The organism is Acinetobacter johnsonii CIP 64.6, assembly GCF_000368045.1.
Taxonomy (GTDB): domain Bacteria; phylum Pseudomonadota; class Gammaproteobacteria; order Pseudomonadales; family Moraxellaceae; genus Acinetobacter; species Acinetobacter johnsonii.
Genome location: NZ_KB849235.1, coordinates 1 through 57671, shown reverse-complemented (window position 1 = coordinate 57671; position 57671 = coordinate 1). Strand labels below are relative to the sequence as shown.

52 protein-coding genes, 2 rRNA genes and 1 riboswitch (1 of these 55 running past the window's edge) are annotated in these 57671 nt (G+C 40.3%); of the genes, 22 read left to right on the top strand and 32 right to left on the bottom strand.

All coding sequences use genetic code 11. The features are described from left to right. The 10 genes from tagF to F986_RS05970 all read right to left on the bottom strand — a co-directional run. Nucleotides 1-248, bottom strand: partial view of a type VI secretion system-associated protein TagF gene (gene tagF, locus F986_RS06015; RefSeq protein ID WP_004693096.1) — the start only. The gene continues 709 nt to the left of window position 1, outside the view; only the first 248 of its 957 coding nucleotides appear in the window; its start codon is at nt 246-248; the stop codon falls past the left edge of the window. Nucleotides 249-284: 36 nt separating this feature from the next. Continuing rightward, nucleotides 285-4043, bottom strand: coding sequence for a type VI secretion system membrane subunit TssM (gene tssM, locus F986_RS06010; protein ID WP_171057604.1), 3759 nt, complete (start codon nt 4041-4043; stop codon nt 285-287). 90 nt (nt 4044-4133) lie between these two features. Then, nucleotides 4134-5561: a hypothetical protein gene (locus tag F986_RS06005; RefSeq protein WP_004693090.1), complete on the bottom strand. Its 1428-nt coding sequence runs from the start codon at nt 5559-5561 to the stop codon at nt 4134-4136. After that, nucleotides 5554-6552: a type VI secretion system baseplate subunit TssG gene (gene tssG, locus F986_RS06000; RefSeq protein ID WP_004693089.1), complete on the bottom strand. Its 999-nt coding sequence runs from the start codon at nt 6550-6552 to the stop codon at nt 5554-5556. Before tssG ends, F986_RS06005 begins: the two co-directional genes overlap by 8 nt. Then, nucleotides 6516-8324 carry a type VI secretion system baseplate subunit TssF gene (gene tssF / locus F986_RS05995; protein WP_004693086.1) on the bottom strand — a complete coding sequence of 603 codons (1809 nt, stop codon included), beginning with the start codon at nt 8322-8324 and terminating at the stop codon, nt 6516-6518. The genes tssG and tssF overlap by 37 nt, the downstream gene beginning before the upstream one ends. A gap of 12 nt (nt 8325-8336) precedes the next feature. Next, nucleotides 8337-8813: a type VI secretion system baseplate subunit TssE gene (gene tssE / locus F986_RS05990; protein ID WP_010326723.1), complete on the bottom strand. Its 477-nt coding sequence runs from the start codon at nt 8811-8813 to the stop codon at nt 8337-8339. A gap of 66 nt (nt 8814-8879) precedes the next feature. Next, nucleotides 8880-9383: an Hcp family type VI secretion system effector gene (locus tag F986_RS05985; protein WP_004693082.1), complete on the bottom strand. Its 504-nt coding sequence runs from the start codon at nt 9381-9383 to the stop codon at nt 8880-8882. Between the two features lie 46 nt (nt 9384-9429). Then, a complete protein-coding gene (tssC, locus tag F986_RS05980) occupies nt 9430-10911 on the bottom strand; it encodes a type VI secretion system contractile sheath large subunit (protein WP_004693079.1) in 1482 nt (493 codons plus the stop codon). Continuing rightward, a complete protein-coding gene (tssB, locus tag F986_RS05975; protein ID WP_004693077.1) occupies nt 10904-11407 on the bottom strand; it encodes a type VI secretion system contractile sheath small subunit in 504 nt (167 codons plus the stop codon). Before tssB ends, tssC begins: the two co-directional genes overlap by 8 nt. A gap of 40 nt (nt 11408-11447) precedes the next feature. Continuing rightward, nucleotides 11448-12098 carry a hypothetical protein gene (locus F986_RS05970; protein ID WP_004693075.1) on the bottom strand — a complete coding sequence of 217 codons (651 nt, stop codon included), beginning with the start codon at nt 12096-12098 and terminating at the stop codon, nt 11448-11450. Between the two features lie 375 nt (nt 12099-12473). Between F986_RS05970 and tssH the strand changes: the two genes are divergently transcribed. From tssH to F986_RS05940, 6 genes are read left to right on the top strand one after another with little or no spacing between them, the layout of a single operon-like run. Continuing rightward, nucleotides 12474-15146 (top strand): type VI secretion system ATPase TssH, encoded by a 2673-nt coding sequence (gene tssH, locus F986_RS05965; protein ID WP_004693073.1) that lies wholly within the window; start codon nt 12474-12476, stop codon nt 15144-15146. A 21-nt stretch (nt 15147-15167) separates the two neighbouring features. Then, nucleotides 15168-16298, top strand: a complete 1131-nt coding sequence (gene tssA, locus F986_RS05960; protein ID WP_004693071.1) for a type VI secretion system protein TssA — start codon at nt 15168-15170, stop codon at nt 16296-16298. Between the two features lie 5 nt (nt 16299-16303). Then, nucleotides 16304-17668, top strand: coding sequence for a type VI secretion system baseplate subunit TssK (gene tssK, locus F986_RS05955; RefSeq protein ID WP_004693069.1), 1365 nt, complete (start codon nt 16304-16306; stop codon nt 17666-17668). A gap of 11 nt (nt 17669-17679) precedes the next feature. Further along, nucleotides 17680-18477 carry a type IVB secretion system protein IcmH/DotU gene (gene icmH, locus F986_RS05950; RefSeq protein ID WP_004693066.1) on the top strand — a complete coding sequence of 266 codons (798 nt, stop codon included), beginning with the start codon at nt 17680-17682 and terminating at the stop codon, nt 18475-18477. An 11-nt stretch (nt 18478-18488) separates the two neighbouring features. Then, complete coding sequence (locus F986_RS05945; protein WP_004693064.1) at nt 18489-19088, top strand: hypothetical protein; 600 nt, start codon at nt 18489-18491, stop codon at nt 19086-19088. Continuing rightward, on the top strand, nt 19085-20053 hold the full coding sequence (locus tag F986_RS05940) for a M15 family metallopeptidase (RefSeq protein ID WP_004693062.1): 969 nt from the start codon (nt 19085-19087) through the stop codon (nt 20051-20053). Before F986_RS05945 ends, F986_RS05940 begins: the two co-directional genes overlap by 4 nt. Here the strand turns inward: F986_RS05940 and F986_RS05935 are convergent, their stop codons facing one another. From F986_RS05935 to F986_RS05900, 8 genes are all read right to left on the bottom strand, one after another. Continuing rightward, nucleotides 20054-20827: an alpha/beta fold hydrolase gene (locus tag F986_RS05935; RefSeq protein WP_004693060.1), complete on the bottom strand. Its 774-nt coding sequence runs from the start codon at nt 20825-20827 to the stop codon at nt 20054-20056. 232 nt (nt 20828-21059) lie between these two features. Beyond that, nucleotides 21060-21929: an MBL fold metallo-hydrolase gene (locus F986_RS05930; RefSeq protein ID WP_004693057.1), complete on the bottom strand. Its 870-nt coding sequence runs from the start codon at nt 21927-21929 to the stop codon at nt 21060-21062. Next, entirely contained in the window at nt 21926-22348 is a 423-nt protein-coding gene (locus F986_RS05925; RefSeq protein ID WP_004693055.1) for a YeeE/YedE family protein, read from the bottom strand. The genes F986_RS05930 and F986_RS05925 overlap by 4 nt, the downstream gene beginning before the upstream one ends. Nucleotides 22349-22350: 2 nt before the next feature. Then, a complete protein-coding gene (locus F986_RS05920) occupies nt 22351-22767 on the bottom strand; it encodes a YeeE/YedE family protein (protein ID WP_004693052.1) in 417 nt (138 codons plus the stop codon). Nucleotides 22768-23243: 476 nt separating this feature from the next. Further along, entirely contained in the window at nt 23244-23969 is a 726-nt protein-coding gene (locus F986_RS05915; RefSeq protein ID WP_017397020.1) for an ATPase, read from the bottom strand. 36 nt (nt 23970-24005) lie between these two features. Then, nucleotides 24006-24257 carry a hypothetical protein gene (locus tag F986_RS05910; RefSeq protein ID WP_004693049.1) on the bottom strand — a complete coding sequence of 84 codons (252 nt, stop codon included), beginning with the start codon at nt 24255-24257 and terminating at the stop codon, nt 24006-24008. Nucleotides 24258-24384: 127 nt separating this feature from the next. Beyond that, on the bottom strand, nt 24385-24810 hold the full coding sequence (locus F986_RS05905) for a hypothetical protein (RefSeq protein WP_004693047.1): 426 nt from the start codon (nt 24808-24810) through the stop codon (nt 24385-24387). Between the two features lie 3 nt (nt 24811-24813). Beyond that, the gene (locus F986_RS05900) at nt 24814-25182 is read right to left on the bottom strand and encodes an immunity protein Imm33 domain-containing protein (RefSeq protein ID WP_004693046.1); all 369 of its coding nucleotides are present in this window, start codon (nt 25180-25182) and stop codon (nt 24814-24816) included. Between the two features lie 185 nt (nt 25183-25367). On the opposite strand from F986_RS05900, the gene F986_RS05895 reads away from it, so the two are divergent. The 5 genes from F986_RS05895 to F986_RS05875 all read left to right on the top strand — a co-directional run bounded on the left by F986_RS05895 (nt 25368) and on the right by F986_RS05875 (nt 29519). Then, nucleotides 25368-26312, top strand: coding sequence for an ABC transporter permease (locus tag F986_RS05895; protein WP_004693045.1), 945 nt, complete (start codon nt 25368-25370; stop codon nt 26310-26312). Next, the gene (locus tag F986_RS05890) at nt 26312-27208 is read left to right on the top strand and encodes an ABC transporter ATP-binding protein (RefSeq protein ID WP_004693044.1); all 897 of its coding nucleotides are present in this window, start codon (nt 26312-26314) and stop codon (nt 27206-27208) included. Before F986_RS05895 ends, F986_RS05890 begins: the two co-directional genes overlap by 1 nt. Before the next feature lie 72 nt (nt 27209-27280). After that, the gene (locus F986_RS05885; RefSeq protein ID WP_004693043.1) at nt 27281-28291 is read left to right on the top strand and encodes an isopenicillin N synthase family dioxygenase; all 1011 of its coding nucleotides are present in this window, start codon (nt 27281-27283) and stop codon (nt 28289-28291) included. Next, nucleotides 28288-29172 (top strand): hypothetical protein, encoded by an 885-nt coding sequence (locus tag F986_RS05880; protein ID WP_004693042.1) that lies wholly within the window; start codon nt 28288-28290, stop codon nt 29170-29172. Before F986_RS05885 ends, F986_RS05880 begins: the two co-directional genes overlap by 4 nt. 17 nt (nt 29173-29189) lie before the next feature. Further along, nucleotides 29190-29519, top strand: a complete 330-nt coding sequence (locus F986_RS05875; RefSeq protein WP_004693041.1) for a DMT family transporter — start codon at nt 29190-29192, stop codon at nt 29517-29519. A gap of 111 nt (nt 29520-29630) precedes the next feature. Here F986_RS05875 and F986_RS05870 read toward each other — a convergent pair whose 3' ends face one another. The 4 genes from F986_RS05870 to F986_RS05860 all read right to left on the bottom strand — a co-directional run bounded on the left by F986_RS05870 (nt 29631) and on the right by F986_RS05860 (nt 32122). Further along, on the bottom strand, nt 29631-30653 hold the full coding sequence (locus tag F986_RS05870) for an ABC transporter substrate-binding protein (protein WP_004693039.1): 1023 nt from the start codon (nt 30651-30653) through the stop codon (nt 29631-29633). Nucleotides 30654-30728: 75 nt separating this feature from the next. Then, entirely contained in the window at nt 30729-31184 is a 456-nt protein-coding gene (locus F986_RS05865) for a CopG family ribbon-helix-helix protein (protein ID WP_004693038.1), read from the bottom strand. 4 nt (nt 31185-31188) lie between these two features. Next, entirely contained in the window at nt 31189-31311 is a 123-nt protein-coding gene (locus F986_RS18680; protein WP_004693037.1) for a hypothetical protein, read from the bottom strand. A 319-nt stretch (nt 31312-31630) separates the two neighbouring features. Beyond that, entirely contained in the window at nt 31631-32122 is a 492-nt protein-coding gene (locus F986_RS05860) for a hypothetical protein (protein ID WP_004693036.1), read from the bottom strand. A gap of 329 nt (nt 32123-32451) precedes the next feature. Here F986_RS05860 and F986_RS05855 point away from each other — a divergent pair, with 329 nt between their 5' ends. From F986_RS05855 to F986_RS05840, 5 genes are all read left to right on the top strand, one after another. Continuing rightward, the gene (locus tag F986_RS05855; protein ID WP_004693035.1) at nt 32452-33531 is read left to right on the top strand and encodes a zinc-binding metallopeptidase family protein; all 1080 of its coding nucleotides are present in this window, start codon (nt 32452-32454) and stop codon (nt 33529-33531) included. A gap of 133 nt (nt 33532-33664) precedes the next feature. Next, nucleotides 33665-34498 (top strand): hypothetical protein, encoded by an 834-nt coding sequence (locus F986_RS18545; RefSeq protein ID WP_004693033.1) that lies wholly within the window; start codon nt 33665-33667, stop codon nt 34496-34498. Next, nucleotides 34489-35604: an esterase/lipase family protein gene (locus F986_RS18540; RefSeq protein ID WP_004693032.1), complete on the top strand. Its 1116-nt coding sequence runs from the start codon at nt 34489-34491 to the stop codon at nt 35602-35604. Before F986_RS18545 ends, F986_RS18540 begins: the two co-directional genes overlap by 10 nt. A gap of 173 nt (nt 35605-35777) precedes the next feature. Further along, a complete protein-coding gene (locus tag F986_RS05845) occupies nt 35778-36539 on the top strand; it encodes a 3-oxoacyl-ACP reductase (protein ID WP_004693030.1) in 762 nt (253 codons plus the stop codon). Between the two features lie 131 nt (nt 36540-36670). Then, nucleotides 36671-37825, top strand: coding sequence for an MFS transporter (locus F986_RS05840; protein WP_004693029.1), 1155 nt, complete (start codon nt 36671-36673; stop codon nt 37823-37825). 55 nt (nt 37826-37880) lie between these two features. Here F986_RS05840 and F986_RS05835 read toward each other — a convergent pair whose 3' ends face one another. From F986_RS05835 to F986_RS05800, 8 genes are all read right to left on the bottom strand, one after another. Further along, the gene (locus tag F986_RS05835) at nt 37881-39371 is read right to left on the bottom strand and encodes an amidase (protein WP_004693028.1); all 1491 of its coding nucleotides are present in this window, start codon (nt 39369-39371) and stop codon (nt 37881-37883) included. A gap of 52 nt (nt 39372-39423) precedes the next feature. Next, nucleotides 39424-40854, bottom strand: coding sequence for a GGDEF domain-containing protein (locus tag F986_RS05830; RefSeq protein WP_004693027.1), 1431 nt, complete (start codon nt 40852-40854; stop codon nt 39424-39426). Nucleotides 40855-41110: 256 nt separating this feature from the next. Beyond that, nucleotides 41111-41338: a hypothetical protein gene (locus tag F986_RS05825; RefSeq protein WP_004693026.1), complete on the bottom strand. Its 228-nt coding sequence runs from the start codon at nt 41336-41338 to the stop codon at nt 41111-41113. 182 nt (nt 41339-41520) lie between these two features. Next, the gene (locus F986_RS05820) at nt 41521-42765 is read right to left on the bottom strand and encodes a D-amino acid dehydrogenase (RefSeq protein ID WP_004693024.1); all 1245 of its coding nucleotides are present in this window, start codon (nt 42763-42765) and stop codon (nt 41521-41523) included. Nucleotides 42766-42897: 132 nt separating this feature from the next. Next, nucleotides 42898-42984, bottom strand: a riboswitch (glycine riboswitch). Between the two features lie 214 nt (nt 42985-43198). Next, complete coding sequence (locus F986_RS05815; protein WP_004693023.1) at nt 43199-43936, bottom strand: hypothetical protein; 738 nt, start codon at nt 43934-43936, stop codon at nt 43199-43201. 543 nt (nt 43937-44479) lie between these two features. Next, complete coding sequence (gene aroC, locus F986_RS05810; RefSeq protein WP_004693021.1) at nt 44480-45571, bottom strand: chorismate synthase; 1092 nt, start codon at nt 45569-45571, stop codon at nt 44480-44482. Between the two features lie 15 nt (nt 45572-45586). Continuing rightward, nucleotides 45587-46597, bottom strand: a complete 1011-nt coding sequence (gene prmB / locus F986_RS05805; RefSeq protein WP_026056415.1) for a 50S ribosomal protein L3 N(5)-glutamine methyltransferase — start codon at nt 46595-46597, stop codon at nt 45587-45589. A 105-nt stretch (nt 46598-46702) separates the two neighbouring features. Then, nucleotides 46703-47125 carry a lysozyme inhibitor LprI family protein gene (locus F986_RS05800; protein ID WP_004693016.1) on the bottom strand — a complete coding sequence of 141 codons (423 nt, stop codon included), beginning with the start codon at nt 47123-47125 and terminating at the stop codon, nt 46703-46705. 193 nt (nt 47126-47318) lie between these two features. Between F986_RS05800 and F986_RS05795 the strand changes: the two genes are divergently transcribed. The 6 genes from F986_RS05795 (at nt 47319) to F986_RS05770 (ending at nt 54230) form a co-directional block, all read left to right on the top strand. Next, nucleotides 47319-47624: a hypothetical protein gene (locus F986_RS05795; RefSeq protein WP_004693014.1), complete on the top strand. Its 306-nt coding sequence runs from the start codon at nt 47319-47321 to the stop codon at nt 47622-47624. Between the two features lie 157 nt (nt 47625-47781). Further along, nucleotides 47782-49155, top strand: a complete 1374-nt coding sequence (locus tag F986_RS05790; RefSeq protein ID WP_004693012.1) for an ABC1 kinase family protein — start codon at nt 47782-47784, stop codon at nt 49153-49155. Between the two features lie 231 nt (nt 49156-49386). Further along, entirely contained in the window at nt 49387-50673 is a 1287-nt protein-coding gene (locus tag F986_RS05785) for an acyl-CoA dehydrogenase family protein (protein ID WP_171057603.1), read from the top strand. A gap of 17 nt (nt 50674-50690) precedes the next feature. After that, nucleotides 50691-51890, top strand: a complete 1200-nt coding sequence (locus F986_RS05780) for an acyl-CoA dehydrogenase family protein (protein ID WP_004693009.1) — start codon at nt 50691-50693, stop codon at nt 51888-51890. 216 nt (nt 51891-52106) lie between these two features. Next, nucleotides 52107-53069, top strand: a complete 963-nt coding sequence (locus F986_RS05775) for an IS30-like element IS18 family transposase (RefSeq protein ID WP_004691346.1) — start codon at nt 52107-52109, stop codon at nt 53067-53069. A gap of 597 nt (nt 53070-53666) precedes the next feature. Then, nucleotides 53667-54230, top strand: a complete 564-nt coding sequence (locus F986_RS05770) for a lytic transglycosylase domain-containing protein (protein ID WP_004693006.1) — start codon at nt 53667-53669, stop codon at nt 54228-54230. 159 nt (nt 54231-54389) lie between these two features. Here the strand turns inward: F986_RS05770 and rrf are convergent. Together rrf and F986_RS05760 are read right to left on the bottom strand one after the other, a co-directional pair. Beyond that, nucleotides 54390-54504: ribosomal RNA gene (gene rrf / locus F986_RS05765) — 5S ribosomal RNA — on the bottom strand. Between the two features lie 238 nt (nt 54505-54742). Continuing rightward, nucleotides 54743-57636 (bottom strand): 23S ribosomal RNA (locus F986_RS05760). Nucleotides 57637-57671: the final 35 nt, after the last annotated feature.

Below are 57671 nucleotides of genomic sequence, written 5' to 3'. Positions count from 1 at the left end.
CTATCGTGACTGGCTATCAAATTTGCCACAAGAAAATTATTTTCTTGTGGATTGGCAATAAAAAAGTCTAATGAAGGTAGCTTTTCATATGCTTGACTAAATCCCTCTGATTGCATGGCATGTTCTAATGCTTCAGTAATCCACTGATCAATCAGTTGAATTAAGGCATACTGGCCGCGTGTTTTTAAGAAATCACCACGTGCAGGACATTTTCCATAATATAAAGCTAAGGTACGCAGTTCATCCATCGCAATACTCCTTACAACCTAGCCACTTTCGAGAAATCATAAACGAGGCTCCTGTATACCTGGTGTTGGAGCTTTAGGACTTGCAGCTGTTGCTGAAGGTGTGGTTTGCGCTGCCACCACACGTACGGATTTATTGGTGACAATTTGATCGACCAGTTGCATGCCATTGTAACTGCGCTGCCCGCCTACTCCACCATTTGCGTCTCCGCTGATTAAACGGAAATTGACTTTTACTGCAAGCTCTGGATTTTGCTGATTTCTCCAAATCATTTCATAGCTTCCGCCACGTTGCGTTCGCTCAGCACCGTCAATTAAACGATTAATACCATATTCACCAGGCGCCTCAAAAATCGTATGCGTTTTCCCATCTAAATCAATGGCTGTAATACGTGCACCTGGAATTGCTCCGGCATTTGGCCATACAAAATTCACCCATTGTTGAATGCCGTTTTCATAAAGCATTCTTTGTCCATCAATATCAATGGTATAGGATAAAAACTTAGGATTTTCAATTGGGTAAAATTGAAAATTGGATTGCGCCGTAGCAGCAGGTGCAGACGAAGCTTGATTTAACGCTCCTGTTGCCATGCCATTACTTGGCGCAACATAGCTTTGAAAATTCATTACAAATTGTGGATTTAAACTAATCCCTAAATCTTTCCATGTCTTAGAAGTCAAGGTATAACCACGACGAATAGCCAGTGGATCAAGATACTCTTTGACATAACGCGCAATACTGCCATTTTCGCCAAGAATTTGGCTAATTTCATTGCTGGTTGCTTGCAGTGTCGCTGAAGAGTTAAAAGGATATTTTTTACTCAGGTTCGTATTGAAAGGTTGGTAGACTTGCATAACCCATAGCTTATTCATCTCATCTTGTGCAGGGAGAATTAAACTTTCAAATGATTGTGTCAGAGGCGACATCAACAGCTTTTGGAGCAGTTTCTGATCAACCTCAGACAGGCCAACTGACATTTTTTCATCTACCAGCTTCTGTGTTGTATTAAAGACAGAATTTTGCTCATTAATGGTCGACTTAACCAAATTCATCGCAGATGGTCCAATATCCCCTGAGCTTTTCAAGTCATTGAATTTACTTCGGACTTGAGCTAAAGATTGCATGTATTCATCAAGCAAAGACTTATTTTGTTGGTCGTCACGCTTACGCACCAATTGATAAAACATCTGGAATTCTTTAGAAATCGGGCCTTGCGATTGATTCATGACTTTGGCATCAAGCTGAGTTTCATCTCGTCTTAATACTTTGCGTTTAAACCAAGCCACAAAACCTGTTTGTGGCGCTGCCAGCTCCGCCATTACGACTGGGTTGTCCCAACTGGTTTCTTTGGCAACGCAATCAAAAACACTTCGAATGGGTGAGTTTTCAGGCTCGCCTAAAACTTGAACGAAACTCGCCTGTTGTCCGTAATCCTTAGCTTTTGCATAATGTATCGCACCTAAAAATTTCCGCCACTCCGCAATATATTCTTTTTTATAGAGTTCTGTGAGCTGTTTACGGATTTGATCTGGGCTACCACTAAATGATAAGTCATCCGACTGTGTGCTGTTGAGTACCCAGTCTTTGGTATCCGTAGGACGTTTTGCAACTTCATCGATGGCTTGTTCAATATATTCTGACCATGCCGCATGTGTAAACATACCCGGTAAAGCATAACTCCCTAAAATTGCATTTTGATTGGCATCGCCAAGCATTTGCTTTATGGTTAATGCTGGATAACGGACAGCCGCACGCATTTTTAATTCATTATAAACACGGTCTCGTGCAGGCATTCCACGAACAACAGACAGAAGAACTTGACGCGTTTGATCCACCACCAAGCTGTCTGAGCTGAGTACTGGAAATTTAGGGTCACCAGCTAAAGTCATGCTATATGACAAAATTTGCTCTGCCTTTTGGATCATTTCGCCGCGCGGCATTTGCCCACGATTATTATCCAACCATGAACGCCAGAAACGTGTGACTTGATCACTTAAATGGCTTGCATCCATATATTGAGTATTGCCCATCATTAAATAGGCTTTTAAAGCATTGTATGCATCTTGTGGATTTGCATCATTAGGCTCTAAATATTGCTGTGTTTTTGCAACAGGTGTCAGCTCTACATTTGCATGGTTTGTGCGCAATTTTTCTTCATTGCTTTTCACCCGCTGTAGATATTGGGCAATATTTTGTTGTGTTGGAATCAAGACGATTTGCTCAACACCCTTTAAATATTCTGTTTTTAGCTTCTCCTGCAGCTCATCTCCCTGATATAGACCAAAACCCAGCTTTAAAGGACGATCTTCTTCAAATTGGTCCAACTGCTGCATACGTTCCTGTAAAATCAAGAGTGCACTCAGCTGTGTAGACAACTCTTGACCCGATTGCTTTTCAAGTAAAACAACTTTGTCTAAATCGGCTTGTACATCTGCAATCAATTGTTGATTATTCCGATAAGACCACACCCATAGACTTAAAATGATGGCTACACCAAATAAAGCGGCAACAAAGGCAATATAACGCTGACGCTTTCGGCTAGGGTTAATATGCTGTTTAACGAGGTTCTTGTCTTTCAGAATAATGTCAGAAAATAAACCTTTTAAAAAATAGCCATGGTTTTGCGAAACTGAGCGCGTTGGAATGCCATTTTCATTGTCTAAACCTTTTTGCAATAAAAAGTCTTGAGCAATTTGCTCGGTCATTGGACTTTCAATAATGCCTTCTTGCAGTGCACTGGTGAAATAAAAGCCACGAAAAACAGGTTTAAATTGGTAAGGGTTATCTTCAAACAGCGTGCCAATAAATGTCTTTAACGCAGGCTTTAAGCTCTTAAACTCTAAAGGAAATGTCATGACACTTGGAGAAATATTCTGCGAATGTCGGCGGCTGAGATGTGTCGTACTGACGCCTTTTAAACCGTCATATAAAATTGAATAGTGTTTTTCAAACAATTCTACAACATTATTGGCCCCATCGGTTGTATAAGGCAGTGTTGCCCCCCAAACCTGATCAAACTCACCGACTTCATAACATTCAAAAAACTCAGTAAAGCCTGCAATCAGATCCATTTTAGAGAAGACCAAATAAACAGGCGAAAAAACTTCTAGGCGCTCAGTGAGATCTTGAATCCGGGCACGTAAATTCTTTGCCAATTTGATCGACTTTTCTGGACTGTTACTCACCAACTCAGCAATACTGACAATCACGATCAAGCCATTGATTGGTGCTTTTGAGCGGTTTTTTTTCAAAATATTTAAAAAACCTAGCCACTCAAAATGATCTTCTGCATAAACAGAATAACGACCTGCAGTATCTAATAACACGCCTTCTGTTGAAAAAAACCAGTCGCAATGACGTGTTCCGCTGAGTCCAGCAGAAACTGATTTTTGATGAGTTTCTTCAAAAGGAAACTTTAAACCCGAATTATAAATGGCCGAACTTTTACCCGCAGCAGGATTACCAATTACCATATACCATGGCAACTCGTAGAGTGCAGCATTGCCCTTTTTATCCCCCAGTTTTGATTTTCGAATCAACTGAATAGATTCTTTCATTTGTTGCTGAATCAAATGAAGTTCATCTTTGTTTTTTTGTTTGCCATATTCTGCATTGGTGTCATGTGCAATGGCATCGGCAAGAGCTTCACCTTGTGCAGCATGTCGACGACGTACAATGAGTAAATAAATCCCCCACAGCATCAACCCGAATACATAACAAATCATTAAAGGCCAAAAGATTTTGGCTGGAATGACGTTATACATGGCCATTAGTGCGACAAAACCCGATATAGCCATAATAGCTTTAGGGTTGCTCACATACTGCCAAACATAACCTAAGACGTTATAAAATAAAGAATTCACAATACTCTCTTATTCTTTTTTAATTTAAATGGTTGGTTCTACAGGGATATTACTGTCTTCACACGCATGTAGAAAACAATGTGTAGACAATTGATCAGTGCTATAAATCATCGCCATCAGCTCATCAGGCAAATGCATACTCAACATAAATCCAAATACTTTGGCCAAATGCTGCGTATGTCCAAAGCTTTGTTTGGTATGAATGAAGTGATGCAATTCAATCCCACTTCGATCGAAAATTTGGTTAAGTTTTTTCATGGTTTGAATGTCTGTAATATCATCGAGCATCAGCACAAAAGGCTGAATATCTTTAAATTGTTCTAATTGCTTCATCGGTGGGGATTCAAAATGATTGGCAAGATTGGCCTCGTTTAGTGCAATCTTGAGTTGTTTTAAGGGTTTGATATCAAGTAATGGTAAAGAAGATGATGCTAAGCACCAACTAGAGGCATATTCAGCAGGCAAGTAATGGTCGGTTAACCATGTTTTTTCATCAAGCAGTTCTTGGTCAATTTCAGAATCTACATTCAGGATGAACGTGATTTCCTCTGACTGCTGAGAAATTTGCTCCAATAACAGCATCCAATCTTTATAGGCTGTTTCTTGACTGAAATAATGGTGCTCAAGATGAATTTGCTGCGTAATCACGCCTAATGAACTTAAATAATCCTGTACGACGCCACTGCTTTGTTCTTCATTCCAAGCATGTAACATCGATTCAGGCAGCAGCATATGTATATTGATACGGTTTAATTTAGCAACCTGCTGCACATCAGGTTGTTCCTCTGGTTCATTGCTATCATATTCACTCGTAGGATCAATCCATGCCGGATGCATACGATATTCATAGGCCAATTCACTGTCATAAAATAAAGCCGATTGCTTTAAATGCTGCGAGACTTGCCACAATGTTTCTGCATGTTGCTCTAGTTGATGCTCGATCAGAGCTTGAATTCGCAGATGGCGCGGATGATCAACGACTTCACCATCGTCCTGATTTGTAATGACATGATCTAGTGCATGTATGCGATAAGACAGCATCGGTAAGCCATAGGCATTTTGTAATTGCGTATCGAGCTCTGGGCTTTTATATTTTTTAATCTCGTCAAGAATCTCGTCATTTTCCCCAAAAGCACTATATGCAGACGAGGAATAAATATTCAGGTTCAACCACTGAACTTCAACAGCTTCAGCCTGTTGGTTGTCATCATCCTGATGCTGCTCTACTTGCGCTTGTTTTTGTTGCTCTTTGCGCTTTTGGTGGGCTTTAATGGCATGATAAATAAATACAGGAGACCATAAAATCACACACAGAATCAGTGGAAATAGAAGCAAATAATTGAGCAGGTCTGCCCCAGTTGGGTCATATTGAATATCTCGCCAATAAAAAATGACGATTCCTGCAACAAGCAACAACAAGCTGCTCAAAGTACCAATAAAGAGCTTAAGCATGCCCTATCCCCATCAATGTATAACAGGTTTCATGATTGTGTTCAGTTGGCATCGGCATTAAAAAAGCGCCTTGTGATAAACCAATGGTCATCGTTGAACTCAGCTGAATCGGTTGAATATCCTCTTTCCTCAGGATGATTCTTAAATCCACCCCAAGCGTTGGACTGAGCCAGCTTGCAAGTAATCGTTTAAGTTTTATACTCTCAGCTTGATCGGGTAAAAATTTTAAATACTCGGTGTATGAGACGGGGCCAACTTCTATTTCAATTTTTCCATCTATTTGACGGATATTTTCTCCACAAAAGGTATTAATGCCCAATTGATTATTACCACCCAGTGTGCTTCTTTGTTCAGGGGACAAATGAAAGACCTCTTCAACAAATTCTTTAATCTTAAAGGGTTGCTTAAACACACAACTCAGCATGGTTTTTAGCGCATGTGATGTATTATTTTGCCCCTGCATTAATCCAGCGAATTCAGCAAAATAATGATCTAAATCCTGCTGCTCATGTTGAGCACTCACATAGCCATTTAGTGCATGCAAAATATCGAGGTAATGGTTTTCTTGCTCAATCTCATAGCGAATCGGTAAATGGTAAGCTAAAGATGCATCCACATATTGCGCAGTGAGCTTGTGATTAAATAAACCTAAAAAATGAAGTGTTTCATTCCGTTGTATACGCGCACTTTGTTTAATTTTATTGGTATAGCTATACGGTAAGGTGCCCTGAATCCCAGTTAAACCAATCATTAAGTTGGTTAAGTGAATTTTTTCTTCGTCAAGGGTCAAACTCTCAATTTCTGCATTCGGAAAATTAAGATTCAGTGAACTATGAAACTTAAATTGCTTTGCCCAATCCCCTTCTTTTTGAGCATGGGGAGCCTCCGCATGACGTAGTAATCGCGTGGCCTGAATAAATTCAAAAGCGTTCGGTTGTTCAACCAGTACATCAACTATAGAAGTGTCTTGCCACCAACGTTCTGCACGCATTGGTATAACTCCTGTTGAGATTGAGCATCTGAAATAACAACATCGACAAAACTGTTCATCTGGACTTTTAGATTAAAGACATGCGACAACAACTGACTAAAAATATACAGGCTATGTCCTCGAAACACTTTCGAATCAATCCCTAGATTTACTTTCAACCCTCGTATAAAGAGTGGGAATGGTTTTGCATCCACCATCTTTTGCTTTAATTCAAAACTAACCGACTGAATCGCATTAATAATAAGGTGGTTTTCTTTGAGCTGAGGCAGGTTATACAGTTCAAGCAATTCCTGAATATGGCTTAAAGCATCGCCCTTGGTGAGAGATAAAGTATTTAATGATAAATGCGAAATGATCCGCCATTGCTCTTTTTTATTTTGTTCAAAGTAATAGGGTTTATTCGGTCTTTTTAAAACCACAGCTCGCCGTGCCAGACTACTATCATTCAAATTTAATATATTGTTGGCTTGGCTCAATGCCTCATGGGGTAAATCACGATTGGAGCATAATAATTGCGTACTGATAAAATCAGATTTGGTTGTTTCAGGCGATAAATGTTTTGAAATAATACTATAACCTGTTTCAACATATTTATTTTGTAGCTGTGCCGAATTCAAACTATAAAAAAACTGAGTCTCATCCTTTTGATAATGACTCATCGCAAAGAATGGATAAATGTCAAAAGTAGTTTGATCTTTATTCGACTTTTCACGAATCATTTGCATTTTAGTAATCGAATAAGTTTGATAAAACTCAGGATGATGAGCATCGGTAATTAAAGGATATTCGAGTTGTTGATGATTAATTTTTTGAGGTTCAGCCTGTTTTTTAAATAAATTGATAACTGGTACCACATATAATTTAAAGTTTGCGACATTCAACTCAGAATAATTTCGAATATTGACCTGATCATTTAAATTCAGTTTAAGATGAATCAAAATTTCAAACTGATTTTGCTCTTTTTCTAAATATTTTAACAAACCTAAGTTCATATTGAGAAAGTTAAATTTTTCAGAAAAACAGAAATATTCCATCAACAGCCGGTATGCATGATGTGTATGTTGATCCAAGGGCAACAGACTTTCAGTTTCAGCAAAACCCATGATACTAAACGGATTTGGGATGTCGATGACGCGATGACCAAACTTTAATGAAAATCCTGTACCCGACTGGAACACAGCATCCAAAACTTGTAGTGGAAAATTGGATATCGCATCCAAATAAATAGGCAAGTTTTCTTTTTCTAAAGTTCGATGTGTCTGATTAAAAATATTAAAGCCCAAGCTTAGCGTTGCATTTTGATTTAAATGCATATGCGCACTAGGATTGGTTTTAAAATTGAGATGACTCAGTTCAATGGGTAATAACTTTAGTTCTTGTGTGGTGCTAAATTCACACTGTACGCCTTTAAAACTTCTTGATTTTATTGCAGTATTTTTAGGAATAAGATGAGCTTCAGTTAATTGTTTACACTTATTTAAGTCTTCAAAACTGACCACAGTACATGCAGGAAATGGTTTAAGGTATTGAGGAAACATCACCTCAAACAAAGACCGGGTAAAGATGTCGTAACTGTCCGCCAGTTTCTTATCAATTCTTGCTGCAATTAAAGAAAAAGACTGAATTAAGCGTTCAATATGCGGATCATCTACTTGCTCTTGGTTTAAGGATAAACGCTGAGCGATTTTGGGGTATTTTTGCGAAAACTCACGGGACTGCTGCCCAAATTCTTGTAATTGTTTTTCGTAGTACGGTAATAATTCTTCAATCACAAATCAGCCCCATTAAGCTCTTGCAGAAATAACATATTGTTGTGTTGTCGGTTTGAGCAAAGCATCAAAAATGACGGGTTCATATAAAGGATGAATATTTAAATAGGCTTGAATACTCAAACACAAAGCCCCCATATTCTGCCCATCGAGCAACATTTCGACTTTGATTTGTTTTAGTCTCGGCTCATGCGCTGTAATAGACGCAGCAATCGATTGGCAAATTTTATCGCGATCGGTCGGATTCGCAGTCGATAATCCAACAAAATCAATGATTCCAAACTGAACAATGGACTTTTTCACCAACGGGAAAGCATCAATTGAATCATTAAAATTGGCCATACGACTGTTCAACAAATCTTCTAAGTCGGTCGCGACGGATTCACGTAGCTCCTGAAGAGACATCCCCAATCGGTCCTGTTCAGTGGTCGGTAGTAATCGGTCAAATAGCGTTTTTCTAAACCCATAGGGATAAAGCTGATCTAGATTCATGTTGATTAAAATCATCTCGCATAAATAAAGGCCAACGTTGGTTAGCCTTTATTTTTTCAGTTATTTTTATGCAGCGTATGATGCAGTATTGTTTGATAAAGACCATTTCTTGGTCACAGCACCTTTTTGTGTGCCATTAATATCTTGCTGGTTATACGTCCATTCCACAGCAGCATATTTCAAACCAAACCCTTCAAGCGGAACACCTTCCTCACTTACTGTTGGTGTAACACTTGAAACCAAAACATGCTTCAATTTAATTTGTAGATACTTGATGCGCTTATCGCCATTTGCGCGATAAAAATCAATTTGTACTTCATCAAAGGTATAACCGGCTGAACATGCTTCCCAAAGTTTTGGACTGGTTGCATCCAAATCTTTAACAAAAAGCATGTCTGAGTGTTCAACACGTTCTGCCGTATGACCACCAACACTTGATGATGTTGCAGACTTTGGCTGACGAATATTGTGTGACCAAGAGTTCACCTCTAACCAACCTTGGTGCTCTGTATCGCGCGACTCGCCATCGACCTTATATTTACCTCTGAACTGTACGTATATGTCTTTCATTTGTAATCTTTTCCTATTCTAAAGTTATTATGTGTTGGCACTCAAATTAGTTTGAGGACTGAGGTAACTCAGTAACAAGTCGCAGTGATACTGACAACTCATCCAACTGGAAATGTGGTCTTAAGAAAACCACAGATTTGTAGTGCCCCGGTTGTGCTGGGTTCTCTACAACTTTGACAGATGCTTCACGCAGCGGATATTGCGCTTTCGCCTCTTGTGAAGCCCCGTCATCAAGCAAAATATATTGAGCCAACCACTCATTTAGAAATGTTTCAATGTTTCCAGCCGAAGCAAAGCTTCCGACTTTATCTCGCATCATGGCTTTTAAATAATGTGCAATACGTGAAACGGCCATAATGTACTGAATTTGGCTAGATAAAGCAGAGTTTGCATTGGCAGAATCGCTATTATACTTTTTAGGTTTCTGCGTCGATTGCGCACCAAAAAATGCTGCGTAATCTGTATTTTTACAGTGTACTAAAGGAATAAAGCCAAGATCACTGAGCTCTTTTTCACGACGATCGGTGATCGCAATTTCAGTCGGACATTTAAAGACCACTTCACCATCACTGGTTTTAAAGGTATGAACGGGTAATCCTTCTACTAAACCACCACCTTCAACCCCACGAATGGCAGCACACCAACCATGCATATCAAAAGCATTGGTCAAACGCGTGCCAAAAGCATAGGCAGCATTCATCCATAAATATTCATCGTGATTTTGCCCTGAGACTTCTTCCACAAAATTAAAGCCTTCAGTCGCTGTACCTTCCTTAGGGTGATAAGGCAGACGACCCAATACACGCGGCATTGTTAATGCAACATAGCGCGCATCATCACTTTCTCGGAAAGAACGCCACTGAACATATTCAGCGGTTTCAAAAATTTTGGATACTTCACGCGGACGGTCAATATCCGTAAATGACTCCAATCCGAGGATGTTAGCATCTGCTGCAGAAATAAAGGGTGCATGTGCAGCTGCAGCAACATGTGAAATTTGTTCCAGCAAATACATGTCTGAAGGTGTACGATCAAACTCAAAATCGCCAATTAATGTGGCATATGGCGCACCACCAAATGACCCATATTCTTCTTCATAGATCTTTTTAAACAATGTACTTTGATCAAAGTCCGTTGCGCCTTGAAAATCCTTGATTAATTCTTTCTTCGTTGTATTCAACATACGAATCTTAATCAATGGATTAGATGGCGTTTCTTGGCAAAAGTAATATAAACCGCGCCATGTCGATTCAATTTTTTGAAATTGTTCGTCATGGATAATTTTACTGAGCTGCGTTGAAATGAGTGCATCAATTTCAGCAATACGCTTATCAATCGATAATGTCATATTTTCTGAAACAGTAATCGTCCCCGCCATCACTTCTTTAGCGAGCTCGCCAATTAAACTTTTCGCACGATCATGCTCTTCTTCATTTCGAGCAATTCGACTACGTTCAACAATTGAATCTAATAGCGTAAATTCTTCAGTGGTATCTTGAGCAACTGCAGCAGATTGGGCATTATTCATTTTCAGCCTCCACACTCATTTTACGCACTTGATCTGTATTGTGCAGAACTTGATCAAGTAGATCTTCTAAGCGCTCATTATTCGAAATTTTGTTACGCAAATCAGTCAAACGTTCACGAGCTTCTACCAACTTTTTCAAAGGATCCACTTGCTGAACCACATTTTCAGGACGAAAATCTTCCATCGACTTAAACGTCAAATCAACAGACATACGTCCACCTTCTTCAGTCAATGTATTTTCAACTTGATAGGCTGCACGTGGTGCTAAAGACTCCATGACTTCATCAATGTTTTCCAAATCAACATTAATAAATTTTTTGTCTTTGAGCTTGGTTTTTTCTATTTCAGATGCCGCGGAAAAATCACCTAAAACACCAACAACAAATGGTAATTCCTTAATTTCTTTAGCATCACCAACCTCAACATCATAAGTCAGTTGTACCCGAGGTGGTCGAATACGCTGTAACTTTTTCTGGACGCTTTCACGTTTAGCCATATGAAAATCCTATTTTTTATTATTTCAAAAATGAAAGTTTTTAAAGTGAATTGAAGGGATTCGTATTCGGTTTGCTCGCCACTTCAGTTGATTGTGCTTTCTCAACTTTTTTGGGTTTTGCCACCTGAGCCATTGTTTTCTTTGTGGTTTGTTTGGTTGAACTTGCGATTTTACGCGTGGTTTTCTTTGGTGCTTTGATCACCACGGCCTTTGCATCACTCGTATCTGGCGCAGGCAAAGAGTTACGAACGAGATTAGACAAATCTTTAGCAGGCGGATAAGTTAAGTCTGCAGATAAATAGCGCATTTCTTCTTGACGCATATGGTTTAACGCCGTATTTGCAATCGAAACGCCAGCTAAAAACCGAGTATCTGTTAATGATGTATGATTAATATTTCGCGTATTTAACTCTTCAACCAGTTGAAGTGCTTTATAACTTTTCCCTAGTTCTTGATATCGACTTGCAGCTTGAACTAATAATTTATTTTTTAGCTCATCATTTTTTTTATTTTTACTATCGCAAATTTGTGCATATAAACTTAGTAAATTGTGATCAGTCTCACCATTTACCAATGGGTAATCTTTAATACACTTATTTTTTAAACTAATACCCTCTTCTGCCGCTGCAAAAGTAAATGGTGTCACCGCCAATAAAACAAATGTAGGTAAAATTAAATAATATTTTTTCAAAACTTGCCTCAAACCTTTATGAATAAAAAATTAAAATTATTATCAGTAACTGCGATTTAAAATATACACACCCTAGGTAAATACTTTCTGCTTATATAATGCGCTTGGATTTAACAAAAATATGGTACCTAAAGTCAAGGAAAGAAATATTACTCAAAAGTAACTATGTTTGTTTTTTGTAATATATCTTCTTTTTTATCTAAATTTCATTTGTGTATTATGATGCCATATATATAAAATACTCGCCAAATAGCATTTATAATGGCTTGTAAAATGCTAATTTATAAATAATTTTATATTTACACTAAAAACACAGATAGCCATTGGCATATTTGTCTTGTAAAAACTTTGCTATAAAGCATGACTGAGTTACATATGAATAACCTTAAAATATTAATTAAGAAGCTATCTAATCATGCACGTGTTGCTCTAGAGAAGTCTGCAAATAGTTGTATTAATCAACAAAATTATGAAATTGAAATAGAGCATTTTTTTCTTGAATTATTAGAACAACCAGAACCAAATGATCTCCACTTATTAGTTGAAAAATATAAAATTTCCCATGATTTTTTAGTTAAGGATTTACAACTCAGTCTTTCCCAGTTACCTAAAGGAAATACCCGTACCCCTATCTTTGCTCAATCCACTATTCGTTTATTGGAGCAAGCGTGGTTACTTGCTTCAGCCGAACAAAATCCTGTCATTCGAACGGGTCATATCTTAGTAGCACTTTTAACAGCACCAGATTTGCATCAAATGGCATTACGTGCTTCAAGCCAATTTGAACTGTTCCCGATCGATACAATGAAGCATAAATTTTTAGACCTTTGCTCAAACAGTATCGAACAAGACATTTTACAGGAACCAGCGCCAATCGAAAGCACTGAACCTGCACAACATCTGCTTAAAAACAAAACGCCAGCACTTGATCAATATACGATTAACCTGACCCAAAAGGCACAAAATGGCCTTATCGACCCTGTTATCGGTCGTGAGTTTGAAATACGTTTAATGCTCGATATCCTGATGCGTCGACGTCAAAACAACCCCATCTTAACTGGTGAGCCTGGTGTAGGAAAAACGGCTGTCGTTGAAGGTTTGGCGTTAAAAATCGTGAACAACCAAGTGCCTGATGCTTTAAAAAATGTTCAGCTGCATACGCTTGATATGGGGCTATTACAAGCAGGTGCCAGTGTAAAAGGTGAATTTGAAAATCGCTTGAAACAAGTAATTCAAGAAGTTCAGTCTGCCACTCATCCTATAATTTTATTTATTGATGAAGCCCACACTTTGATTGGTGCAGGAGGTCAAGCAGGCCAAAATGATGCTGCCAATCTATTAAAACCAGCACTGGCTCGTGGTGAGTTACGTACCATTGCAGCAACCACATGGGCTGAATATAAACAATATTTTGAGAAAGATGCGGCACTCAGTCGACGCTTTCAAGTCGTTAAAGTTGAAGAACCAACCGAAGATGTCGCCATCGATATGTTACGTGCCATGCTACCAATCATGGCCAATCATTTTAATTTAAATATTGATGATGAAGCCATCGTCACAGCCGTACACTCTTCACATCGTTATATTAGTGGTCGTCAACTCCCAGACAAAGCAATTAGTGTACTGGATACAGCCGCAGCGCGTGTAGCACTCACTCAGAATGCACAACCTGTAAAGTTAGATCAGATACTTGCTCAACAACATAATCTCAAACTTGAATATGAGATTTTAGAAAATGAACATAAAAATTTACCGATTCATCATGAGCGCTTGCACGATTTGAAGCAAAAACTAGCGCAGCTTGATTGCGAAATTGAACACACTCAAACGCAATGGCAAAAAGAAAGAGCGCTTGTTGAACAGATAAAACGACTCCAACAAGATACAACGGCTAATAACGATCAAAAAGAGATTGCTGCGCTTTGTGAAGAATTAAGCAATGTACAAGGCCAGAATCCCTTAGTGTTTGAGCGTGTTAATACACAAATCATTAATGAAATTATTTCAGACTGGACCGGTATTCCTGTGGGCAATATGGTGAACGATGAAATAAAACAAATTCTCAGCCTAGAAAGTAAACTGGCTGAGCGTGTTATGGGACAAGACTCTGCCCTACATCAACTGGTTCAGGGAATTAAAACATCTAAAGCAAAATTGGATGATCCTAATAAACCGCAAGGTGTGTTCATGTTGGTGGGGCCTAGTGGCGTCGGTAAAACCGAAACCGCACTTGCGCTGGCGAGTGAGCTTTATGGTGGAGAATCCCACCTAATCACTATTAATATGTCTGAATATCAAGAAGCACATACCGTTTCTTCTTTAAAAGGTGCTCCACCAGGATATGTGGGATATGGTCAAGGTGGTGTGCTGACTGAAGCAGTTCGCCGCAATCCTTATAGTGTGGTTTTATTGGATGAAATTGAAAAAGCACACAACGATGTTCAAGAACTCTTTTATCAAGTTTTCGACAAAGGTACGCTTGAAGATGGTGAAGGCCGAATCATCGACTTTAAGAATACCACCATTATTTTGACCTCAAATGTAGGTTCGAATGCCATTATGCAGGCCTGTTTGAATCAACCGATTGAGACATGGCCAACTGCAGAAAGCTTAGCTGAGCAGTTAAAACCAAGTTTATATAAACAATTTAAACCTGCTTTTTTAGGGCGCATGCGTATCGTTCCCTATTTCCCACTGCATGATGATTTACTGGTTCAAATTATCCATCATAAAATCAAGAAAATAACCTCTCGCCTTGAGAAGCAGTACCAAACCAAAGTTCAATATTCAGAGGAACTGGTAGAACTGTTATTAAGTCGCTGTACGGAAGTCGATAGCGGCGCACGAAATGTTGATCACATTTTAAATGCCAGTATATTGCCTGCTTTAGCCACAGAAATATTGATGGCTTTGGCAGCAGATCATTTGCCTAAAGTCATTCAGATCGATGTCAAAGATGATGAAATTACTTATGTTTTAGACCCTGTCGAAAAGACCACGGCTAAAAAGAAACGACATCCTGCTAAAAATAAAGCGAATCAAGTTTAATAGAATATAGAGTGTAAAATTATGAGCTTAGAAATCGAGCCTTTATTGTCTCCTATCTCAAGCGATCAACCATGTGGACAAGACTTGTCTTTTTCCAATGAATTCCACGCTATCAAAATTGCAAAAACTCAGGATGATCCACTACTCGATCAAGGCGACTGGGTCGCTGAACCCAAGCAAGCAGACTGGCATTTCGTTGAACAAAAATCTATCGAACTTCTCACGGAAAAATCGAAGGATTTACGCTTATTGGGCTGGGTACTTGAAGCGTGGTCAAATTTATACGGATTCGAAGGCACCGCAAAAGCCCTAGAGCTTATGCACCGGACGCTAAATGAGTATTGGACACAACTTCATCCTGAAATTGAAGAAGAAGATTTAGATCAACGTCTAGGTTTATTACAAGGTTCAATTAATCATTTGATTCCACTGATTAAACAAGTCGCTATCGTGAATGTTCCTTCATTTTCACTCAGTGATTATGAAGCCTTATTGAGACAAAAAAACCATTTGTTGAAACAAGTCGAAAGTTATACGGATGATGCCAATAGCTCTCAGATTTTGGAACAATTTGAGCAGAGCTTGTTCAATACATCAAAATCATTTCAATATCAGAACTATCAACATTTTTCGGCGATTCTGGCTGAATGGTCAATTTTGAAAAGTGTATTAGATACCTTAATGGGCTTAGATGCACCAAGCTTTGCTGCGATTGATACTCAGCTTGAAAACATCCACACCAGTTTAAAAAAGCTCTACAAAACCGATGTTTTTACTCAGCCTGTAATGGCGACACAAACGTCTGAGTCTTCTGCTGCCGCAACGATAACAACACAGGCACTTTCATTTACTCAGCACAAAGAACAAGAGATTGACATGAACACCGTCCATCCATCCAAAGGCTTTCAGGTTCAACCGCAAAATCACTTAGCAAACCGTGAACAAGCCATGCGGGTATTACAAGAAATTTCTGACTATTTCCAAGCCAATGAACCGCATAGTCCCGTAAGCTATATGTTACAGAAAACCATCAAGTGGAGTCAGATGCCACTACATGAGTGGTTAAATCAAGTCATTAAAAACGAAAATCCACTGCATAACGTCCAAGAACTACTGGGCGTGCAACAAGCAAATGAATCAAACGATTGGTAATCTAAATGTTTAAAGCAGAAAAAATACTTTGGGGTGAAGGTCTATTTTTACGTCCTCAACATTTTCAATTACAAGATGCGTATCATGAACAACGTCTGAATCATACCATTCGTTCCACAATTCCATTTGCCTATGGCATTCAAAATATTCAATTTGATGAAGCCCAGTTACACACACATATCTTGGCACTCGAAAGTATTAGTATGATTTGGCAAGATGGCGAAATCTATCAGGCGCCGGCACGTGATTTATTGCCAGAGCCAGTGTTATTAGATGAACTGAATTTACGTGGCGAAATCTTGGTTTATTTGGCTTTGCCGATTGTACAAGCCAATAAGAAAAATGTGACCGCTGAAAATAGTGCACAGTTCGGTCGCTATCATTCTTATCTAACCTCAACTCATGATTTATTTACAGATGCAACTGCAGCAGATATCACCTTATTGCGCCGCCGTGCAGAGTTTCGCTTGTTAGAGGTCAACGCAGAACCGAATCAAGAGCTTGATGGCTTTTTGTATTTAGCTTTAGCAAAAATTAAACGTCAAAGCTCAGGTCAATTTGAATTTGATCGTCATTTTATTCCGCCTATCTTGCATATTGAATCTTCTGAAAATCTTATCTCGAGTTTGAAACGCAGTTTAAATGTTATCAAAGCGAAAATTAAAACCATTCAAAGTAATAATCGAGAAAACGAGCAAAAACTGATTGAATTTCGCTCTGGCGACATTGTGTCATTTTGGCTGGTTAATGCACTCAACACAGCACACGCGACGTTGAATCATTTATTGCAATACCCGCATATCCATCCAGAGCGGCTATTCTTTGAATTATTACGTTTGACTGGCTCATTGCTGACTTTTTCAACGGCTCATGAGGTTGATCATTTACCTCGCTACCAACATCATAATTTACAAGAAAGTTTTAGTCAGCTCGATGTCATTCTACGTGAGTTATTAGATACGATTATTTCAAACCGCTATATCAGCATTCAATTGAAAGAAACGCGACCATCTTATTGGTTAGGCAGTTTAGAGTCAGACAAAATTACTCGAGATTCAAGACTTTACTTGGCTGTTTCTAGCAGCATGATGCAAAGCCACGAACTGATTCAATTGGTTCCGTTGCGCTTTAAAGTGGGCAATACCGTAGATGTTGAACAGCGCGTCATCGCCGCACTCCCTGCAGTTCCTTTGCATCATTTAATGCAGGTTCCAACCGCTATTCCAGTGCGATCTGGTGTGAGTTACTTTGAAATTGAACCAAATAATGACTTATACCAACGCATGTTGGATGCCGAGTCGATTTGTATTTATATTCCGGCAGGTTTCCAAGATATTGCTGTTGAATTGATTGCTGTGATGAATGGCTAAGGAAATGAATCATGAATAATGCCCCTTCACTTTTTGATGATGGACAAATTGGAACTGGTTCAATTACTCAGCCCATGACCGCCAAAGTCACCAGTACAACCAACTTGGTCGACTTACTCCATGACGGGTTTTATATTGTATTTTTATTAAAAAACAAATATATACCGAGCAGTTCGACTGAATTTCGCGAAAAAATCATTGCCCTACTCAACCGTTTTGAAAACCAAGCCCGAAAATTACAATTTTCATCAGATGACATTCAAGATGCTAAATATGCTTACTGTGCATTATTAGATGAAACCATTGTGACTCAGCAAGATGCACAATTTTTCGAGCTCCAAAATAGTTGGTTAATCAGTCCCTTACAGCTTAGTTTATTTGGCTCGCAACTTGCGGGTTATCGTTTTTTCGAAATTTTAGAAGAGTTACGCCGTAAAGGAAATAGTCGATTAGCCGCACTTGAAGTTTATCATTACTGCATGCTTCTAGGTTTTCATGGTAGATATCGCATTGAATCTATAGAAAATTTAAACCATTTGGTGGCACGTGTGGGCGATGAAATTGACTATTTGAAAGGAAAAAAGGCTGCCTTTTCTCCTTTTGCATCGCTCCCCGATCAAATTAAACACATGATTCACCGTGAGCTTCCTTTTTACTGGATTTTACTTTTTCTAATCCTATTCGCGCTCTTATCCTTTGCAGGCTTGCGCTATATGTTATCAAAGCAAAGTACGAATTCTTTGGCCACATATGAAAATGTCATTTCTACGCCAACAGAACAGGCACATATTACTATTCATTTACCCTAAGAACTAACTCCATGGCTCATGAAAAACGGACTTCAGTCAAAATTTTGACGTCTACAAAAAAGAAAAATATTTCACCTATGCTCTATGCATTTGGTGGTTTTTTGGGTGGTGTCTTATTGATGGCCACTCTTGGTTTTACTTACTTTTTTACACAACAAAAAAATGATTCAATACAGGTTAGCCAAAATTCTAGCGTCGATGTCACTGAACCCTCAGTCGATAATGAAGCCCCGACGCGGGAACCCGAAGCTATTTTTGAAGCGACTAAAGTCATCCCTTCTAAAAGTGTTCAACCTTCAAATGTAACTGAGCCGCCTGCTGATTTTCCTCAACCCAAAGAAGATGAATTAAGCAGAGCTTTTCTTCGTCCAGCTGAAACAGTTACTGCACCATCGATGAAGAGTGCTAGTCCGCCGCCCTTACCAAAAGAAAATAAGAAACAAAACTCGTCAACGCAAAGTTCGGCTACACCGAAAGATAAAAATCACAACAAAGTAGCCAAAGCAGAACAGGCAGTGGAAAAATCCGAAGAATCTCCCACAGGCAGTGTACAAACCAAGATTACAACTCGTGTCGTCGAAGCCCCAATGCCAGCTACTATCAGACTATGATTTATGCTATTTTTTCGATTTTTCTAATCCTGGCACTAGGACTAGGTTTGGCACTGTCCTACGAACTCAGAGCAAAATTTGCTGGCTTTTTTGTCGGGTTAATTCCTCAAGGAAAAAAAAGATTTCAATCCGCTCGTCATTTTGCACAGCATATAAATCATGCTGCTGCGCCCGAGCAATTGCAATCGCATTGGCATATTCAACAGTGGTGGATATTGGTTGCGGGTCTATTCTTATTTGCTAGCATCTTAATGTTTGCTTTTACCAGTCCAGTCACACCCACTAAAATCGAAGCGGATTATTTAAGACAATCGGATCCACAAATTTATGCCCTACTTGATGGACAAATTTTGTCTCCACCACCAGAGGTCGAAGAATCCTTAGTTGCTGCGGCCATAGTTGAAGCAAGTATGCTTGAGCAAGCGGATCTTAATAATAATTCTATTCAAGCCAGTGCTTTGAATTACGACCCAAGTATTCAGGATGTACATTCAACTCATTCACATGACAATTTAGCAACGGCTGATCGTAAGTGGCACAAAATGAACCCACGCTATAAACAACGTTTACTGATGGTATTTAAAATAATGCGTGAGCAGCATGGATATGAACTGGTTTTACTGGAAGGCTATCGTAGCCCGCAGCGTCAAAATTCTTTAGCCAGCAATAAAAATACGACTTTGGCGCGTGGTTACCAAAGTTACCACCAATTTGGATTGGCGGCGGATGTCGCATTTAAGCGGGATGGAAAAGTCGTTATTTCTGAACGAGATCCATGGGCGATGCGTGGCTATCAGCTCTATGGTGAAGTTGCAGAATCTGTAGGTTTAACTTGGGGCGGGCGTTGGAAGTCGATCCAAGACTATGGCCATACCGAATTTCGAATGCCTAATTTAAAGAAAACTGCGGAAATGGCTGAAAAGCTGACCTCTGAAGGACAACTTTCAGCTGCGAATTTGAGTTAATCAGGTTGAAGGCTGACTCAAATATTGAGTGATGATTTGCAAAACTTGCGCAGTTTTCTCTGCATGTAACCAGTGTCCAGCATCTGCCACCGTCTGAATCTGGGCTTGAGAAAACTGCGATTGGATAGCTTCTATATATTCTGGCTTTGCTACATAAGGTGAGTTTCCACCACGTATAAACAATGCAGACTTATGCCATGTTTCTATATTTTCCCATGACAGAATTTGGGCATAGTTCTGATACAGTGCATCTACATTAAACAACCACTTCCCTTTGCTAAAAGATTTCAAGAGAAACTGAATCACCATTTCCTCTTTGAGATATTCACGCATGATTTCTATGGCTTGTTGACGTGTTTCAATATCTGCTTTTTGTACTGCAATGAGCGCTTTAAAAATTTGCTCATGATGATTTTCTTTATAAGCAATAGGCGTAATATCCAACACCACCAGTTGATCTAGTCGATCTCCTGCGAGTTCGGTCACTTTCATCACCAGCTTCCCCCCCATCGAATGCCCGATCAAAGAAAAGTATTCGATGTTGAGTTCATCTAAAGTTTCAATTAGATCAGCTGCCATAACCTCATAATACATCACATTTGAATGTGACGATAACCCATGATTACGTACATCTACCTGTAATACATGGTGGCTTGAATAAAACTCCCGTGCCAACATCCCTAAATTGCTTAAACTGCCAAATAAACCATGGACAAAGACCAATGTTTTTGTAGGCGGCTGCTCATTTTGATGAAATTGATGATTTAGGATCATATGAAACTTACTTTATTTGATTGCTATAGATATTGAATTTTTAATGGAAATAAATCAAATGACTTTTTATATTGAGCTCAATTTTGCTTAGGCTATTTTGAGTAAAATATTTGCTTAGGCTAAATTTAAAGGCATGATGTACATATCTGTTTAATATCAGATTAGATTTTTGAATCAGATTTTATGCAAGTGAAAAGATGCCGAATGCCTTAAGTCTTGCTACTTTTCTATTTTAAAAATAATTCAGCGGAATTTTTAAGTAAGAAATACCATTGTCTTCTGGTTGAGGGAACTTGCCTGCAAACATATTGATTTGAATCGCTGGCAATATCAGTTTTGGCATGCTTAACGTTGCATCACGGCGATTTCGCATCTCGACAAAATCGCCCCTTTGCGTTGTAGTATTGATATGAATGTTTTCATGCTTTTGCGAATAAACCGATGTCTCATATTTGTATTGATCACGACTTTCGGGTAAGTAATCATGGCATAAGAACATCCGCGTTTGATCTGGCAATGTGTACAAAGTCTTCACTGAATCAAATAAAGCCGCCGCACTCCCCTTTGGAAAATCACAACGTGCCGTCCCATAGTCAGGCATAAACAACGTGTCCCCGACAAAAACAGCATCACCAATGACATAACTGAGACACGCAGGTGTATGCCCTGGTGTCGGAATATTATATGCTTTTATGTTACCTATCAAAAATGTCTCATGATCTGCAAAAAGATAATCAAATGACTGCGTAGCGTTTAAACTTTTAATATCTAAGTGATAAATTTCACCAAAAGTTTGTTGTACGATCTCGATCTTATGACTAATTGCAATTTTTCCACCTAGTTTTTGCTTTAAATACTGTGCAGCACTTAAATGATCTGCATGCACATGTGTTTCTAAAATCCAGTCTACGCTTAGGCTATTTTCCTGAATATAAGCAATGATTAAATCGGCCTGCTCTGTTTTGGTCGTTGCCGATGCTGCATCATAGTCCAATACACTATCAATCACGGCGCAGCGCTGAGTGTCGGGATCACTCACCACATAACTAAACGTGTTGCTCGCTGTATCAAAAAATGCTTTTACTTGCGCGGTTTGCTTCATGGCATTTTCTCCATCACTTTACGATGTAACAGCGCACCGACGAACATCGCAATTATAAAATAGATCGCTTGATAATAACCCAACCCAATCAAAGTAAAACTCGGCGCAGGACAAATTCCCGCAATTCCCCAGCCTATACCAAATAGCAAACTTCCCAAGATCAGTTTTCTGTCGATTTTAGTATTTTTAGGAAGTTGCATGGCTTCACCATAAAAGGTTTGTGGATGTGGCTGACGTACAGCTTTTTGAAAAGGAATAAATGCAACTGCAATCGCACCCATCATCACAAAAGCCAAACTGGCATCCCACTGCCCAAAAATATCTAAAAAGCCAATCACCTTCGCAGGATTCGACATTCCTGAAAGCATGAGACCGATTGAAAATAATCCACCCCAAATGAATGCCCAAACATTTTTCATTTTTAGATTGCTCCAAGCATATGACGGACAACATACACAGCAATAAAACCTGCGAACATAAAACTCATCGTAGCGATGATTGAACGTTTGGATAAGCGACTGATACCACAAATACCATGCCCACTGGTACAACCTGAGCCTAGGCGAGTTCCAAAACCTACCAATACGCCTGCAATGATTAACATGAAAGGGGTAGCTTTAATATAGATCTGTGGCTGAACAAAAGCGGCATATATAAACGGAACAATGAACAAACCCAATAAAAACCACAGTGCAGACGTATTTATGATCCCTTTTAAATTTAAAACTTGAGAGACCAGACCACTGATTCCCGCAATCCGTCCATTGGTATATAAATATCCAACGGCAGAGATGCCGAGTAATATTCCACCTATAAAAGACCACACAAAATCATGCATTGGCAATCACCATTAAAACAATATATGTTTTTATAATATATTTAATTAAAAAATAATCAAGCATACTTTGTGCCTAAAAGTGCTTGCTATGTCTATGACCACTGTTTATGGGTCCCTTTCATTTGGCTTTAGATATTTGAATGGGCACTACCTGTTCGTTCTCGAAGCTTTTAGTCTTTTATATAACACCTTAAAGTATTTCTTTTACATAGTTATTCTTCACAATAACGTAAAAAGCTTGAATATATCCCCGAGGGATTTTGTATTCAGCTCTTTTTTAGATTAGAAATACTTAACTTATCTCGTTTTATTTCAGTATAGTTTTCATTTAAAGAAACTGAATAGCATTATTGGTACATCTCTACATCATGATCATTATTCTAGGTTTATGAAACACATTTACGACTTTTGAATATATTTTTATGTAGGTAGACACATGAAAAAGGATAAAATAATCTGCTCTTTTTCTGAGCAGATTATTGAAATTCTGATAATACCCGTTCTGCAAACCATATTGGGAGCTTAGACACGGCGGCATTCATTTTTAAGGTTTCAGCTGCTTCTATTTCTGCAAGAAAAGACGCTTGTATACCGTCAGAAGAGTTATCAAACAAGTAGGCTCGATCACAGCACTCTATGGCTTGCATGAGCAGATCCATACTACGGTAGTAACGCTCGATAATTTTCTGCTCTGGAACAGGATGGCCGCCCACACTGACGCGATACTTGACCCGAGCAATATTGATTTGTGGGTCTACTGTTGAGACATAATATAGATAGGTTTTATAACCCTGACGTTTCGCTTCTCGGAGAAACTCAACTTTAGAGATATGTGACATGACCGTCTCAAAAGTAAAACTGACTTTTACGCGCAGAAACTCAAGCCGGATATAGTCAATAATGCGTGCACAGAGATAAGAATCAATTTCTTCGGTTTTAAACTCGATCTTCCATTCATCTAGCACAATTGGTTCATGCGCAAGTAAGGCCACGAACTGTCCCCCTTGAGGACGCTTCTTACTTTTTAGAAAAGTGACCAACTCTGAAGCTTTTAAGGAAGGATGATAATGCAATAAATCAATGTGTTGACTCTGTCTTAAGTTTTGTTCCAGTTCATCTGCATTTAAATATGCCCCAATATGTTGGGGCAAGAGGTAATCTTTAACAGTGCTTTTACCAGAACCATTCGGCCCTGCAAACATTCTTATTCTAGGTTGTCGAGGTGGCGGCATATCAATCTATACGGTTGCGTGTTTCTTTTTACGTGTCAGTGTCGGTAAAACGCCTACATCGACATAAGCATGACTTAAGTCTTGTAAAACAGTTTCATTGCCATGAATATCGCGTTCAACCAACTGCTCTGCTTTTGCATAAACTACAGACGAACGAGTGGTTGCTTTTTGAAAAGCATCATGAAAAGCATGAATGGCAAGTTTAGGAATCATATCATCCTCATATTTGCCTACTTTAATGTCGGTATAAGCTGCCATACACCAACTCCTACTCAAACGATGGTTGATTTTTATTTATCTTAACACAATCGAGGACATTGTCTATTTATACAGCATCCTGAAACAATAAATTAGATCTTAATATCTACACTAATTTCATGTTGTCTTATTCGGTTACTTTACTTTTTAATCGTTTCGTATGTTCAACTTTTAAAGCTTTAGCCGTTGGGCAGAAGGCACTTTCATTCATCCCTGCATCGGTCAGGCTTTTTTCTTGCTGATCAAGATAACGGTTGGCCACCATCAGCATCACTGAAGCGGTACTTAACTCAATATTGGCTTTAGATAGCGCAGCAATTTGATGATATGCAGCCATACGCTGACAAAATGCGGTTTTCATTTCTGTTGCTGTCGCTGGACTATCTTTTGCATCTAAAACGGTTTTAGTTGAATTCACAGTTGCTGTATATTCAGCCATCTTCTGATCATACTGCGCCTGAGTTAGCTTCGTTGTTTCTGCATAACTCAGGGTTGATAGAAACGATGATAAAAATAATGACAGGCTAAGCAACGTCCATGTTTGTTTTTTCATGTATTAAGACTCATCGCCTTCTTTCCATACGTCTTCATAGTCATCGCCATCAATCATAAAACGATAACCTTCACTTAAAGCCAAGTATGGAAGTACGTCAGGCAAGATATCTTGTAACTCACGTACAGTCATGGTTGTAAAAAAATCTTGGCCTTCGCCCAACTCACCACCATAGATAAACCAAGCGACATTCTCTTCAGTTTCTGGCTTTTTACGTAAACCGACAATGGGTTCTTGATTCAAAGTATGCACAGCAACAGCAACGACATCATCACCTTTTACTTCAACATAGGCGGAGTCAAATTCTTCACACAGTAGTTTTTGTTCTGCAATCAATTCATTCAATGCAGATTGTTGTGACTTTTGTGCCATGCGATGCTACCCCTTTTGAACTTCAATCTATCGATAGAGCATTTTAAAACATATTTAGGTCAAAGGCTGTTTTTATTTAAACAATTAGCACACAGGTGAACACTCAATATCACTACAAATTTGGCATTCATTTTGCTTAACAGTATTACGTTTTATAAAAAAAGTAATATCGGGGCTAAGCAACTATGGGTTATGTCGCACGAGAACTCAGTCCTCAAAGCAAAATATTGCTGGGCTTTGGATCATTTCTAATACCAATCCTCATTTGGTGTGCTGTGAGTTATTTGCCCTTTATTTGGCACCCTCAAGTACAAATCACCAACTCTGGCAGTGTCTCTTTTTTACAAGTCGGTAGCCGTGTAGACAAAAGTGTGTTCTATGCCGAAGCGCAAAATGCCGTCAATACAGGCACTAAACCGCCACAAGGTAATTTGGTCAATCCCATTTATTTACCAGCACCTCATCAAGTTGCGACAGCCTTAGTGACGGCATTTACTACACCACCAGCTCAAGCCGATGCACCATGGTTTCATCAAAGTCTTTGGCACAGTATCAAGATTGTATTTAGTGCTTTCTTTATTGCATCACTCGTTGGTATTCCATTGGGGATTTTATGTGGTTTTTCCAACAAAATTTCCCAGCTCACTGAACCTTTTGTTGAATTCTTTCGCTACCTACCTGCGCCTGCCTTTGGTGCACTGGCTGTTGCCATCTTAGGCATTAATGATGCACCAAAAATTGCCATCATCGTGATTGGAACGCTGTTTCAGCAAATTCTGATTATTGCCAATACTACGCGTATGGTGGACCGCGGGCTGATTGAAGCGGGTTATACCCTAGGGACGAATAAAGCAAAAAGTCTGTTTCACGTGGTCATTCCAGCGGCGTTACCCGATATTTACCGTGATTTACGTGTCTTGCTGGGCTGGGCTTGGACCTACTTGATTGTCTCTGAGTTGATTGGCACCACCACAGGGATCACTTGGTTTATTACCCAGCAAGCACGCTACCAGAACTTTGACAATGTCTATGCTGCGATTTTAATTATTGGCGTGATTGGCTTGGTCTGTGATGTGATTTTAATGAAGCTCGGACAACATCTGTTTAAATGGAAAGCGGGAGCAAAATAATGATAACCACAGATATAAGAACGACGGAGTTCAATTCTCGTCAGTATTTTGATCACATTTATCAACGTCCTGTCATTTTAGAAGCCAAACAACTTAGTCAAGTTTTTCAGCATGGTAAAAACTCACGCACGATTTTAAATCAGCTCGATTTGAAAATTCATAAGCGGGAGTTTATTTGTGTGATTGGTCCATCTGGTTGTGGAAAATCAACCTTTAGTCGGGTTGTTGCGGGTCTAGACCCATATAGCAGTGGCGAATTGCTAGTAGATGGACAGCCCATTTCAGGCCCTAGTCCAGAGCGAGGCATGGTGTTTCAAGGCTATACCTTATTTCCTTGGAAATCGGTTAAAGAAAATGTGATGTTTGGTCCACTGATGAAAGGTGCAAGTCATGCCTCAGCTGAAGCGGCTGCACGAGAATGGATCAATATTATTGGCTTAGAGAAGTATGAAAACCAATATCCGCATCAACTGTCTGGCGGGATGAAGCAACGTGTTGCGATTGCTCGTGCTTTAGTCAATGAACCGAAAATTTTACTGATGGATGAACCTTTCGGTGCGCTTGACCCGCATACCCGTCAGAAAATGCAAAAACACCTGATGGACTTATGGCAAAACATTGATATCACCATCATCTTTGTAACCCATGATATGGATGAGGCTATTTTACTGGCTGATCGTATCGTCGCGCTTAAAGCCAATCCAGGTGAAATTAAAGAAATTATTGAAGTGGATTTACCCCGTCCACGAAGCGCTGAACTGATGTCCAGCCCTGCCTTTAAGCAACTTCGAGAGCGAGTCGATTTCTTAGTACATGCACAAGAAGAAGAAATTGACCCAGCACTGGAGGATTTACCCAAAATCCCACGTATGACCCAAGTCAGTACACACAAGTAACTCATTGATCTAGCCTTAGGGACGACCCTTAGGCTTTATGCACTGTTGGACGGCCAACGCGAGGATTTTACCATGCAAGATAAATATGTCCTTCCACTGGTGGATATCAGCCTTTTAAATAGCCCAAATCTAGATGCGCGTATGCAAGTTGCTCAAGCGCTTGATCAGGCTTGTAAAGAAGTTGGTTTTCTCTACCTCAAAGGTGATCAATTTCAACCTGCATTATTTGCACAGTTATGTGACATCGCGAAGCACTATTTTGCCCAAGATGACGCACTCAAAATGCAAAACTATATTGGAAAATCGGTGAATCATAGTGGCTATGTGCCTATAGGTGAGGAACAGTTTTCGAGTAACAGCTACGATTTAAAAGAATCTTATGATGTGAATTATGACTATCAAGGGTCTGCATTAAATTATCCCTTACTTGGCCCAACGCAATGGCCAGATGATCCCGCATTTAAACGCCATGTCTCACAGTACTATCAGCACTTAAAAGCGATTGGTCATCAACTATTTCGCTGTTTTGCGCTGGCTTTAGAGCAAAAAGAAGACTTTTTTGATGTGCATATTCAACATGCACCCAGCCAGTTACGCCTCATTCACTATCCATATAACCCTCAAGCGACAGATGCAGAAGGCATCGGGGCACATACCGACTATGAGTGCTTTACTTTATTACTACCCACAGCGCCCGGTTTACAAGTCCTCACTAAACAAGGCGAATGGATTGATATTCCTCTACTTGAAAATACTTTGGTGATGAACATAGGTGACATGATGGAAATATTGTCCAATGGTAAATATTTAGCCACCAAGCATCGGGTTAAAAAAGTCCAACAAGAACGCTATTCCTTCCCTTTATTTTTTTCTTGTGACTATGACTATGTCATCCAACCGATTAATACAAATGAGCCACCTAAATATGCGCCACTGGCAGGTGGAGAACATTTGTTTAATCAAACGGCTCAAACCTTTCATTATTTAAAACAGCGTGTAGCCAGTGGTGAGTTGGCCTTAAAGAATGCCGTTCCACTTTATTCTTTTGGTCTGACTGAGTCAAACATGGAGTACACACCATGAATTTATTTGAAACTTTAAGTCAACTAAAACCCATCACAGCTGCTTCAGGTAGTGTGCCAACCTATTTAATGGGCGCATTTCGACGTAAAAGTATTAGCTTTTACAATGGCCTGACCGATGAAAATACGATTGTGTATTGGTTTCAGTCCAAGAGCTTCACCATTGACCTACGTCTCAAATCAACAACAGATACACCCATCACAGAGCGTCAAGCATGGGTCGGTTATACGCATTGGGATGCGCAAAATGCATCACTGTCATGGGAGCTAAGTAGTAATTATCAGAACCATAGCCAGTGGCCTGAGCCAGCAACTCTACATACTATTGGCAATTGTATTTTGGAGTTCTCACCGAGTAATGCCTATGTTGAAGACTGGCGTCAACAAGCCAGTACGGGTTTATTTTTAGGACTACGCTTAGTCAAAGCTGTACATGTTGCCACGCAACAAGAAATTTCGCTCGATGGCGGTCTCATCATCTGCGGTGAGTATATGGCATATGCACAGTCACGTTTACCCCATATTCAACAGAATATAGACGCGTTAGGGGTTCTTTCTTATGTGGAGCAAAGTCCTTCTGACTTAAATCAAATTGAAAGCTATGAAGTATCAGTTTCAACTCAAGATCAGCTCATTCAATATTCAAGCTGCACCCAAATGACTCAACAGCAACTCATCCTAGATGGTTTTGAAGTCGTTGATGTTGAAACCCTCATACAGCGTAAATTGATCGGTGGCGAAGCATATCAGTTGGTGTTTGTCGTGGATGTGTATGAACCTGAATACACTTTTCAAAATATAACACCTACCACGGCGGACAGTCAGGATTGGCTGAAACAAGAACAACATCACCTCATGCATCATGCAACTGTGGTTGCGTAAGGGAGCTTTAATAAGCTATGACTTTTCTCTATTTATTGATCGCCGTGATTGCAGAAGTCCTCGCGACTTCTGCATTAAAAGCAACCAATGGTTTCACTGCACCTTTACCTGTCGTTTTAACTATTGTTGGTTATGCAATTGCACTCTTTTTCTTAGGTCTAACATTTAAATCCATCCCTATGGGGCTAGCTTACGCACTGTGGTCAGGTGCGGGCATTATTCTTATTTCTACAGTCGGTTGGATTTACTTTAAACAGCAGCTCGACTTTGCGGCGGTTGTTGGTTTAAGTTTTATGATTATCGGCATCGTGATTATTCATGTGTTTTCTAAAAGTACGCATTTATAAATACATGCCTTAAAATCTACTCTTTATTTAACATTAGATCTTTCTTTGCTTTTTAAACACACTCATACAAAAAAGCCCAAGTTAACTTGGGCTTTTAGTTTCTACGGAGTCTTACTTTAACTCTTCAACCAAAGCTGGATAAATTGCACCCTCAACATCCATTTCTTTTTTATAAATGCCATTTTCAACGTTGAATTTGTTTACGTGGTAGCTTGAGCCATAAATCGAGTCAAAACCTGAACCTTTCTTAAAGACGGTTTTATTGGCTGCCAAATCGAGTAAATGCGTCCCGCCAATAAATTGTTCATATTGTTTCGGATCGACGCCAACACGGTTAGACATAATTTTCACGGCGTCTTCATGTGTTGCAGGGTCATTAATATATTTGACCGTTTTATCCCACACTTGGATCATCTTTTTCCAATCTTCTTTATTGGCAGAAAGATGACTCATATTTACAGTCAGCGTGTCATAAATTAAACCAGGCTTATCTTTAGAACTATAAATAATTTTAGACCCTGCAACAGACTTCAACGCTTGATTGGCTACAGGTTGCCAGACCGCAATTGCAGCAATATCTGGACTGGCAAAAACTTGTGGAAGCTCATTGGTCATAGAATTGACCAATTTAATGTCACTGGTCTTAATTTTTGCATCTGTTAGTGCTGTACTTAGCAATAGATGGTCAACCAAGCCTTTTTCAGTAGCAATACTTTTGCCTTTTAAATCGGCAATGCTGTTAATTCCATCTTTTGCGATAATCACGTCATTACCTGCGGAATAGTCTGTCGCCATAATCATAACACCTTGAGTGCCCCCAGAGGCTGTGACTAGATTATCTCCATTGGTCACCAGTACTGCATCTAGCTGATTGGCTGCAAAAGCAGAAAGTGATGATGAATAATCAAACCATTTAAATTCAACATTCAACCCTGCTTCTTTGAGCCAACCTTTTTCAATTGCCACTTGCCATGCAACAAAACCCGGCCAATCACTGTAGCCAATCATGATGGTTTTGGTGGCTGTGCTCTCAGATGCACTGTTTTTTGTTTCAGGAATTTTGGCGGTGTTATCACAACCTGCCAATAAAATAGTCGAAACAATAGAGACTGATAAGAACGCTTTTTTAATCATGATGCAATTTTCCCGATGCTGTAAATGTTTAAACTTGCTATATATGGAGTGAGACATTGAGGGCGGTGAACATGGTCACGATTTCAACGCTCTCTGTTTTTCATTTTGTGGAATCGGCGGCATCACTGCATCCATCAGCTCCAAATGCCCTTTGATCACACCTTTCAAAGCAATGAATTGTTGGCTTAGCGCTTTTAACTCTGTAGTTAAGCCCTGCAAAATCATCACTTCTAGAATTTTTTGCTCATCTAACTGAATATGCAGTGAACTCACCACTTGTTCTAAAAATTGTTGCTGTAAGTCCAGCAATTGGACTCTAAGTGGTGTAACACTGGCGTCATAGAGCAAAGTAAACGTCCCCACCATCACGGCGTTACGTTGCTCCTGATCCGCAATCAGATGTTTATTGATCATGTCGACAATGGCTTGAGAACGACTTTCGTAGTGCTGATCGACAATTTTCTGATCCAATGCATCGACAGTTAGTGCAGGCACAGTAATACTGATCCGTGCCAATTTATGTTTCGGCACATGCTTATCCTTTTTCGGATGAATCTTGCTTGATATAAATGCCCGCTCTAGCGCTTAGGATGGCAACCGCGAACTGTTTAAATACGATGAAGAATGCATTTAAGTCATCTTTGAATTGTTTAGACATTTGCTGCTCCTTTCGGTATTACCAAAAAAGGTTTTTGTAATACCTAGAACTAAGCAGAATACATGCCAATTTTTTTGATTAGACTGACAGCAATAGCACATTAAAAAGTTTATTTTTTGTGCAAAAAATATTTATATTTTTAAAATTGATACATCAAAGTGCATTTAGGGCTATTCAGCTTGACTTTTCATCCGTCAAAGGCCCAATGTTTACGTCCCTATAGGCAAAACACCTTATGGACATGAGATCTTATGTCCTCACAACTTTTAGTTTTCTCTCACTTATAAGCAAAAAAAATCGCCAGATGGCGATTTTTCTTTTATTGATAAACTTTTTGGAACTCACCCAAGATTGGAGCTGAGACGCCATCTTTATACACATATCGAGAGATAATACCTTGATCTGTATAAATATTCATTTTGATCGAATTTGTACCTTTTAAGCTACTCATCAAATTTACAGGCGCTAAAATATAATTGGTCGAACGGTTGGTACCTAAAACATGATCATGCTCGGTTGGCCCAGTGACAGCAAAAGTTTGAAAGTCTTTCTCATTTGTAAACTCAACTTTATGAATCTCATATTTATTGTAAGTACTACTCAAATGCATTTTTAACTTAAGCAGCTCTTTGTTGGATTCATTCCAGCTCACAGTGACCACTGGACAAAGCTCATTCTGCGCACAAATGAGTAAACCTGTGGTCCCCACATTTTGACGACTCGGGTCTGTAGAGGTTGTCGCACAACCTGAAAGCAACATCGCCCCCAAACTCATGAGTAGCCATTTTTTTGGCGATACGTTCGTTATCATTATATTTACTCCCAGAAACTTAAAAGGCTTTGAAATTCTAAAATGAAGCTTTGATTTTTCCCAGTCCCTATTTTTGACGAATCTGCACCTAAATCAAGCTTTTTCGTTCATTCAGGTTATAAATTTTAAAATTTATATCTCTTTATACAAATATGAAAGAAAAGAACCTGCTGAAAAGCTAGCTACTAACCAAGCACATGTATTCTTTCTAATATGCTCTCAATGAATACTCAACTTTGCAAGCCAATCAAAACAGATGACAGAACATGACGAAGGGAATCAACATCCTTTATACTGGTTCTAAAAGCTCACCAAAGACATAGCCGCCGATGAAATTCTTTAGTTGCGCATCCTGTCAAAACCAAATCTTTTTTGCCAACTCACAATGTGTGAGCTGCCAAACTACACTCGGTTATATTGCATCAGAAAAAGATATGGGGAGCTTTGAACAGCATAGCCCTGTTCTTTGGTTAGCGCTAAATGAAAAATACCAGACGAAGCGCTATAAGCCTTGTTATAACTATCAGCATCATCAAGTCTGTAATTGGGTTATTCCCGCAGAGAGCAACGACATCTACTGTGAGTCTTGTGTGCTTACATATACCATTCCAACTCTCGACAACCCAGATCATATCGTCTATTGGTCACGGCTCGAACATGCTAAACGGCGTTTTCTGTATTTAATGCAACGCCTGAATATTATGCCAAGGCCCAAAGATAACGATGATGATCGCTACGGACTCCGTTTTAATTTTCTCATGCCTGAACCAGAGCACCCTGTGTTGACAGGACATGCTAATGGCGTCATTACACTCAATGCCAGTGAAGCAGATGTCATCTATAGGGAAACGACCCGTATTAAAATGGGTGAAAACTACCGTACGCTTTTGGGGCATTTCCGTCATGAAAGTGGTCATTATTATTTTGACCTCATTAAATCGCTACATCCTGAGCTGGTCGACGAGTTCCGTCAGTATTTTGGAGATGAGCGTCAAGATTATAACGAAGCACTACAACGCCACTATGAAGATGGCGCACCGCAAAACTGGGACAAGTTTTATGTCAGCTCTTATGCCAGCACACATCCTTGGGAAGACTGGGCAGAAACCTGGGCACACTATTTACACATGATGGACACATTGGAAACCGCTTACTATGCAGGATTAATTGTGCGCAATAATCGAAAAGATACGCATGATTTAACCTTTTATGAAAATCCAATCGGCGCTCAAAATTTTGATTTACTCCTCAAACAATGGATGACACTGACTTTTAACTTAAATGCGTTAAATCGCAGTATGGGTTTAGAAGATGCTTATCCTTTTACGCTATCAGGGCCAGTTCTCGATAAATTACGATTTATACATAAACATGTTTTGGGCAAAGCCTTTGCTCGCCAAATTGCTTGAGCTGAATATAAGCGTTCTTAAGTTATGTCTAGGGACACAAAAGATCGGACCGAATTTGGATGTAACTCGTTAGAAATTATCTTAAAATGAAAGACATCTTTAGCCTATATAGATAACGTCCGTGCTAAAAACTATGCTTTTAACGAGACATCATACTTTCACGCGACCAATCATTTTAGGGCTAACGATTGTTTTACTGCCGGCCTGCCAGTTGGTCAAAGTTAAAGAAAATAACATCCATCAAGCTATTCGTAGCAAGTCTGAAAATATCTTAACCCACGACCAATTGAGTGCGGAAACCACCAGCTTACTCAAACTACTCAGCCTGACGCCACAGCAATGCACCGCTGAATTTGAAACATGTTTAAAGCGCTTAAACACACAAACGGATATTGCAGCAGATGAGCGTTATGCCGCGTTAAGTGAACTGTATTTAGCCCAAGCTTTAGAGCTCTCAAAACAACGCAACTGTACCCACGCACAGCCACATAGTGAAAATAATCACTGCTTAGAACAAAGCCTTGAGGCCTTCGACCAGAGTTTACGCTATAGCTATGTGTATTTATTTAAAATGCAAGAAAGCCCAAGTACCCGGGTTTTTGATCAAAGACAAATGCATGTCCGCACTTTTTACAATGTCGCTTTGTCACGTTTAATTACCACGGCGTACCGTACGCAGCCTTTTCATCAAATTCCTGCGCAACTCAACGTCCAACAACGTCAATATATTGTAAATTTAGAACACTATCCTGAACTGAAAAGTAAAACCATTGACCGAGTTCAATCCAGTTATAATTTAAACTTCTCGGGTTTTTATCAAGTCAACCGTCAAGATGGTCTGGGCGCAGAGTTTGTGGTTGTGACTGAAGCGGATCCTATTCATAAAATGATTTTATCCTTGACCCGATATCGTTTTATCAAAATCAAACCAATCCCAATATCCATCCTGCACGCTATTTGTCCGTAACCGCAGCGGCACAGCCATTAAACCCTGAAAGCAGCATTGAAGATGTGCTTAATGGCAAAGCCATTTTTGAGATTGAGCTATTTAATCCTTATACGCAAAAGTATGTAGACATACATCAACAAAAATACATTCTCACGGCGAATTATTCTGTGCCTTTTGCTTATTGGCTGGCAGAAAATAAACTGGGCTCTACAGGCTACTTAACCTTGCTCGATAAAACTGAGCGATTGCGTATGCCACATGTCTATATGCTTGAACCCTACCAACCGAATAAAAAAGTGATTGTACTTATTCATGGTCTCGCCAGCAGCCCTGAAACTTGGGTCAATCTGACCAATAACATTTTGGGGGATAAAGTTTTACGAGAAAACTTTCAGGTATGGCAGGTGTTTTATTCAACCAATATGCCGATTGTTGAAAGCCGCTATCAGATTCATGCACTACTTAAACAAACCTTTGCACAATTTCAACCCAACTCTCGCTCGGCCAGTGACGCCGTGCTGATTGGACATAGTATGGGCGGCGTCATTAGTCGCTTACTGATTAGTGAGCACGATATTTCTGAACAAGTGATTCCACTATTAAACTATGAGCAATACACCCGATTACAACAATATCCTGTAATCAAAGAACGTTTTCAATTTCATTCTGATTTACCCATTGGACGTGCAATTTTTATTGCCGCGCCTCACCGTGGCAGTGAACTGTCTGACCGCTGGTACATGGAATTGGTAAAGAAAATGGTGAAGTTGCCGATCACTTTCTTTAACCAAGTGGATATACAGCTCAATGGTAGCTCTAGTACCAAAGGCATGGTGCAATCTGGCCCAGATGACTTAAGTCCAAAGTCACGCTTTATGGCTTTGACCAGTAACATCATGCCTGTATCTAGAGTTCCTTATCATTCTATTATTGGTAATCACCGTCAGACCAATGACATACATGACATGAGCGATGGTATTGTGCCGTATTCAAGTTCACATCTAGAACAGTCAGTCTCTGAAAAAATCATTAAAGGCAATCATTCTGTGCATGAGGAAGCAGAAACATTATTAGAATTGCGCCGTATTTTAAGGCTACACCTTGAGCAAACTCAGGCTCAATGATCAACAGTACTAAAAATGTTCTACTACTTGGCGATTTTTATCCGAATACTCTAACTCAGCTAAATGAGCATCGAAAACTTGAAAAGCAGCTGTCTTAAAACATGACGTACGGAAAGGTTTTGATATACTTGCTTTATCTAAAAAATACATGCATTTATCTGCTCGGAAACATCATGCACATTAAAAATCAAGTTGTACTGGTCACAGGTGGCGCACGCGGTTTAGGTCTTGCAATTACACACGCCTTAATCAATGAGGGTGCTCGTGTAGTCGTGAACTATTTGAACAGCCACGTTGCAGCTCAAGCCTTAGTCCAGCAGTATCCCGAACAGGTTTTTATCTACCAAGCAGATGTTACAGACAGTGCACAAGTCAAAAGTATGTTTGATGCAAGCTTTCAGCATTTTGGACAGCATATCAACGCCGTGATTAATAATGCGCTCATTCAGTTCGAGTTTAATGGCGAGGCCCGCCCAAAAGTTCATGAGCTACGCTGGGAAACCATGCAACAACAATTTGAGGGTGCAGTTAAAGCCGCTTTGAATACTACCCAAGCAGCGCTTGAAGGTATGAAACAAGGTCAGTTTGGGCGCATTGTAAACATCGGAACCAATCTGGTGCAGAACCCTGTGGTGCCTTATCATGACTACACCACAGCGAAGGCTGCACTATTGGCATTTACCCGTACCTCTGCACATGAACTTGGTCAATACGGTATTAATATCAATATGCTCTCTGGCGGTTTACTACAAACCACCGATGCCAGTAAAAGTACGCCCAATGAAGTTTTTGATTACATCGCAAGTGCAACACCACTACGTCGTGTAGTTACGCCTGAGGAATTTGCCTCAGCCATTTTAATGTTCTTATTGCCCTATTCTTGTGCTGTGACAGGTCAAAACTTGATTGTAGATGGTGGTTTAGTCAAAGGCTAATCCCTGAACTCTGAATAAGCATGATTTAAACAATCCATTTTTAAAATTCTCGAAGCTTCATCGACTTGAAGCTTTGTTTTAGGTTCAAGTTTTCTTCAGAATCTGCCCACCCAACCAAGGAACACAGTACGATGCTTTCTTTCCCCATTCGGCACCGACTGGCTGGTTTTTACTTTTTTTATTATTCCATTGTAGGCACCTTCATGCCGTTTTGGAGCCTATATCTCGAAGATCAAGGCTTTAACTACAGTGAAATCGGTATCCTTTCCTCAATTGCGATCATTACCCGTTTTTTTGCTCCTTTTATTTGGGGCTGGATTGCAGATAAATCAGGGAAACGGATGCTCTTGGTCAGAGTCGCAACGTGGATGGAAGCCTGTATTTGGTTCATGATTTTTATCATTCCAAACTCCTTTCAGGCGATCGCCCTGCTCATGCTGATCTTTAGCTTCTTCCAAAACGCCATTCTGGCTCAGTTTGAGGGCGTAACTCTATTTTGGCTCGCGGAACAACGCAGTGCATTATATGGAAAAGTTCGAAAATGGGGCTCGGTCGGTTTTATTGTCGGGGTTTTTGGTATCGGAGCCTTATTAGAAATTTTACCCATCTCTATGCTACCAGTTTTATTGCTGTGTATTTCTTTTTTGGCCTTTATTTGGTCATTTAGCATAAAAGAACCGACCACTGCACCCAATTCACAAGGGCAGCTCGAGCCATTGCTACCTATTTTAAAAAAACCCGTTGTCGCTGCATTTTTCGGTATCGAGTTTATTCTGCTTTTTTCGCATGCACCGTTTTATAGTTTTTATAGTAACTTCTTAAAACAAGCTGGTTACTCAACCACAGAAATTGGTTTTTTGTGGGCTGTCGGTGTCATGGCCGAAATTATTATGTTTGCCATTGCTCACATTTTTTTCAAACGTTTTTCATGGCGACTCATGGTGTCTATTTGTCTAATCCTCACGGCGCTACGCTGGTTTATGGTCGGTTCTTTTCCACAAATTTTTGCTATCCAGTTCTTAGCACAAACTATCCATGCCTTTAGCTTTGGTTTATTTCATCTCATCGCCATGCGTATCATTTTCCAAAACTTTAGTTTAGGACAACAAGGACGTGGTCAAGCCTTATATAGCACTATGTGGGGACTGGGTGTAGCGTCTGGAAGTATTCTTGCAGGACATTATTGGCACAGCCTGTCAGGCGAACATATTTTTATTCTGGCAGGTTGTGCTGTGCTACTGGGCTTAGGTTTTGTTCGGTACTTACCCAAAGAGGTTCAAGCTTAAAAAGCCCTCTTCTGATCTGTACGCATAAACTACAACAATTTAATTAATCAGCTTTCTAAACCTTGATTTCACTATATTTATGAAACCATGGCTGGGCTTGTTCAAGTTGACTAGCCAACTGTAATAACAGATCTTCACGGGCAAAAGGCGCAATGAACTGTGAACCAAGCGGAAGATTATCAGCATTCCAATACAAAGGTACAGACATCGCGGGTAAACCTGTGATGTTGGCTAACTGAGTAAAAGGCACCCAACGTAAATTATCTTTCACAATTTTATCGACCAATTTTCCTTGTGCCAGCAGGTGTGCTTTGCCGACTTTTAGTAAGCTTTTTAAAATTGGTTTTTGCCATGATGGGGTAGAAATTTGCCCATTTTTGGGTGCGACTGAAGCTGTAGCAGGAGTCAGATAAAGATCATGATGATCAAAAAATTGGTTCATTTTGGTGACATATACTCCCCAATTATTCAGATTATGAATATATTCTAAAGCAGTCGTTTTCGCACCAAAGGCAGCCAAAGCTAAAGAATCCAGCTCAAAGTCTCCTGCTGTGGTCGGAACGTGTTGCTTGATCTGCTCTAGCATATAAGAAAACTGACTAAACCACGTCGTGATGAAGTCTCTGGCCAAAGACATACCATCTATCTCAGGTTGTGCTTCGACCACTGTATGCCCTAAAGACTCCAACAAACGTGCAGTATGCTGCACCGCATCAATTGCATCTTTAGACACTGGGGTTCCGATAGGCGATTGAGTACTAAATGCAATTTTAAGTTTTTTTACAGGCTGCTGTAGACAGGCCAAATAGCTTTGGTTGGGCTGTTCAATTTTAAACAATGAGCTATGCTCTACACCCTGCGTTGCATCTAACATGGCTGCACTGTCTCTTACACTTTTACTCAATACATGTTGTATCGCAGCGCCATGCATTGCTTCACTCATATCTGGACCCCACGGCGTACGTCCACGACTTGGTTTTAAACCAAATAAACCGCAATACGATGCAGGAATTCGAATTGATCCACCGCCGTCACCCGCACCTGCAATCGGAACAATCCCTGCGGCCACTGCAGAAGCGGAACCACCCGATGAGCCACCACTGTTATGTTTTAAATTCCAAGGATTATGACAGGCTCCCCAAGCATCTGATTCCGTAATGCCTTTGATTCCAAACTCAGGAGTATTGGTACGGCCAAAGGTTAAAATGCCTGTGTTTTCCCAACGGTTTACAATTTCTGCATTATGTTCTGCAATATGGCCCGTACGTTTAAATGCTTGGCAGCCATAAGATGTTGGATAACCTGCATATTCTTGAAATAAATCTTTTACTAAAAATGGCACCCCTGCAAATGGACCAGACAATGCATTTTGTGCTCTGTTCTTGGCATAATCATGCATAGGAATAATAATCGCATTTAAAGCAGGATTGGTTTGCTGACTACGCTCAATTGCAATTTGTAATAATTCAGCGGGATGGATTTTTTTTTGTGCAACCAACTCAGCCAAACCCAGCCCATCATAACGAAGGTATTCAGAAAAATTCATTTTTATCCAAGTATATAGTTTTTATTGTTTTATACTTTTACTAAATTTTAACCTATGAGGCAAGTTGTACTTGGTTGCGTCCTAAAGTTTTGGCTTGATATAGCGCCCGATCAGCGCGATTTAACAAGCTCTGTAGGCTATTTTTCGTTGGTAGAACTTGGTGCACCACACCAAGGCTCACCGTCATGCTCAAAACCGCATGCGCCACTTGCGTTTTTGAAGTAGCGACAGCACGGCAGATACGTTCCGCAATGATTTGTGATTCAACTTCAGTGGTATTATTTAACACCACCACAAATTCTTCACCGCCCATACGTGCAAATAAATCCTGTTCACGCAAATTACTTTTCACCGTCGTGGCAAAGCTTTGTAGCAATACATCACCAATATAATGACCATATTGATCGTTCATTTTCTTGAAATGATCAATATCTAGCACAATGATACTCATCGATTTAACCAGATTTTCCTTCAATAGGTTTTCAGTTTGAGTGAAGAAAAAACGGCGATTTCCCACATGAGTTAAGGGATCGTGGTTGGCCAGATAGAGCACTTCTTTATACAAATCATGACGATTTCGACTCACAATACATAAAAGCAAAGGTGCAATCATCAGCATACACAGCCCTATACGCACGGAAATAGAACTGGCCAAGAAGTTATCTGCCGTACGTGAAATATAATAGGTCGTTAAACTATGGTAAGTCACAAAACAAACTAAGCTGTTAATAATACTCACATAAAATAAGTTATAACTCAAAGCCGCCCAAATCAGCCCTGCTAAAGGGAAAAGTAAGGCACCTGGACCAAAGAAAAGATGAGTACATGCCACAGAGATTAAAACTGAGAGTAAGGGTAAAACATCGACAAACTGGGTTTCACACTGTCTACGGTTATTCCAAAGATACTTTAATTTCTTCGCTGCCGGAAAGGTCAACATGAGGGGTAAAAGTGAAATACAATTTAGCACTTCCCCCGTCCACCAAATATAAAACTCAGCCCACAGGTCTTGCGTGCTCATAAAGGTGTGTGGCATATACGGAACGACCGCAACGGCAAATATCGCGCTGGAAAAACACCCAAGAAAAGCACAAACCAAGAAAAGATAAAGAAAATTTAAACCTTTGTTATATGCACGATAGTCAATTTGTAAATAATGGATAAAAAATAATGAAACGCCTACTGTCATAAAATTGGCGATCGTTAAAGCCAAAGTCAGCTCAAGATGATTCCCTGTGACTAAGTCTGCCGACATATAACCAATAAAAGCGCCAAACCAACCACCGACATTTCTGAGTGGCTTAAACCGTAAAAATAAGCCGATCAGTACAGCATTGGCAGGCCAAAAATAGGCGAAATATGCAATCGGTCGAGTGAAAATACCAAGCAAGCAGCAGACAAAAATCACCGCAGCAACAATCAAACATGCTCGGCCATGCTGTTTAAAATTCAACGATACTTCTGTGAGCTTAACTGCGTACAAAATATTCCCTCATTTTTACATGAGTTATGATTAAACATCATGTTTTCTACTGTCCATTTGCTTGCAAACGATGCATTGATGGAAACCATCACAGATTGACAATATTTACTAAATAAACTCTATCGATTGTTCGTTATGGTTTCAATATGATTTTTTGATTTATATCCTGAATCTAGATATTTACGATTAAATGCTGATTTCACTCTCATCCATAAAAAAAAGCCTCCGCATCGGGAGGCTTTTATTATCTTTGGACTTATTTCGCTTCAGAAGCTGCCGCTGGTGCTGATGCACCTGCTTCTTCAGACTCTAAAGGTGCAGCATCAATCATCTCTGGACTAACTTCAATATTGGTTACTGGTGTTTCAGCCGCTGAACTTTCCACTGGCGTTTGTTCAGTCTCTTGTTTTTTGTCACTACACGCAGCAAGCGACAGCATTGTTGCAGAAGCTAAAACCACCAAAGCCATTTTCATGTTAATCATTATTCACCTTCACATTAGTCATCAATTGCTTGAAACAATACTACTTATTTTTGCTCAAGTTTAAAGTATTCATTTGTGAGCAATCTTTTGAAATTAAGGCAGAATTATAACATCATTAAACAGAAATAATAAAAACAAGCTCGAAGCAAACTTGTTTTTATCTATCCAAGAATGCACTCGAATTAAACAGGATACGCTGTCGCGACTTCCTGACTAATCATTGCCGCAGTTGCTGCAGATAGCGTCCAACCTAAGTGCCCATGTCCTGTATTAAAGAACACACGTTCTAGCTTTCCACGGCGAACTACAGGCATCATATTCGGCATCATGGGGCGAAGACCTGCCCAAGGCACCGCATGCTCTGTCGAGACTTTAAAGTTGCGATTGGTCCAGTCAACAAGAGGTTGAATCCGATCTGCCCGGATATCACGGTTATAGCCATTAAACTCAGCAGTGCCCGCAACACGGAAACGATCTTTACCTAAACGTGAAGTTACAATTTTCGCACTTTCATCCAGCAAACTCACCCACGGCGCATTTTGCTGGCTTTCTTCGTCATTTAACATCACCGTAATCGAATATCCCTTTACAGGATAAACATTGACGCGTTCTTGGACCAATTCAGCCAATTGATAGCTACCCACCCCTGCACAAACCACAACAGCATCGGCAGCCAACATTTCCACTTCATTTGGAAGCAGTTCAACATTCTCTGAACTTGGCTGTAACTTTACTTCAACACCTGAAGTTAAATGTTCGATATCTGTCACATCCATACCAAAACGATACTTCACACCTAACTTTTTGGTGACTTCAGCCAAACCTGTGGTGTACTTATGAATATCACCCGTCGCATCGCCTTCACAATAGAATCCAGCATAATAATCGCCGGTCAGTGTCGGCTCAATTTGCTTAATTTCTTCATTGCTTACGCCGCAACGTTCAAGTCCACCTTTATTGAGTAAATCATTGACTCGGATGGCAACATCATAATCTTGTTTATTATGATAAAAATGCAAAATACCACGTTTTTCTAAATTGAAGTCGATTGACTCTTTATCCGCAATTTCGAACAAGCGCTGACGAGCCAATAAAGCCAAACGTACTGTTTCGTGGGTATTAGCCTCATAATGTTTAATATTGCCCAGAAATTCCATCAGCCATGCATATTTATGCACACTAAACGCAGGATTGAGCAATAAAGGGGCAGATTTTTGAGACATCCATTTCATGCCTTTCAGCACTGTCGATTTTTGGTTCCAAACTTCCGCATTACATGCAGACAGTTGTCCACCATTTGCAAAAGAAGTTTCCATCGCAGGAAATAAATGACGATCAACAACGGTCACTTGATAACCAAGTAAGCTTAATTCATATGCAGTTGTGACGCCTGTAATTCCAGCACCAATGACAACGACATGACACATAGACACCTCCTTTTTATTGTTTGATGTCAACCCCATCTGTCATGTGTACCTGAGAGCTTCGACCTAAAACATCCCTTGACGTTTTAAACCATCCCCTTCGGTGAGTGATTGAACACTTCTCTCCAGAGTTTTTTCATTATTACAGTCCTTTTGCCTGAGAGTTTCCGGGGTCGTTGCTCCTTCGGCGAATGCAGAACATTTCTCTCCTGCAATAATGCTTATTATTCTATGAGCAATTTATATACCATGTAATCACCCGATTGGAAACTGCTCTTAAAGTATTATCTTTCGTTTATTTTTATAGAGCACAACCTCAGCTTAGGGCAAGCATTGCACTATACTGATCAAAATAACACTGTTACTGCTTTAAAATAGGACATATCTATCGCACATCTGAGCTATCCTTAGGTCATCTAAACATCTTTGAGCATGGTTACGGTCTATACTCTTCGGATGCTTCATTCTGTTTCTCTCCTGTATTAAAAGAATGAATGAGTTGTTCTGCATTTTGATAAATTTCTTGCCAATGCGGCAGTAACTCACTATGAAATTTTATAGTGATATAACTCGTATTAAACCCATAATTGGGCTGATGTGTATTAAATTCACAACTTGTTGCACCATCCTTAAAATAAAGACATACAATAGTTAGGCTTACCCCTTTACCTTTACGCTCCTGCCAATACACCCTTTTTCCAACACCGTCATCACTTTTTACCTCTATTTCATAGAGCCCTAAATCTGAGTTAAATGTTTTTGTTTCATCTACCCATATTTCACTCACCTCTTCTCCACTAGAAGAAAACATTCCTTTTCTTAATTTTCTTTTTAACTGACCAAAATAATTAAAGAAGTCTTTACTTCCCCACTCCTCTTTCCAAACGGAACGTTGGTTTAATGCGATTTTGATCACATCTTTATTTTCAGAATCTAGTTTAAAGCCTTCTCTAGATGCTTTCATTTCAGGCCATTTCACTTTCAAAGCAATACTTTGAATTTGATCATCACAGCCTTTAGCCTCGTGTTCTTCTTCGATATTTTTCCCCCAATAATTCACACCTTGATAAGTCACTCTGCCATAATATAAATACTGCTTATCAATGAGCATGTGCCGATCACCAAATTTTCCACAAGCATATAAGCGCGCTTTAACTTTTTCAGGGTCATGCATACTGTCATAGCCGTATATCAACAATGAAATAACCAAAACTGTGAGTAGTGATAAAAATATAATGGTGCCTCGTCTGACTGTGCTTATTTTTTATTCATCCCCATTCCTTCTTATTTAAAAAAATCAAATATCTAAATGACTTAACCCGAATCGCGGATAAAAAGTTGACTTGAACAAGAGAAGGTCTAGAGCCATTCGTTGAGTTAACACACTAAACTTACGACGCTAGCCCTTATGTTCCTTGTGCCATATACGGCTCATCCCCAATTATTCTGTGTTATTGATGATTTCTTTCAGAAATGAGAAAGACTCGAACTCTAAATTTGTTTACTCAGTAAGAGCAAATGAAGATGAATCAAAGGTTGTCCTACATTGGCACTTAATAGGTAAGATGCCGTTTTCTGAGTATCGTGATAACCATAACGTGCATAATATGCCAACAACTCTTTTCTTACATTTAAGATTAGCTTTCATACGCAAATAAAAAAAGTCAGACCGAAGTCTGACTTTAATGTCTATTCTCTTAAATATAAAGAGAATTTTCTAGTATTCAATCGGTACAAATGGTGCAACGACGTCTGCATTTTGAGCACGATGACGCAGAAAGTGATCCATTAAAACAATCGCAAGCATTGCTTCTGCAATCGGAGCCGCACGCACACCCACACAAGGGTCATGACGACCTTTAGTTAATACGTCAGTATCTTCACGATTAATATTGATGGTTTTACCCGGTGTGGTAATAGATGCTGTTGGTTTAAGAGCAATGGCCACACGAATGGTTTGACCACTCGAAATACCGCCCAAGATACCCCCTGCATGGTTCGCAAGGAAGCCATCAGTGGTTAACTCATCACGGCTCTCATGTCCAAACTGACCAGCAACGGCAAAACCATCACCAATCTCAACCCCTTTGACCGCGTTAATAGACATCATGGCATGGGCAATGTCAGCATCTAGACGGTCAAAAACAGGCTCACCCCAACCTACAGGCACTTTTTCAGCCAAAATTTCAAGCTTTGCGCCGCAACTGGTACCTTGTTCACGCAATGAAGTCACCAGTGCTTCAAAACGCGGTACGGCATCGACATCGCCACAGAAAAATGGATTATTAGGTACTTCATTCCAATCCAATTTTTCCGCAATTTCAGTCCCAATTTGGGTCACATGACCACGAATTAAAATACCAAACTTTTCAGCCAAGTATTTTTTCGCAATTGCACCCGCAGCCACACGCATAGCTGTTTCACGCGCACTTGAACGACCACCGCCACGGTAATCACGGAAACCGTACTTTTGTGTATAAGTATAGTCTGCATGTCCCGGACGGAAGCTTTGTGCAATATTGCCGTAATCTTTGGATTTTTGATCGGTGTTACGGATCAATAAACCAATTGGTGTGCCTGTTGTTTTACCTTCAAACACACCTGAAATGATTTCAACTTCATCAGGTTCTTTGCGCTGCGTCGCAAATTTAGAAGTGCCCGGCTTACGACGGTCTAAATCTTTTTGTAAATCGTCTGCTGTAAGCTCAAGGCCCGGTGGAATACCATCCACAATCGCCATTAAGCCTACACCATGAGATTCACCACAAGTCGTTACACGGAAGAGTTGCCCTATACTATTACCTGCCATGTCTAACGACTCCTTTTATGCTTGAACAGATTGAATGAATAAATCACGGAATTGACGGCATTGAGCCGCAGTCAATGCAAAGATTCCTGTACCGCCTTTTTGGAACTGTAACCAGTAAAAATCAACAGTATTAAAGTTTTGGCGCATTGCCCATTCAGAATTACCCACTTCAATCACGATGAGACCGTCTTCAGTTAAGTAATCTGGCGCTTGAGCTAACATTTTACGAACCAAATCTAAGCCATCTTGACCTGCCGCCAATGCCAATTCTGGCTCATGGTGGAATTCTTCAGGTAAATCTGCCATGTCTTCAGCGTCCACATAAGGTGGGTTCGACACGATAAGATCATATTGATTTTCAGCAGGAATTTTGGAGAACAGGTCAGACTCAAGTAAAGCCACTTGATACTGTTTGTCGTGGTGTTCCGAGTTAATTTGAGCCACTTCTAAAGCTTCTTTAGAAATATCCGTTGCATCTACTTCGGCATCTGGGTACGCATAAGCCAAAGCAATCGCGATACAACCTGAACCCGTGCACATATCTAAAATACGTTGTGGCGTTTTCGGATTTGGGTTTTCTGGCAAGTTATTGACTGCTTCACCCATTTGGCCATTTTCACCTAAGCAATAAGGTGCAAAACGGTTTTGAATCAGTTCTGCAATCGGTGAACGTGGAATCAGTACACGTTCGTCGACATAATATGGTTTGCCATCAAAATATGCCAAATTAAGCAAATATGAAGTCGGTACTTTTTCATTAATACGACGTTCTAATAAGCTTAAAACTTCTGCTTTTTCGCTTGGTAGTAGCTTCGACTCTAAGATTTCAGCATCTGCATTCCAATCTAAAGATAAAGTCTGTAACACCAACGCTGAACTTTCAGCAAAATAGTCTTCTGTACCTTGACCTAAATGTGCATCGTATTGACGTAATGCTGTCACTCCAAAACGGATAAAATCACGAATTGTGCTTAAGTTTTCAGCGGCTTCCTGTATATGTTCAGGGCTAATAGTCGGGCGATCCACTAAAGGCGTCTCCAAGGTCATAATAAAAACGCCTTATGATACCCTGTTTTTCTATGATTTATAATGTTTTGATGCACAGCAAACACATTTTCATACGCTTTGCTCTTATTTGCTTATACGGCCTGTACGTGCTTCATACATATCTGCACGGGTTTGCGTCATTTGCATCAGACACGAAATACGCTGTAATTCAGTCTTTTCATTTTTCACGATAGGTTTGTTATTACAAATCTGATCACGCTGCGCCAGCCATTGCTGATGAGACTGTTTAACCAGTCCTTGCTCTTCTGCAGGAGCCTTCGCTAAATACGGCTTAAATACTTTCTTTAAGCGTTTCTTTTGTGCTTTATATTCTTTACTCATGCATGCATCAATTTCACTCAACACATTGCCAGTTTGCTTCATGCATGCTTCATATTTTTTAGTTGGGCCCATTGCATAGGCTGAACCACTGAACAATCCCACAACAAGCAACGCACTAAATATTTGTTTCAATTCCTTTCCCCAAAGCAAATTTTCTTCATTCATTTTTTAATCTAGTCATTCACAACATCTACGTGCTGTAGCGCTTTAATATAACATCCTATTTTGTATGAACATACTAGCCCCCTATAAAATTTCCACTGCACAGCTTTTTACATGAACTCACAGGCTTTGCATTGAAACCTAATCAAACAGCCTTATTATAAAGTGAGTTCTTCTGCCAATATTCCCCAAACTTATGAGTTATAAACACAACAATTTAATGGCGATGCGTGAACGCTATTGGAATGACACCGAAAACAATCATGTCGACACTGAAAAAGCCTATTTCCAGAAGCTGTTGCAACAGCAAGGGATCTATGAATGTGCAACCCTTGAAGATGCTCGATACTTCTTTTTTAGCCTACCGAGCATCATCATTGTTAAAGGTTATGCACATGGATTTATGCACCAACCGGTACAAGAAATGATCCTCCAACACATACAAATGCATAAAGATGAATTGATTCAGAAAAATACCCTTAAAGTAAAATTTCGCATGTAACAATCCCGATTAGGCTGTATTTAGATGGTTGCTTAACACTTATGGCCTTTTTTAACTCGAGATTCAGCAAGTTGAACTTTTTTAATACGTGAATACACGATATTATCCGTTACAATCTAAAATGCTGCCCTTGCTGATGAAAGGATTTTACTGAATTATGTCAGATCACAACGATAAGCTTAAACAACTGAAAACCTCCTCTATGGATCGTCGTTTATCGATTGCCAAAGCTTCGTTGCTTGCTGGAACACGTTGGGCTGCGTCTAATGCGACAACTATGTTTTCTAGCGAAGAAGAAAAAGAAAAGAAACGCAAAAAAGCAATGAAAGAACAGGCCGATTATCTTGTTTCTGAAATAGGCAAACTTAAAGGTTCTATCGTCAAAATTGGCCAAATGATGGCGCTTTATGGTGAACACTTTCTACCTGAAGAAATCACGCAAGCCTTAAATACGTTAAATAATCAAACGGTCGCTTTAGCGTGGCCTGCGATTAAACAGCAACTACACAGCCAATTGGGTTCTAAGCTAGATGATTTGACCATCGATCATGAGCCACTGGGCACTGCATCACTGGCACAAGTCCACCGTGCAACGCGTAAGTCTGATGGTTTAGAGATGGTATTGAAAATTCAATATCCAGGCGTTGCTGAAGCCATTGACTCAGACATGAGTCTATTCAAAAACATGCTTAAACTGACACGAATGGTTCCGCAAACACGCGAGTTCGACCAATGGTTCGATGAAGTTCGTGAGATGATGCACCGTGAAGTCAATTATAAAATTGAGGCTGCAACCACACGCCGCTTTGCTGCTCGCTTAAAAGAAGACCCTCGCTACATCGTGCCACAAATTATAGATGGCTACTGCACAGACCAAGTATTGTGTATGACATTTGAACGTGGCGTGCCGATTAACAGCCCTGTCATGCTGTCTCTGCCGCAAGAACGTCGCAACAAACTTGGCGAAGCATCGCTTGAAATTGCGGTACGCGAGATTTTTGAATGGGGTGAAATGCAGACCGATCCGAACTTTGGTAATTACCTCGTTCGCTTAGGTAATGGCAATGATATCTTGGATAAAATCGTTCTACTTGACTTTGGTGCAATCCGACAGTTTGATGAACACTTACTTGGTGTTGCACGCAAGCTCATTCATGCTGGGTTTAATCATAGTAGTGAAGAAATGGTTCAAGCAATGACAGGCTATGAGTTTTTCGACTCTATCCCTCAAAGCATTAAACCGGATATGGCTAAAGTCTTCTTACTTGCAACTGAAGCATTCAGCAGCCCAAGCAACAACCCAGACTTACCTGCTGGTGTTATGGATGAACACTTTGCTTATGACTGGAAAGCAAGCCAACTTCATAGCCGTGTAATGCAGCAAGCTTCAAAGTCGATGGCGTCTCGTTATTTCAGTGTTCCACCCAAAGAGTTTATGTTTATCAGCCGTAAATTCATTGGTGCTTATACCTTTATGACTGTGATTGAAGCGAAAACCAATGTTCGTGCAATGGTGAAAAAGTTTATCTAAAGGCTCATTGACCAAAATGACGCGATGTCATTTTAGTCAATTGATCAATAAATTTAATTTCTAACGATTCAACAAAAATATTTAAAAACAAAAGATTAGAGAAATTTAAAGCATACAACCTACCGTTTATCTTTGACAATACATCATGTCAGCGATGACATAGTTATTCGTGTGCCGCTATGTCAGCATACAACCACAGAATAATTCTGCTGGATGAAAATAATGACAAATATGGTAAATAAGGCGCAGGGATTTGGCTTATCACTGATCACAAAAATGGCAAGTAGCGACGTACTTGACCAATTAAAACTTAGAAAATTTGTGGAGAAATCGCTATATCAAGGCTCAAAAGCGGGCTATAAGACTTTATCAAAAACACAAAAAGCCTTTAAAGCCAATAAGGATCTGCATAAACAGCGACTCAATAATCAAGAAAAATCATTGTTTGATCTGAGCTATTCTGAAGATCAGCAAATGACCATCGACACCATGTCACAGTTTGCCGCCGATATACTTTACCCATTAGCCGCAAGTGCCGATCAAAATGAAACTTTTCCAACAGAACTTTGGCAATATATCGAAGAGCTAGGTCTGAACTTTTATGCTTTGCCTGAGGCACTCGGTGGTGTCGCTGCTGAGAAAAATATTCTGAGTAATGTGCTTATCGCGGAGCATCTGGCCAAAGGTGACTTTAGTTTAGCCGCGGGTATGCTCTCTACCTTTAGTGTAATTAATGCCATTACGCAATGGGGTTCGGAGCAAGTACAAGCTTTATATTTAAACAGTTTTGCGCAAGACAGTAGCATTCGCGCTAGCTTTGCAATTCAAGAAGTTACGCCTGCTTTTAATCCTTACCAGTTAAAAACCAAAGCCATTTCACGTGATGGTCAATATTTTATTCAAGGTGAAAAGACACTGGTACTATTGGCTGAAAGTGCAGATATTTTCCTTGTCAGTGCTGAACTTAATGCTCAAACTGAAGTTTTTATTCTCAGACGGGATGAAAGTATTCAGTTTAAAAAATCTCCCGCTATGGGGCTCAAAGCAACGGAAACAGCAACTTTAATTTTTAATCAAACCCCTGCTTTACGCTTAGGTGATGAAGATTTCAACTACACGGCATTTTTAGACCTCGGCAATTTAATGTGGTGTTCAATGGCGGTCGGCACATGTGAGGCGGTCAAAAAATATTGTATTGAATATGCCAATGAACGTACCGCCTTTGGTGAACCCATTTCACATCGTCAAAGTGTTGCTTTTATGATTGCCGATATGGCCATTGAAATTGATGCAATGCGTATGCTCATTCTAAATGCCGCAAGTCTAGCTGAATCTGGGCAGACATTTCACCGTGAAGCCTATTTAGCACGCTTACTTTGTGCCGAAAAAGCCATGAAAATTGGCACCGATGGTGTACAGATTTTAGGTGGGCACGGATTCACCAAAGAACACCCTGTTGAGCGTTGGTATCGTGATTTACGTGCAACAGCGATTGTTCACTCTGGTCTACATGCATAATAAAAAGGAAAATTGGCATGAATTTACAAAACCCTAAAAAATTTAAATTACTGATTGATCAAGCCCACCAAGTGGCCATCAATGTACTTCGCCCTATCTCCCGAAAATACGACAAAGCTGAACACAGCTATCCTAAAGAACTGGATATGTTGGCATCTTTAGTCGATGGTATGAATGAAGGCGGTGAAGGTATGAACGCAGGGGCCGCTGTCGGCAAGCGAGGTACCAATGAACAAGGTAATAAAAATGGAGTGAATCTCTCTACCGCTTTAAGTGTAATTGAAATGTGTTATGGAGATACCGCTTTACTCCTATCAATGCCCCGTCAAGGGCTGGGAAACTCAGCAATTGCAGCTGTTGCCAATGAAGAGCAATTACAACGCTTCAAAAACACATGGGCAGCCATGGCAATCACTGAACCAAACTGTGGCTCGGACTCTGCTGCTATTCGCACCACAGCAACAAAAGATGGTGAAGATTACATCTTAAATGGTGAAAAGATTTTCGTGACTTCAGGTGACCGTGCCGACGCTATCGTCGTTTGGGCAACTCTGGATAAAAAATTAGGTCGTTCAGCCATCAAATCTTTTGTGATTCCTAAAGGAACTGCTGGTATGACAGTAGAACGTTTAGAACATAAGCTAGGAATCAAAGCCTCTGATACCGCAGTTATTCGTTTAATCGACTGCCGTGTGCCAGCCAATAACTTACTAGGAAATGCGGAAATTAACATTGCTAAAGGCTTTGCTGGCGTGATGGAAACTTTTGATAATACTCGTCCGCTCGTTGCAGCGATGGCTCTAGGCTGTGCCAAGGCCTCACTAGAACGCATTAAAGAGATCTTCAGCGATTGTTTAGATCCTCAATATATGGCCCCATACTTACAGACGACTCATATTGCGAGCCAAATTTATCGCATGGAAGCCGAATGGGAAGCAGCTCGTTTACTGACCTTAAAAGCCGCCTGGATGGCAGATAACAAAAAGCCAAACTCAAAAGAAGCCTCCATCTCCAAAGCCAAAGCTGGTCGAATTTGTAATGAAATTACCCTTAAGTGCGTCGAACTTGCCTCAACAGTAGGCTACAACGAAGATGAGCTTTTAGAAAAATGGGCAAGAGATTCTAAAATTCTAGATATTTTTGAAGGTACGCAACAAATTCAGCAACTCATCATTGCACGCCGTGAACTCGGAAAGTCATCAAGCGAATTGAAATAAATTAAAAAATCCCTTTCGGACATGTTGAAGCCATGGTTTCTCTAAATAAAGAATCATGGCTTCACATTGAAAGTAATGTAAATAAGAAAGCGTTGGACTTAGATTCATGCTACGCAGATTCAAATCCCAAGTGCAACACATTTGTAGTTAGTTGAAAAAGTTAGGTGTATTCATAGAATCATTAGACTTTTTCAACTCGTAATTGGAAAGCACACAATGAAGAAATACACCCAACTTTCTCAAGATGAAAGATACGAAATTTATGCTACTTTGAAAAGTAAAAGTTCAATCGCTACCCTTGCTCGGGAATTAGGACGTTCACGATCAACCATCTACCGTGAATTAAAAAGAAATACTGGGCAACGTGGATATAGAGCTCAACAGGCAGCTAAATTTGCAAGTCAAAGACGGTACCGTCCTTCATCATCAATGACAGCATTTGCCTTCGCTTATATTGATTATTTGATTGGTTTGGACTGGTCACCCGAACAAATTTCAGGTGCTTTAACACAACGCGGTTGGCTGGATGTACCTTCACATGAGTGGATTTACCAGTACATTTATCAAGATAAATCAAAAGGCGGTAAACTTCATCTACATTTAAGGCATCAGAAGAAATATCGAAAACGCGGTTACAAAAACACGGATCGTAGGGGTCAAATCATTGATAAAACAAGTATTCACTGCCGACACCAGGTCATTGATCAACGACAACGTTTAGGAGATTTCGAAGGTGACACGGTGATTGGTAAACATCATAAAGGTGCTTTATTGACTCTCGTTGATCGAAAGAGCCTGTATGTACATATTGTTCATTTAGGGCCAACAAGAGCATCCTCTCAAACGATTACTTGTGCATTAGATCGTTTACAAATGAGCCATGCTTATAGTGTGACATTTGATAATGGCAAAGAATTTTCCGAACACAAAAGAATTACTGATGCTGGCATAGAGACGTATTTTGCTGATCCTTACAAGTCTATTCAGCGAGCTAGAAATGAAAATACGAATGGTTTAATCCGTCAATATCTGCCAAAATCATCATCGTTTGATGGCGTGTCAAACGAACAAATAGAGCAGATAGAATTTGCACTCAACCATCGTCCTAGAAAAACACTAGGTTGGTATACACCGAGTGAAGTTATGGCTGGTTTTTATACTGTTGCACTTGCCGCTTGAATCCGCCCTATCTAACAACGGCTGAACTTATTTGTTGGGCTTCAAAAAACGTATCGCTATCACAGAATTTAGATTTATTGAGTAAATTTAATATTAGATAAATGTTTTTAATTTTTTATGTATCTCCACTCTATTTTTAAACATTATCGATGAGCATCATAAAACAAATATTCAATACTGTTTTCCATATGTGAGAAATACCCTTTTTTGAAATTTGAAACTTTTTATAAGTCCTCAGTCATGTCTTTACATTAGGCCTTATATCCTCATAATTTCAAACTTAATATTTGGAGAATAGCAAGTCTTACCAATGTAGATACTGCTTAGGCTATTTGCTATAAGCAAGAGGAATTTCTTTGACTTGTCCATGCAATCACCTATAAAGAAGCTAAATACGATGGGTTTATATGACAAAACTATCTTTGCAAGCGGGTCTACTCACAGCATAAAATCTAGGATTTCGATTAATCACCTCTATTTAGCTTAAATAAAGTACGGATTTAACAAAACCATAAAATAGTCCCTTCTGTCTCAACTTGACTGTAATTGCACAGCTCAATATGATCTTCTCAGACATTATACCAATGGATATACAGTTTGCTGAATTATCAACGATACTTGCCAACATCTCATATTAAAGCTAAATCTGTTTTAGTTTTAACAACAACTTTTTTAATATTTACTGGTTGTGCATCACTTGGTGGCGGTTCCGTTGAAAAGCGTTCAGCAAAATTAGCCAATGGCATTCAAAAGGCATATGCTGTTGAACCAACTACAGCACTACGTATTGCACCCATGATTGTACAAAGTGCCGATCGCTATAATGTCGATCCATTATTAGTTGCAGCGGTCATAAGGCAAGAGTCTAGCTATAGAAATTATGCTGTTTCCCCTGCTGGTGCTATTGGACTTACTCAAGTTATCCCACGCTATTGGCAACAAACCTGCTCTGGCGATTTATTTGAAGAAGTTAATAATATTAATTGTGGTACGTATATTCTTGCCAACTATAACCAGAAAGCAGAAAGTTGGCCCAAAGCTTTGGCTTATTATAATGTCGGTCCAACAGGCTACCATTCGAGTTGGAAAATGAAGCGTCAAGGTAAGAAATACGCCAAACAGGTTAAAGCACATCAAGAAACGTTAAAAGGTGCTCTGTGACCTTTTTAAATATGACATAAAAGTCAGAAAATGCTGGCTTTTTACCATTTATATAGATACATATTCTCGGCTCTTCACTTTTTTCTCATTTATATTATTTAACCTTCCAGCATAAAAAAATCCCCCTAACTATTAAGTTAGGGGGATTTTGAATTAATGAGCTGGCGATGACTTACTCTCACATGGATAACTCCACACTACCATCAGCGCTAAGAGGTTTCACTTCTGAGTTCGGGAAGGGATCAGGTGGTTCACTCTTGCTATTGTCGCCAGCACAACTGTTTATGACTATTCGTTGGGTCTTATTTACACATTGTGTATGCCTAACTTTCATCAAATGAGTTATTAACAGGTATATTTGAGTTGATTTTAACATAAAACATAGCTTTATGTCTTTCGCTCGGACAAACATAATTAATGTTTGTTTATTCCTCGCTCATGTATCTAGCTTTATAACTAAATCAAGTTGTTTGCAGTGATTTGAACCACAACACCAACTGTTTGGGTGTTGTATAGTCAAGCCTCACGAGCAATTAGTATTGGTCAGCTTCACATATCACTATGCTTCCACATCCAACCTATCAACGTCGTAGTCTTCAACGGCTCTTTAGAGGACATAAAGTCCTAGGGAAATCTTATCTTGAGGTAGGCTTCCCGCTTAGATGCTTTCAGCGGTTATCCCTTCCGAACATAGCTACCCGGCGATGCGACTGGCGTCACAACCGGTACACCAGAGGTTCGTCCACTCTGGTCCTCTCGTACTAGGAGCAGATCCTCTCAAATTTCCAACGCCCACGGTAGATAGGGACCGAACTGTCTCACGACGTTCTAAACCCAGCTCGCGTACCTCTTTAAATGGCGAACAGCCATACCCTTGGGACCTGCTTCAGCCCCAGGATGAGATGAGCCGACATCGAGGTGCCAAACACCGCCGTCGATATGAACTCTTGGGCGGTATCAGCCTGTTATCCCCAGAGTACCTTTTATCCGTTGAGCGATGGCCCTTCCATACAGAACCACCGGATCACTAAGACCTACTTTCGTACCTGCTCGACTTGTGGGTCTCGCAGTTAAGCGCGCTTTTGCCTTTATACTCTACGCGTGATTTCCGACCACGCTGAGCGCACCTTCGTACTCCTCCGTTACTCTTTAGGAGGAGACCGCCCCAGTCAAACTACCCACCAGACATGGTCCTCGTCCCGGATAACGGGACAGAGTTAGAACCTCAATATTACCAGGGTGGTATTTCAAGATTGGCTCCACCGAAACTAGCGTCTCGGCTTCAAAGCCTCCCACCTATCCTACACAAGTAAGATCAAAGTTCAATGTCAAGCTGCAGTAAAGGTTCACGGGGTCTTTCCGTCTAGCCGCGGGTACACCGCATCTTCACGGCGAATTCGATTTCACTGAGTCTCTGCTGGAGACAGCGCCCCCATCATTATGCCATTCGTGCAGGTCGGAACTTACCCGACAAGGAATTTCGCTACCTTAGGACCGTTATAGTTACGGCCGCCGTTTACTGGGGCTTCGATCAAGAGCTTCGCTTACGCTAACCCCATCAATTAACCTTCCAGCACCGGGCAGGCATCACACCCTATACGTCCACTTTCGTGTTTGCAGAGTGCTATGTTTTTAATAAACAGTTGCAGGGGCCTGGTTTCTGTGGCTGCCAATAGCTCAAGGAGTAAATCCTATCACCGTCGGCAGCGTACCTTCTCCCGAAGTTACGGTACCATTTTGCCTAGTTCCTTCAGCAGAGTTCTCTCAAGCGCTTTGGTCTACTCGACCTGACCACCTGTGTCGGTTTCGGGTACGATTCCTATGTAACTGAAGCTTAGAGACTTTTCCTGGAAGCATGGTATCAGCCACTTCACTGTACAAGTACAGCTTGCTATCAGTTCTCAGCATAGAGTACCCCGGATTTGCCTAAGATACATGCCTACAACCTTCCACCTGGACAACCAACGCCAGGCTGACTTAACCTTCTCCGTCCTCTCATCGCATTACATAGAAGTATTGGAATATTAACCAATTTCCCATCGACTACGCCTCTCGGCCTCGCCTTAGGGGTCGACTCACCCAGCCCCGATTAACGTTGGACTGGAACCCTTGGTCTTTCAGCGTGCGAGTTTTTCACTCGCATTGTCGTTACTCACGTCAGCATTCGCACTTCTGATACCTCCAGCATACTTCTCAATACACCTTCATCGGCTTACAGAACGCTCCCCTACCACTTGCAATAAATTGCAAATCCGCAGCTTCGGCATATAGTTTTAGCCCCGTTACATCTTCCGCGCAGGCCGACTCGACTAGTGAGCTATTACGCTTTCTTTAAAGGGTGGCTGCTTCTAAGCCAACCTCCTAGCTGTCTATGCCTTCCCACATCGTTTCCCACTTAACTATAATTTTAGGGCCTTAGCTGGCGGTCTGGATTGTTTTCCTCTTGACTACGGACGTTAGCACCCGCAGTCTGTCTCCCGGATAGTACTCATTGGTATTCGGAGTTTGCATCGGTTTGGTAAGTCGGGATGACCCCCTAGCCGAAACAGTGCTCTACCCCCAATGGTATTCGTCCGAGGCGCTACCTAAATAGCTTTCGGGGAGAACCAGCTATCACCGAGTTTGATTAGCCTTTCACCCCTATCCACAAGTCATCCCCTGGCTTTTCAACGACAGTGGGTTCGGTCCTCCAGTTAGTGTTACCCAACCTTCAACCTGCTCATGGATAGATCACCCGGTTTCGGGTCTACACCCAGCAACTAAACGCCCTATTAAGACTCGATTTCTCTACGGCTCCCCTATGCGGTTAACCTTGCTACTGAATGTAAGTCGCTGACCCATTATACAAAAGGTACGCAGTCACCGAACAAGTCGGCTCCCACTGCTTGTATGCATGCGGTTTCAGGATCTATTTCACTCCCCTCACAGGGGTTCTTTTCGCCTTTCCCTCACGGTACTGGTTCACTATCGGTCAGTCAGGAGTATTTAGCCTTGGAGGATGGTCCCCCCATATTCAGACAAGGTTTCACGTGCCCCGCCCTACTCGACATCATCATATAAGCCCTTTCGTGTACAGGACTATCACCCACTATGGTTGCACTTCCCAGAGCATTCCACTAGAACTTATATGACTTAATGGGCTTTTCCCCGTTCGCTCGCCGCTACTGAGGGAATCTCAATTGATTTCTTTTCCTAAGGGTACTGAGATGTTTCACTTCCCCTCGTTCGCCTCGTATGACTATGTATTCATCATACGATACCTGCCTTATGACAGGTGGGTTTCCCCATTCAGAAATCTCCGGATCACAGGATATTTGCCGCCTCCCCGGAGCTTATCGCAGGCTATTACGTCTTTCATCGCCTCTGACTGCCAAGGCATCCACCACATGCACTTAATTACTTGACTATACAACCCCAAACAGTCGATCGTTCCTACAAGTG

Excerpts from the sequence above, each read along its gene's own strand:
- tssM (WP_171057604.1), bottom strand. The coding sequence starts at position 4,043 with ATGGCTATATCGGGTTTTGTCGCACTAATGGCCATGTATAACGTCATT.
- F986_RS06005 (WP_004693090.1), bottom strand. The coding sequence starts at position 5,561 with ATGCTTAAGCTCTTTATTGGTACTTTGAGCAGCTTGTTGTTGCTTGTT.
- tssG (WP_004693089.1), bottom strand. The coding sequence starts at position 6,552 with ATGCGTGCAGAACGTTGGTGGCAAGACACTTCTATAGTTGATGTACTG.
- tssE (WP_010326723.1), bottom strand. The coding sequence starts at position 8,813 with ATGAATCTAGATCAGCTTTATCCCTATGGGTTTAGAAAAACGCTATTT.
- F986_RS05985 (WP_004693082.1), bottom strand. The coding sequence starts at position 9,383 with ATGAAAGACATATACGTACAGTTCAGAGGTAAATATAAGGTCGATGGC.
- tssC (WP_004693079.1), bottom strand. The coding sequence starts at position 10,911 with ATGAATAATGCCCAATCTGCTGCAGTTGCTCAAGATACCACTGAAGAA.
- tssB (WP_004693077.1), bottom strand. The coding sequence starts at position 11,407 with ATGGCTAAACGTGAAAGCGTCCAGAAAAAGTTACAGCGTATTCGACCA.
- tssH (WP_004693073.1), top strand. The coding sequence starts at position 12,474 with ATGAATAACCTTAAAATATTAATTAAGAAGCTATCTAATCATGCACGT.
- tssA (WP_004693071.1), top strand. The coding sequence starts at position 15,168 with ATGAGCTTAGAAATCGAGCCTTTATTGTCTCCTATCTCAAGCGATCAA.
- tssK (WP_004693069.1), top strand. The coding sequence starts at position 16,304 with ATGTTTAAAGCAGAAAAAATACTTTGGGGTGAAGGTCTATTTTTACGT.
- icmH (WP_004693066.1), top strand. The coding sequence starts at position 17,680 with ATGAATAATGCCCCTTCACTTTTTGATGATGGACAAATTGGAACTGGT.
- F986_RS05945 (WP_004693064.1), top strand. The coding sequence starts at position 18,489 with ATGGCTCATGAAAAACGGACTTCAGTCAAAATTTTGACGTCTACAAAA.
- F986_RS05940 (WP_004693062.1), top strand. The coding sequence starts at position 19,085 with ATGATTTATGCTATTTTTTCGATTTTTCTAATCCTGGCACTAGGACTA.
- F986_RS05935 (WP_004693060.1), bottom strand. The coding sequence starts at position 20,827 with ATGATCCTAAATCATCAATTTCATCAAAATGAGCAGCCGCCTACAAAA.
- F986_RS05930 (WP_004693057.1), bottom strand. The coding sequence starts at position 21,929 with ATGAAGCAAACCGCGCAAGTAAAAGCATTTTTTGATACAGCGAGCAAC.
- F986_RS05925 (WP_004693055.1), bottom strand. The coding sequence starts at position 22,348 with ATGAAAAATGTTTGGGCATTCATTTGGGGTGGATTATTTTCAATCGGT.
- F986_RS05920 (WP_004693052.1), bottom strand. The coding sequence starts at position 22,767 with ATGCATGATTTTGTGTGGTCTTTTATAGGTGGAATATTACTCGGCATC.
- F986_RS05915 (WP_017397020.1), bottom strand. The coding sequence starts at position 23,969 with ATGTTTGCAGGGCCGAATGGTTCTGGTAAAAGCACTGTTAAAGATTAC.
- F986_RS05910 (WP_004693049.1), bottom strand. The coding sequence starts at position 24,257 with ATGGCAGCTTATACCGACATTAAAGTAGGCAAATATGAGGATGATATG.
- F986_RS05905 (WP_004693047.1), bottom strand. The coding sequence starts at position 24,810 with ATGAAAAAACAAACATGGACGTTGCTTAGCCTGTCATTATTTTTATCA.
- F986_RS05900 (WP_004693046.1), bottom strand. The coding sequence starts at position 25,182 with ATGGCACAAAAGTCACAACAATCTGCATTGAATGAATTGATTGCAGAA.
- F986_RS05895 (WP_004693045.1), top strand. The coding sequence starts at position 25,368 with ATGGGTTATGTCGCACGAGAACTCAGTCCTCAAAGCAAAATATTGCTG.
- F986_RS05890 (WP_004693044.1), top strand. The coding sequence starts at position 26,312 with ATGATAACCACAGATATAAGAACGACGGAGTTCAATTCTCGTCAGTAT.
- F986_RS05885 (WP_004693043.1), top strand. The coding sequence starts at position 27,281 with ATGCAAGATAAATATGTCCTTCCACTGGTGGATATCAGCCTTTTAAAT.
- F986_RS05880 (WP_004693042.1), top strand. The coding sequence starts at position 28,288 with ATGAATTTATTTGAAACTTTAAGTCAACTAAAACCCATCACAGCTGCT.
- F986_RS05875 (WP_004693041.1), top strand. The coding sequence starts at position 29,190 with ATGACTTTTCTCTATTTATTGATCGCCGTGATTGCAGAAGTCCTCGCG.
- F986_RS05870 (WP_004693039.1), bottom strand. The coding sequence starts at position 30,653 with ATGATTAAAAAAGCGTTCTTATCAGTCTCTATTGTTTCGACTATTTTA.
- F986_RS18680 (WP_004693037.1), bottom strand. The coding sequence starts at position 31,311 with ATGTCTAAACAATTCAAAGATGACTTAAATGCATTCTTCATCGTATTT.
- F986_RS05860 (WP_004693036.1), bottom strand. The coding sequence starts at position 32,122 with ATGATAACGAACGTATCGCCAAAAAAATGGCTACTCATGAGTTTGGGG.
- F986_RS05855 (WP_004693035.1), top strand. The coding sequence starts at position 32,452 with ATGAAATTCTTTAGTTGCGCATCCTGTCAAAACCAAATCTTTTTTGCC.
- F986_RS18545 (WP_004693033.1), top strand. The coding sequence starts at position 33,665 with ATGCTTTTAACGAGACATCATACTTTCACGCGACCAATCATTTTAGGG.
- F986_RS05845 (WP_004693030.1), top strand. The coding sequence starts at position 35,778 with ATGCACATTAAAAATCAAGTTGTACTGGTCACAGGTGGCGCACGCGGT.
- F986_RS05840 (WP_004693029.1), top strand. The coding sequence starts at position 36,671 with ATGCTTTCTTTCCCCATTCGGCACCGACTGGCTGGTTTTTACTTTTTT.
- F986_RS05835 (WP_004693028.1), bottom strand. The coding sequence starts at position 39,371 with ATGAATTTTTCTGAATACCTTCGTTATGATGGGCTGGGTTTGGCTGAG.
- F986_RS05825 (WP_004693026.1), bottom strand. The coding sequence starts at position 41,338 with ATGATTAACATGAAAATGGCTTTGGTGGTTTTAGCTTCTGCAACAATG.
- F986_RS05820 (WP_004693024.1), bottom strand. The coding sequence starts at position 42,765 with ATGTGTCATGTCGTTGTCATTGGTGCTGGAATTACAGGCGTCACAACT.
- F986_RS05815 (WP_004693023.1), bottom strand. The coding sequence starts at position 43,936 with ATGCATGACCCTGAAAAAGTTAAAGCGCGCTTATATGCTTGTGGAAAA.
- aroC (WP_004693021.1), bottom strand. The coding sequence starts at position 45,571 with ATGGCAGGTAATAGTATAGGGCAACTCTTCCGTGTAACGACTTGTGGT.
- F986_RS05800 (WP_004693016.1), bottom strand. The coding sequence starts at position 47,125 with ATGAATGAAGAAAATTTGCTTTGGGGAAAGGAATTGAAACAAATATTT.
- F986_RS05795 (WP_004693014.1), top strand. The coding sequence starts at position 47,319 with ATGAGTTATAAACACAACAATTTAATGGCGATGCGTGAACGCTATTGG.
- F986_RS05790 (WP_004693012.1), top strand. The coding sequence starts at position 47,782 with ATGTCAGATCACAACGATAAGCTTAAACAACTGAAAACCTCCTCTATG.
- F986_RS05785 (WP_171057603.1), top strand. The coding sequence starts at position 49,387 with ATGGTAAATAAGGCGCAGGGATTTGGCTTATCACTGATCACAAAAATG.
- F986_RS05780 (WP_004693009.1), top strand. The coding sequence starts at position 50,691 with ATGAATTTACAAAACCCTAAAAAATTTAAATTACTGATTGATCAAGCC.
- F986_RS05775 (WP_004691346.1), top strand. The coding sequence starts at position 52,107 with ATGAAGAAATACACCCAACTTTCTCAAGATGAAAGATACGAAATTTAT.